Genomic DNA, 57,671 nt, shown 5'->3' on the forward strand with positions numbered 1-57,671 from the left:
AGCTTACTAGTCGAGCATTCCTGGGCCGAAAATTGAAGGGAATAAGCTTAACACCGAAGCTGCGGATTCAGCAATGAATGGTAGGAGAGCGTTCCATAATTAGGATTGAAGGCAGACCGTAAGGACTGCTGGACAATATGGAAGTGATTATGCCGGAACGAGTAACGATAAAATGAGTGAAAATCTCATTCGCCGAAAACCTAAGGTTTCCTGGGGAAGGCAAATCCGCCCAGGGTTAGTCGGTACCTAAGGCGAGGCCGAAAGGCGTAGTCGATGGATAACAGGTTAATATTCCTGTACCACTTATGTAGCAATGGGTTCGCCTGTGAGCAACGGGGGGACGAAGGAGGCTAGGTTAACCTCGTGGATGGTCGAGCGGGGCCAAGCAAGTAGGGAGAGATTCTAGGAAAATCCGGAATCTTGTTAATCCTGAGATGCGATGGGGGACAATAGTCTGTAGTAACCGATGCCATGCTTCCAAGAAAAGCCTCGTAAGCGAGTTATATAAGTGACCGTACTAAAACTGACACAGGTAGGTGAGGAGAGAATCCTAAGGCGCTCGAGATAACCTCTGTTAAGGAACTCGGCAAATTGACCCCGTAACTTTGGGAGAAGGGGTACCCCTGATGGTGAAAGATGTACATCTGGAGCTTTTGGGGGGCGCAGTGAAAAGGCCCGGGCGACTGTTTACTAAAAACACAGGTCTCTGCTAAGACTTAAAGTCGATGTATAGAGACTGACGCCTGCTCAGTGCCGGAAGGTTAAAGGGAGGGGTTAGCTTTTGCGAAGCTCTGAACTAAAGCCCCGGTTAACGGCGGCCGTAACTATGACGGTCCTAAGGTAGCGAAGTTCCTTGTCGGGTAAGTTCCGACCTGCACGAATGGCGTAACGACTTGGGCACTGTCTCAACAGAGGACTCGGTGAAACTGTAGTAGCGGTGAAGATGCCGCTTACCCGCAGCAAGACGGAAAGACCCCGTGAACCTTTACTGCAGCATGGTATTGGGTTTTGGTATAGCTTGTGTAGGATAGGTGGGAGGCTTTGAGATGGAGACGCAAGTCTTTGTGGAGCCGCAAGTGAAATACCACCCTTGTTATACTAGAATTCTAACTGGTGTCCGTAGATCCGGTACCAGAACAGTGCTTTGTGGGCAGTTTGGCTGGGGCGGTCTCCTCCTAAAAGGTAACGGAGGAGTTCAAAGCTACTCTCAATACGGTTGGCAATCGTATGTAGAGCGTAAAGGTAGAAGAGTAGTTGACTGCGAGACATATAAGTCGAGCAGGTGTGAAAGCAGGACTTAGTGATCCGGTGGTCCCGAGTGGAAGGGCCATCGCTCAACAGATAAAAGGTACTCCGGGGATAACAGGCTTATCGCCTCCAAGAGTTCATATCGACGAGGCGGTTTGGCACCTCGATGTCGGCTCATCGCATCCTGGGGCTGAAGAAGGTCCCAAGGGTTTGGCTGTTCGCCAATTAAAGCGGTACGCGAGCTGGGTTTAGACCGTCGTGAGACAGGTCGGTCCCTATCTGCTGTGGGTGTAGGAGATTTGAGAAGGTTTGCCCTTAGTACGAGAGGATTGGGGCGGACGAACCTATGGTGTTCCAGTTGTCACGCCAGTGGCATAGCTGGGTAGCTACGTTCGGAAAGGATAAGCGCTGAAAGCATATAAGCGCGAAGCCTTCTTCAAGACGAGATCTCCCCGAAGGGTCCAGGAAGACTACCTGGTTGATAGGCTGGATGTGTAAGTATAGCGATATACTCAGCTAACCAGTACTAATATCCCGTTCGACTTATCTCTCTATACTCCTCTTTGCTTCTTTGTTCCTCTTTTCTTTCTCCTCTCTTGATTTGTCAAGACATGTTAAAATTTTATATTCGGCGGTCATAGTGAAAAGGTCACACCCGTTCCCTTCCCGAACACGGCCGTTAAGCTTTTCACGCTGATGGTATTGCCTCACGGTGAGAGAGTAAGTCGCCGCCGGATTCGATTTACTAAAACCCTGATAGAGTTTATTCTCTGTTAGGGTTTTTTTTATGCACACTTCTATAATCCAAATCTCCTGTTTTATTCCTCGAATCCTCTAACTTTATCCTAAAAAAGCTAATATTTTGTTACGCTGCCACCAGAATTGAGTCTTCTGTGGAATTAGTATTTCGTATAACAACATATCTAATATAGATAGATGAAAATGGGTAGAAGTTAGTTCTATATCAAAAAAACTAACGCTTCATTAGCTATTGCTGACACGAGAATTGAGTCTGATCGAAAATTGAGTCTGACACCAAAAAAAACCGAAATTAAGGATCTGTTTTTTCAGAATTGAGTCCGACACGACAATTACACGAGAATTGAGTCTGAAAAAATGAAATTGGCAACGAGAATTGAGTCCGACATGAGAATTGGGTCCGGCATGAAGAATTCTGAGCCTGACACGAATTCTGAGCCTGACACGGATTCTGAGTCTGACACGAATTCTGAGTCTGACACGAATTCTGAGTCTGACACGAATTCTGAGCCTGACACGAATTCTGAGTCTTGAGTCTGACACGAATTCTGAACACGAATTCTGAGTCTGACACGAATTCTGAGGCTGACACGAATTCTGAGTCTGACACGAATTCTGAGGCTGACACGAATTCTGAGTCTGACACGAATTCTGAGGCTGACACGAATTCTGAGTCTGACACGAATTCTGAGTCTAACACGAATTCTGAGTCTGACACGAATTCTGAGTCTGACACGAATTCTGAGTCCGGTTTGATTTCCAATGTGCGAACTTTGTTCATCTCCTACAGCTCGAGCTAGTAACACTGAAGAATTCTGAGCCTGACACGAATTCTGAACACGAATTCTGAGTCTGACACTAATGCCATTCAGTTAAGCTAAGGTTTTTCAGTACTAATCCCTTGAATAATAAGGACTTTGTACTCGTTACGATGCTTAGTAAGTAAAGTAAATCTCTTCATTCGTTGTTTAATCCGACGAGGTTCTACACGCATAGTAGTACGGACAGGTAAAAGCTTTTTTGAAATATCCAAAATAAGTGCTTTAAACAAAAAGTTTTGCGCCGCGATAGAACTAGATCTCATCTGCTCAAGGAAAGAAAGAATTGAGTATTGAGAATGCCTAAAACTAACTAAATAAAGAATATGGTTGTGTGCAACAGCAGTATGAAAAACAACAAGACGGATAAGGTTGTAGGCTAAAACATAGGCATAGATTTCTTTATACAATATATCAGGCGTTTTGCCTTTTAGTTTTTCCATGCACATATTAGTTTTCAAAGTACGTAGATAAAGCTCTGCATTCCATCGAAGAAAGTACAACTGCGCAATATCTCCAAAAGTATATGCGTCAAAATCAAGTAGAGAAGTGACTATGATAAACTCTTTGGAACGAAAGCCAGGAGTATTAACTTTGTACTGAACAAGGCGAACTTCCATTGATTCAGGAATTAAATATGGCATTTCAACCCAATCAGGTAGTCTCTTAGGGCGATGCCATTTTTTTATTTCTTGTTTTTCAACAATATAAGTAGTATTTGCTAAGCGAGTATTGGCTTTACCTCTAACACGAAAAACAAAATGAATTGAGTCCGGCATGAAGAATTCTGAGCCTGACACGAATTCTGAGTCTGACACGAATTCTGAGTCTGACACGAATTCTGAGTCTGACACGAATTCTGATAATCCAAATCTCCTGTTTTATTCCTCGAATCCTCTAACTTTATCCCAAAAAAGCTAATATTTTGTTATGCTGCCACCAGAATTGAGTCTTCTGTCGAATTAGTATTTCGTATGACAACATATCTAATCTTAAGTCTATATTTTATATATAGATAGATGAAAATGGGTAGAAGTTAGTTCTATATCAAAAAAACTAATGCTTCATTAGCTATTGCTGACACGAGAATTGAGTCTGACACGAATTCAGAGTCTGACACGAATTCTGAGTCTGACACGAATTCAGAGTCTGACACGAATTCAGAGTCTGACACGAATTCTGAGTCTGACACGAATTCTGAGTCTGACACGAATTCAGAGTCTAACACGAATTCTGAGTCTGACACTAATTCTCTGGTTTAATTTCCAATGTGTGAACTTTGTTCATCTCCTACAGCTCGAGCTAGTAACACTAATTCTCTGGTTTAATTTCCAATGTGTGAACTTTGTTCATCTCCTACAGCTCGAGCTAGTAACACTAATTCTCTGGTTTGATTTCCAATGTGTGAACTTTGTTCATCTCCTACAGCTCGAGCTAGTAATACTTTTGCTGATGATCCAGGAAGAGAAACAACTACCCAGCGTTTATCTTGGACTTTCAAATTAACCAACCAAATTGCCAAATTGAGTCTTACACTAATTCTCTAATTCTGAGTCTCACTGAGACCGAAATGATGAAGCTTTTGTTTTAAGCTTCATCATTTCTTAATAAAGTTTATGCTGAAGCAAATTTTGATGATAAGAATTTCGTTTTCCGTGGTAGTGTCAAAAATACTGTTTTTCAAAAAGAGGCTGATGACCTCCGTTTTTTCCATCGACAAAAATATGTTAATAATTATTATAAAAGTATTATTAATTTCGAGGAAGGTGATGAAGTTTTACAAATTGGCCACATCAGTTTATTTGAGGGAGCTAAATATTTTTTGAAGAGAGCTTTATCTATCAATACTATAGAGCGTCAAATTCAGGATGCAATGGCTTTGGCAAATCTTTCTGATGCAAAGGGAAAATTTTAAAGTACTTATCGTTTTTACAATTTCTTATCTCAGTTGCAATTAAGACGACTTTTGAGCGTATTTTTATGTGAGTGCAAAAATGCATTACCAGTATGCACTGCGTAAAGAAGATTACTTCTCTAATCGTCGCGACCGAATATTTAAGTATTTCTTGAAAAAGAAATCGTAGTTGTTTGGCTATGATCGTTATTATGGCTAAGATCATGGGCATAGTTATGAATTTTTCAGCACTATTTTAATTGGTGGCAAGTTTTACAAAATAAAGAAGTGTTTGTTAAATTTTTGAGATGTTTGACAATTTCTCTTGTAATTCGAGATGTATTTCAGCAAAATATGGCTTTTACAGGAATTCCATATCCTAACTCCTACGGAGAAATCACAATGTTAGCAGAAAAAATTCTTGTTGTTGAAGATGAGGCAGATATTTTAGAGCTGATTACTTATAATTTAACAAAGAACGGTTTTGAAGTAAAGGCAGTTAACTCAGGTGAACAAGCTCTTAAAATTGCTCGTGATGGTTGGCCTGATCTTGTCGTTCTCGATTTAATGTTACCAGGAGTAGAAGGTTTGGATGTATGTCGCTTGATGAAGGGGGATTCTAAAACAAAGTCTATCCCCATTGTGATTGTTACTGCAAAAGCCGAAGAGACCGATATCGTGACTGGCTTAGAGTTAGGAGCTGACGATTACATTACAAAACCATTTAGTCCTCGTGTTCTTGTCGCTAGGGTAAAGACTGTTCTAAGGCGGCACCAGTCAGAAAATGAGAGAAAAAGTGAAGTGTTGATAGTCCAAGAAATTGCAATTCATCCTGGACGTTATGAAGTGTTTATTAATAACAAGTTAGTGGATTTAACTCTCACAGAATTTCGCATATTACACTTTTTGGCAAGTCATCCTGGTTGGGTATATACTCGTAATCAAATTTTAGATGCTGCGAAAGGAGAAGACTATATCGTTACTGATAGATCTGTCGACGTTCAAATTGCGAGTCTAAGAAAAAAGTTAGGTTCTGCAAGTAAATATATAGAGACTGTTCGTGGAATTGGTTATCGTTTAAAAGAGTTGTCATGAGGAGGCTCATTTGGCAAATATACCCCTCTTATTTATTCATCATCCTGTTGTCTATTTTTGGTGTTATGTCTTATATTTCGTATTCTTTTCATTGGTTTTATCAGAATAAATATGCTGAAGATTTAGCTACAAACGCAAAAATTATTCAACCACAAGTACGTACTTATTTGAAAGAACCGAAAACACTCCAAGCCATTTGCCGTGAATTGCGAGATAGTATACCAATTCGCATTACAATTATTGGCATTAATGGTAAAGTACTCGCTGATACAGAAGGAGATGTTGCTAATTTTGAAGATCATATAGATCGCGAAGAGATTAAAATAGCGCTGAAAACAAAAAAGAGTGGAACGGCAATACGGTATAGTCAAACATTGCAAAAAAAAATGATGTACACTGTTATTCCCGTATTTAAAGAAGGTAAAGTGGAGGCATTTATTCGTGCTTCGATTTCAACATCAGATGTAGATAACGTTCTTGGTACTTTATTTTTTAGAATTAGTGTGGCTGTGATGTTGTGCTCTTTTTTTGCGATTATTATTAGTATTATTGTCGCTAAAAGAATTAGTAAGCCACTTGAACAGCTCGAAGAGGGCGCAGAAAAACTTGCTGAAGGAAAGCTTTCTACACGATTACCTGTATCTAAGTTTAAGGAAATTGGTTCTTTAGCAAAAACAATGAACAAAATGGCAATGCAGCTGGAGCATAAAATTCAACAAGTTGTGGAACAAGGAAATGAGCATGAAGCTGTACTTGCAAGTATGGATGAAGGAGTTGTTGCTATTGATAATAATTTGTGCATTATAAATATGAATCGCACAGCACAAAAACTTTTACAATTAAAACAACGCCCAAAAAAGGGACAGAGTTTAGGTAAAATAGTACAATATGAAGAGCTAAAAGAATTGGTGAATCAAGTAACTACTGGTATTACAAATGTTGAGAAAGATATTGTTTTTAGTAGCAAAAATGGGAAAATTATACAGACTCGAGGAATTATTTTACAAAATCCAGTAAACGATATTATTGGCGTCCTTATTGTTATGAATGATGTTACTCGTTTACGAAAATTAGAGCAAATGCGCCGCGAATTTGTCGCTAATGTATCTCATGAGTTAAGGACACCTATTACTTCGATCAAGGGCTTTGTAGAAACACTGCTCGAAAATGAAATTGAAGACGAAGAGCAGGTTCAACATTTTTTAAAAATTATTGCGCGTCAGTCAGATAGGCTTCATTTTATTATAGAGGATATTTTAACTCTTTCGCGTATTGAGCAGGGAGTAGAAATAGAAGAAATAGCCCTGTTTTTATTTTCCATTGAAGAAGTACTAAAAAATGCGATTCAAATGTGCGAAGTAAGAGCAAAAGAAAAAAATATTAATATTGAACTACATAGTGTTGAAAACAAAATCGAAGCGAATATTAATCCTGAGTTATTAGAGCAAGCGATAGTGAATTTAATTGATAACGCTATCAAGTATAGTCCCAAAAACTGTGTTATCAAAATCTTTGCTCAAAAAAAAGAAAAGTATGTACTCATTCGGGTTGTCGACCAAGGACGAGGTATTCCCCCTGAACATATTCCACGGTTATTTGAACGTTTTTATCGCGTAGACAAAGCTCGTAGTAGAGAATTAGGTGGAACTGGACTGGGTTTGGCAATTGTAAAGCATATCGTTATTGCTCATAAAGGAGAAATCCAAGTAGAGAGTGAAATTGATCAAGGGAGCATTTTCTCAATAAAACTTTTTCGCAAATTAAAATAGGTTTATAAAAAGCTTAAACCTATTTGAGCACAGAATAAACCAAGTATAATTCCAACACAAATATCACTTGGATAATGAACACCAAGATACACACGTGAAAAGCCGATAGCACTTGCCCATAAAAAGCCAGGAATTAAAAAAATAGGGAACAAGTGGGAAAGAATACTCCAAACAAGAAAGGCAGAAGCCGTGTGTCCAGAGGGAAAGCTAAAACGATCTGGCGGAGCGACTAAAAATTTTATAGTTGTAATTTTTTCAAAAGGACGTAAACGCTTTACCAAAGATTTGATAGCTTTATAAACGGGCAATTCTATACAAAAAGCTATCAAACTAGCAGTAAAAAAAGCTTGTCCAACAACAGAATCAAATAACCAAAGGCTGATGGTCAAAAGAATATATAAAGGTCCATCACCACTTTTGCTAACTAAGGAAAAAAAGACATCACTAAACTCTTGTCCACGCAAAGTATACACTTGATTTACTACAATTGTGTCTATTTTAACTACATTATCAATTAGTGTTTTCACAATTGATCCTTACATTGAGGTAAAAAATTAGGAATATATTTTTGGTATTTCATTTCCTATTATGAGCTAAAATTATGCGAAACAATTAACATATGTATTACGTTTTTGTTAATTTTGTAATTTTTTCTAAGAGTTTGACATTCCACTCAGAATTGATTTTAACATTAGAATTAGCAATTGTTGTTTAGATTTTTTCATAAAGTTCGATATTCTCGCTTGAAGGTAAAATTATATTTTTTTTGAAATGGAACCCTAATTTATTTAACAATATAATAGATTTGTGGTTATGTTTCTTGGTAATTGCTTGTAGCGTTTTTATTTTGTGAATATTGATGGCGTATTCTATTACTGCAAATGCTGCTTCGTAAGCATATCCTTGTTTTCTAAATGAAGGAATAAAAGCGAAGCCTAAATCAGGTTGTTGTAAATAATTCCTTTTTAAGAGTCCGCAGATGCCTATTGGAATTTGTTGATCTTTGTGTAGTACTAAAAAATAGCCAAATTTGTGTTGCTCATAACTTTGAGTTCCCGCCTTTGTAATAAAATCTTTTGCGCATTGAAGTGTTTTTTTATTTGAACTAATGAATTTTTCCCACTCTGGATCATTCATCAATTGTAAGATAAAATCTGCGTTGCTCAATGTCATTTTTTTGAGTAATAAGCGTTTGCTTTCAATCATATATTCTTCCTTTAGTTCACTTTTTGCTATGTTTTAATGATATTAAAATCTAAATAGTAGGGCGTGTCATCATTCAAAATATTGTGTTTTTTCGAGCCCGAGCCCATTTCCGAAACTTTCACTAACAATTTATCAAAGAAGCAAAGTTTCTTTTTCCATCGCAAAAAACTAGTATTGAACCAATAAATCACTTTCTGTCGCTCTCAAAAAGTTTTCGGGCGCGGGCTCGGGCTCAATACTACTGGCGTATCATTAAATGAATCCGTTATATTTTTATCTGTATTGAATGATGACACGCCCTAATGTTTGATTATTTATACGCAAAAGTGTATTTAATTTTGTATTGAGTGCGTCGGTGTTATAGCTTTTATGTAGTGAGAGTTATTTTAGAGAGTAGCATGGTACTTTGAAAGTACAAAGTTGTACTTTGCAATTGAAAAGTAGCAAAGCTAATTTTTAAAATAACCAAATTCTGAGAAAGGCAAATGTTGAAGCTCTTTAATTTTAGAAAGTCTTGCGAATGGTTTATAAAAAACAAAATTTTGATTGCCTAGAATGTGATAGTGTATACAAAGGATGTGCTTTTTATTTAGAGTATGAAATAAAAGATCTCGAGAATAGTTTTTTTGATAATTGTACTTTTCGCAGTGAACAGGCAATATTTATTGATATATATAATTGTAAGTTTACTAATTGCAATTTTAATTTTGTGCGTTTGGATGGGCGTGTATACGATGTTGAATTTAATGGCGGACATATTGCTAAATTAGATTTGAGCGGAGCTTTTTCGATAGAGAGTCAATTTAAAGATATTGCTAAACTAGCTAAAATCGATACTTTGTTGCTAAGTAATGGTACTTTTGGTAATAGAGGGCTAGAACATATTGGTCCCCTTGATTCATTACAGTGTTTGGACCTTTCTTTTTCATCTGTTGACGACCAGGGGCTACCGCATATTTTACCTTTGGTTTATTTACGAAAACTGAATCTTGCTTATACAACAATAACGAATTTAGGGTTAAAAATTGTTGCACAAATGAAAAACCTTTATAGTCTTGATTTAGGAAAAACGCGTATTAATGATGCTGGAATAAAATATTTATCGTCTTTAGAGAATTTAGTTGAACTTGATTTACAAGAAACAAATATTAGCAATTTTGTTTGGGAACAATTACACTCATTTCGAAATTTAAGGCGTTTGTGTTTAAAAAAGACTCGCATAGATAGTTTGCAGTCTATAACTAACTTTCAGTATTTACAACATCTCGATTTAGAAGAGACAAACGTTGGTGATGATGAAATTCCCTATCTAGCAGAGCTACCTAATTTAAAAAGTATAAATTTAAATGGTACTTATATTTCTCACGACTGTTTACGTTGCCTGATTGCGAGTACTTTACCAGATTGTAAAATCAAAGCCTTTGCTACAGAGTTTTAATTATTTTACTGTAAATTCGACAGTAACAGGTGCCAATGAAATACCTTCCTCACTACTAAAGCCATTAGCGTTATAAGCGTTTAATGAGAATTGATATACTTTACCGCTTTCTAATTTTACTGGCATAGTAAATATTGTTTTTGTTTGGTTATTTAATCACGATATGAAAAGGAGAGGTTTTAGTGTTAAAAAAAGACGAAACCCAATCAATATGACCATGTTTATTAATCATTTGTTCTAAGTGCTTTATTCCTTGCGAATATAGTTGTTGGTGATATACGAGAATCTACTTTGATAATGTACCTATCTATTATTTGTAGCAAATTAGTTTAAGGAATAGCAAAACTATTTCATTGTTATTTATATAAATGCAATTTGATAATTTGAATTGCGAAACATACAAAGTTTTTAGGGCATGTCGATGTTCGTTTTCTTTGTAATTTAACCTTAAGAGTTAGTTTAGTTACTTTTCAATTGCAGAGCATAATTTTGTGTTCCAAAGTACCTTGCTTTCTAAAATAGCCTGATTATATAGAATTTATATGTCGACATGTGTTAGTTGAAAAGAGGTATATAATGTTGGATTTTACTCATTGGGAAAATGTTTTTTGTGAGTATTTACTAAAAAATATGTCAATGGATAGTGCTCACGACCTAGCGCATATTCGCCGTGTTGTAAATAATGCAAAAAGAATTGCTGACGAAGAGAAAGCGAATTTAGAAGTTATAATACCTGCGGCGTGGTTACATGATTGTGTTGTTGTGCCCAAAGATTCTCCAGATCGAAATAAAGCTTCGGTTATGGCTGCAAAAGAAGCTGGCCGTTTTCTAAAAGAAATAGAATATCCACATAGTGATTTATCTGTCATTGAACACGCGATAGCTGCCCATAGTTTTTCTGCAAATATCACAGCTGAAACACTTGAAGCGAAGATTGTACAAGACGCTGATCGAATTGATGCACTGGGGGCTATTGGAACTGTGAGATGTCTTGTTACAGGAGTAGCTTTACAATTAGATCTATATAGTTCTAATGATCCTTTTTGCCAAACAAGAGAAGCAAACGATCGTAAGTATACAATTGATCATTTTTATTGTAAGTTACTCAAACTGCATGAACAAATGAATACTGAGACTGGACGTAAGATGGCCAAAAAACGTAGTGACTTTATGAAGATTTTCTTAGCGCAGCTTGAAAGCGAGATTTGTGATTAGGCTTTAGCTCTAACAAGATTATATACCTTTCCCAGCAGTTAAATAAAAACTTATAGGATCGAAGTGTTAAACATAACATGGGTTTTAGTAGTCCCCTACTACTTTTCCCATGTGTACTCATTGTTAGCATCTTTTGTTAAGTGAGTCGCAAAAAGTTTTTGAGCACGTTTCAAGTCAGCGTAGAATTTGAGTGTCAGAGCAAGGAGAGCCTGAGAGACACATAACTGTATCTATCTAACCGAAGGCTCAACGCCGCTATGATACTCAAAGGCAAGCTGCGTGTTCTTAAAAACTTTTTGCGACTTGCTTAAAAGCGCGATTTTTAGAAATGAATTTTGGAGTTGGGATGAGTAGAAGAATAGTAAAAAGTATGTCATTAAAAGAAGTAGAGGCAAATACTAAATATATAGGATGTACGTTTTATTTAGATTGTGTTGATGGCGAAGATTTTGTAAGAACAGAGTTTGACAACTGTTCATTTCGCGGGTGGTTTAGTGATTGGGGACGAGATGAATATGGATTGTGGATGGCTTTTACTTATAAAAATGTACGACAAGTGATGCGTTGGATAAGGCCAGGAATATTCATGATGGGATCTCCAGAAACAGAAGAAAATCGACCTGAAAATGAAGTACAACACCAAGTGACACTAAGCGAAGGATTTTGGTTAGCAGAAACAGCATGTACTCAAGAATTGTGGGAAGCGGTGATGGGGAATAATCCAAGCGAATTTGAAGGAGATAAGAATCCTGTAGAGAAAGTAAGTTGGAATGATTGTAATACGTTTATTAAGAAACTAAATAAGGAGGTATTAGAATTGAAATTGTGTTTACCAACAGAGGCACAGTGGGAGTATGCATGTCGTGCAGGAACGACAACGCCATTTAGTTTTGGCGAAAGTATTACAACAAGCCAAGTGAATCATGGGCAAGAAGCGACAGTAGAAGTAAAGTCGTTTAGGTGTAATAGATGGGGGTTGTACGAGATGCATGGAAATGTGTTTGAATGGTGTAGTGATTGGTATGATCTTTCGATAACAGACTCCGTTAAAACAGGTACATTTAGAGTTGTACGCGGTGGTAATTTTAGGTTTAAGTCTCGCTTCGTTCGTTCTGCGTTTCGCTACAGATATAAACCTGACTTCTACTACGATGGCCTTGGTTTTCGTTTTTGCTTGAGGTCACAAAATAAAGTAGTGGAGTTGTTGGAATAGAATTAAAAGGAGATCAAGCACTATTTTAGAAATGAATTTTGGAGTTTGAGATGAGTAAAAGAATAGTAAAAAGTATGTCATTAAAAAAAGTAGAGACGAACACTAAATATATGGGATGCACGTTTTATCTAGATTGTGTTGATGGCGAAGATTTTAGAGAAGCAGAGTTTGATAATTGTTCATTTCGTGGGTGGTTTAGTGACTGGGGGCGAGATGAATATGGGTTGTGGATGGCGTTTACTTATAAAAATGTACGACAAGTGATGCGTTGGATAAAGCCAGGAACGTTTATGATGGGATCTCCAGAAACAGAAGAAAATCGATCTGAAGATGAAGTACAACATCAAGTGACAATAAGCAAAGGATTTTGGTTAGCAGAAACAGCATGTACTCAAGAATTGTGGAAAGCAGTGATGGAAAATAATCCAAGTAAGTTTAAAGGTGATAAGAATCCCGTGGAGAAGGTAAGTTGGAATGATTGCAATGTGTTCATTAATAAATTAAACAAGGAGGTACTCAAGTTGAAACTGTGCTTACCAACGGAGGCGCAGTGGGAGTATGCATGTCGTGCAGGAACGACGACGGCATTTAGTTTTGGTGAAAGTGTTACAACAAATCAAGTGAATTATTATCGAGAATCAACAGTAGAAGTAAAATCGTTTCAGTGTAATAATTGGGGATTGTATGATATGCACGGGAATGTATTGGAATGGTGTAGAGACTGGTATGATAAGTATGATGTTTCGATAACAACAGACCCTGTTAGAACAATTAGTCGCAAGGTTCGGGTCGCGCGTGGTGGTAATTTCAGGTACGATTCGTCTAGGCTCGTACGCTCTGCATATCGGGACAGATTCTTACCTGACATTGGTATCGAGAGCATTGGTTTTCGTTTTTGCTTGAAGTTATGAGTTCTTTCAACGATCTTCTGTACGATGTTTAAGAACAACAAGAGAATAATCAACATCTCTACTACGGGTATCAGAGCAAAAAAAAAGTGGTGTCAGAGCAAAAAAAAAGTGGTGTCAGAGCAAAAAAAAAGTGGTGTCAGAGCAAAAAAAAAGTGGTGTCAGAGCAAAAAAAAAGTGGTGTCAGAGCAAAAAAAAAGTGGTGTCAGAGCAAAAAAAAAGTGGTGTCAGAGCAAAAAAAAGTAGTGGTTTTATCTGCATGAAAAAATGAATATTTAAACTAGGCGCAAGGGGATAAAAAACGTAGTGGCTTTATGAATATTTTCTTAGCGCAGTTTGAAAGTGAGATTTGTGATTAGAGCCTCGGTTCTAAGAAGATTACGCACTAGAAGCTAAGTGAAAGCTTATAAGAAGTAAGCTAACATAGCATGGGTTTTGGTAGTTTCTACTACTTTTCCCATGTGCACTTATTGTTAGTATATTTGTTAAAATTTTGAACATACTTTTCGCGCACTTTTTTCTGTTCAGCACTAAAGCAAGCATGTGTAACTTGAAAATCATGCCAAATTATTCCTGTTTACAACTATCGATGATTTTAGAAATGAATTTGGAGTTGAGATGAGTAAAAAAATAGTAAAAAGTAAGTCGTTAAAAGAAGTAGAGGTGAACACGAAATACGTGAGATGCACGTTTTATTTAGATTGTGTTGATGGCGAAGATTTTACAGGGACAGAGTTTGATAATTGTTCGTTTCGCGGATGGTTTAGCGATTGGGGGCGAGATGAATATGGGTTATGGATGGCATTTACTTATGAAAACGTACGACAAGTGATGCGTTGGATAAGGCCAGGAACTTTTATGATGGGATCTCCGGAAACAGAAAAAAATCGATGTGGAAATGAAGTACAACACCAAGTAACAATTAGCAAAGGATTTTGGCTAGCAGAAACAGCATGTACTCAAGAATTGTGGCAAGTGGTAATGGAAAATAATCCGAGTAAGTTGAAAAGTGATAAGAATCCCGTGGAGAAGATAAGTTGGAATGATTGCAATGCGTTTATTAAGAAACTAAATGAGGATATTCTAGAATTGAAATTGAGTTTGCCAACAGAGGCACAGTGGGAATATGCATGTCGTTCAGGAACAACGACTGCGTTTAGTTTTGGTGAAAGCATTACAACAAACCAAGTGAATTATGCTGGAGGAGCGACGGTAGAAGTAAAATCGTTTCGGTGCAATAATTGGGGGTTGTATGAGATGCATGGGAATGTATTTGAATGGTGCAGAGATTGGTATGATAGATATAATATTTCGATAACGACAGATCCTGCCGGAGCTGCTAGTGGTATGAACCGGGTCATACGCGGTGGTGGTTTCAGGTTCAGGTTTATGAACGTGCGCTCTGCGTTTCGTCGTAGGAGTAGTCCTAACAATCGCTTTGACTACATTGGTTTTCGTTTTTGCCAAGAATAAAGCAGAGGATGTGAGGAAATGAAAAATAGGTGTCAGAGCAAAAGAAATAGGTATCGATTTTAAAGACCGATACCTATTTCTTTATCTGTTTTTTGAGTGTGCTATATGTGTTTTGCACAAAGCTCTGATACTAGTTTATTGCAAGCGTCTTCCTTTGGTGTTGTCATATTTTTGTTTTGCAAGATCTTCTTCCATCGTTTCTAGAACTTTATCCATAGTTTCCCAAAATTCTACTTTAATCTCATTTTCTTCCCACTTACTTCTAAGAGCTACTTCACTAATGTGTTCTTGGTACTTATTGATGATGTGTAGCACTTTGCTTTTTGCCAGTCTAAATTCTTTTTTCTTTAGTTTGGCTTGTTTTTTCAGTTCTTTATTCATCTCTTTTTTGAAATTTGACCAGACGCCGTTTATATTTTGTACTACTCTAGAGTTTGTTGACTCAATTAACTGTTTAATTGTTCCGTCGTCGATAACTCTTGGGTATTTTTTCTTTTTCCAAATTTTCCAACCAGCTATTGATGAAGAAGATATATTTATAGCTTTTTTCTTTACATAAACTTTCCAGATTTTTTTGATGTCTTTTAATTCTTTTTTGTAACCACTGTCTTTGTCTAGTTTCTCGAGGTCAACTTTTTTGATCGCATTTATGTAGTTAAGATTTTCAATAGCACGTTGGTCAATACAATATGCGCGAAAGGCTGAATAAATAGGATCTTTTTTACTTTTTGCAATCAATTTTTTCCAGGTCATTTTTTTCGGAACTTTGAAATCCTCATCGTCGTCATCGTCATAATCTTTGAGTTCTTTGGCTTGAACTTTTTTGAGATTATCTAAAGCTGGTCCTAAATTACTATTGAAGACAAAAAGATCATTAAAATCTCCGAATAAATTGAGAGTTGTTTTTTCTACCTCAGTGTATTCACCCTGAGTATTTTTGTACTCTTGTTCTGCTTTTTTTTTCGCATTTTGCCATTTTTTTCTGAACTCACTGTCTTTTGCATATGTAAGTGGTAGTGCAAATATCATTATTAATAGTATGAATTTTTTCATAATCCCAATCCTATCTTTTGTTTTATAATTTACGTTTTTTATAAGCCTATTTTACCGTTTTTCTTTATGCACTCTTTAGGCATTTTACTTTGCCAATTACATGTATAACAATACTTATTTTATTCTTCTTGGTATTTATATCTAGCCAAAAAAGTAATAGTGCTTTATTATTGGTAAAACCTAAGGCACATTTTATGCCAATGAATACATTTTTGGTTTTTTCTTATAGATTAAGCGGTCGTAGGCCTTATATATAAAGGCTAATAATTTTATTTTTTAAAAAAACACCCAAAACTTTAACTATGTGATTACTAGTAAAGTTGTTTCTTTTTTGATAAAGTTTATCAATTGTTGATAATATTTATCAATGGTAATTTCTGAGAGAGCATAATTAAATCAGTAAGGATTCTCTATTGAAAGTAAAAAGTAATAGAAAGAAAAAACTACAAAAATTATTTTTGATTGTAGGTGGATTTGTTATTGGTTTTGTATTTATGGAATTAATCTTACGTGTTTATCATCCGTTTGAGATGCGTTTGAAGGGAGAGAAGATAGTGCTCCCTATTTTGCGTAAATATAAAATTCATAATAAAACAATACCTAAGTTGAGTGAAAATATTACTCATAGCAAAAATATTCTTGGGTTTAGAGGCGATTCACCACCGAAAGATTTTAAAAAATATGAAAGTATTATTACTATTGGTGGTAGTACCACAGAGTGCTTTTATTTATCAGACAATGAAACATGGTCTGCATTGTTAGAGAAAAAATTAAAAAATGACTATAAAAATATTTGGCTGAATAATGCTGGTTTAGACGGCCATTCTACTTTTGGACATATTATTCTATTGCGAGATTATATTGCAAAAATGCGCCCCAAAATAGTTATATTTTTGGTAGGAGCAAATGATATTGGCCGTAGTGATCTTGCCTCTTATGATAAATCTATGCAAAAAAACTTAAACTCTTATTGGTTGATAGAAAGTAGTGAAGTGTTGTCGTTAGCATTGAATTTATATCGAGTTTGGCGTGCAAATAATTTTGGTGTAGCACATCAAAATGACGTTTTCGCAGAACGACCTAGATTAGAGCTTTCCACTTCTGTTGTTAATGCTTCAATAAAGAAACATGAACTATTGCTTGATGGTTACGCTAATAGATTACAAAAGATTGTTGATTTGTGTCGCGAATATGGAATCAAGCCTATTTTTGTTACCCAACCTACAGTGTGGGGAAATGAACAATTGCAAAATGTCCAAGTGTCGAAAAACGTGAATGGGCGCTTATGGCAGCGTATCGTAAGTCTTTATAATGCTCAAGTTCTTGAAGTTGCTAATAAGAATGATGTTAAATTGGTAGATTTAGCGCGGTTAATGAGAAAAGATTTAGACTATTTTTATGATACGTGGCATTTTTCCAAAAAGGGCGCTAGAGCTGTTGCTGATATTATTTATTCTCATATTGTTAGTGATGTAAAATAAGTGACCTAACAGTAGATCACTTATTTTAATAACGTTGAGCGGTTTTAGAAAAGTATAGTACTTAGTTGTCCTGAAAATTATGACCTTCTAGAGTAATTATATGATTTCTAATAACATCAGGTATTTGTGTTTTGCAGTTTTTAGTGTAGTTGTAATAAACAACTAAACCTGTTCCCTTTGCCGCTACTTTTTGAACTTTGTTACTAAATACTATGTACTCCATAGCAAAGCGATCTTTTTTCATTTGAGTAACGCGAGCACCTACAGAGATATTATCTGGATAAGTAAGTGGCATACGAAAGCGGCAATTGGTTTCTGCAAGTATAGGGCCTAGTTTTGTTTGCTGCATATGTTCGGTAATGGATGTTTTCTCGAAATAAGCGATTCTGGCATTTTCAAAATAGCGAAAATACATAATATTATTTACATGTTGAAATGCGTCCATATCTCCCCAGGCAATGGGAAAATCTATTACTACTGAGAAATTCTCCATATGTTGTTGTTTATTTGCCATAGTTTATATTCTTTCTATGATAGCAGCCATACCTTGTCCTACTCCTACGCACATTGTACATAGAGCGTATTTTTTTTGTGTTTGTTGCAACTCAAGCATTGCTGTTTGTACAAGTCTTGCTCCTGACATACCAAGTGGATGTCCTATGGCGATAGCACCACCATTAGGATTAACACGCGGGTCATCATCTTTGAGTCCTAATTCGCGTAAGCAAGCGATGCTTTGCACGGCAAAAGCTTCGTTGAGTTCGATGAGATCTATCTCTTCAAGAGTTAGGCCACTTTTCTTTAATACGGCTTGCACAGCGGTGACAGGACCAATTCCCATAAAACTTGGTTCCACACCAACGACAGCCGAAGCAACGAATTTGGCTTTAGCGCTTAAAGAGTATTTCTCTACTGCTTGCTGCGAGGCAATTAGTATTGAGCAGGCACCGTCATTAATTCCTGAAGCGTTACCAGCAGTTACCGAACCTTTACCATCTTTGCGAAATGCTGGACGTAGTTTCCCCAGTTTTTCAAGTGTGGTTTGCGGTTTGATAAATTCATCGCAATCAAATATAATCGGGTCGGCTTTTCTCTGTGGAATAGACACGGGAATAACTTCTTGTTGTAGTCGCTTTTTTTCTAAAGCAGTAGTTGCTTTCATTTGCGAATGGTGAGCAAAGGCATCTTGGTCTTCGCGCGATATAGAGTATTTTTCCGCTAGGTTCTCAGCGGTTTTTCCCATGCCTTCAACTCCATGCAGTTCTGCTAACTTAGGATTAGAAAAACGCCAACCAATGCTTGTATCGTACATTTCGCTTTGCCTTGCAAACGCTGTTGATGATTTTGCCAAGACAAATGGAGCGCGTGTCATATGCTCGGCACCACCAGCAATTATGAGATGTGCTTCTTGTAAACGAATTGCGCGCGAAGCTTGGACAACAGAGCTAAGGCCTGACGCGCAAAGTCTATTTACCGTTTCACCAGGCACTGTTACAGGTAAGCCAGCTAAAAGAAGAGCCATGCGCGCAATATTGCGGTTATCTTCTCCTGCTTGGTTTGCGCATCCAAAAATAACATCGTTTATTGCATCGAGGGGAACAGTTTTGTTGCGCTTAAGTAGTTCTTTAATTGTCAAAGCAGCTAAATCATCCACGCGAATAGTGGAGAGTGAACCACAATATTTACCAATAGGAGTGCGAATAGCATCTATGATATAGGCTTCATTCATGGTTGTCCCTTTAGTGTTGTTTTTTGGTTTTATATACTGTGCCTCTAAACAAGGCAACGACTTGTTCTTTTTGATTGCTTACTTCTACATTGTAAACGGCAATAGCCTTGTTATCGCTCTTTTGAATTGCTTTTGCAGTGAGTATGTCATCGATGTACACTGCGAAAGGGTATGATATACTATTGTCTATACTAACAGTAATGTTACCGTGGGTATTACTTGCAAATGCCAAGGCACTATCTGCAAAAGAATAAGTAATACCTCCATGGCAAGTACCAAAGCCATTTACCATATCACTACGTATTTGCATTTTGATTATAACACTGTTTGGCTTTACTTCAATAACTTCAATACCAAGCCACTGACTAAAAGCATCTTTTTCCATCATTTTTTGTACGATATCTTGCGGAGCTTTTTGAGTCATTTTTTACCAATCAAATGTGAATTTTGTGAAATTTAGCTATTTTATTGGCAGGTTGTTTATTTTGAGATACAATTATGTAGGAGTGTCTCTAAGTGGTCAATCAATAGTCTTTATTCGTTTTGATGTTGAAATTTTGCAGTAAGTCACTTACATGTACCTAAATCACAACGCTGCGCCAAGGATTTTAGCAAAACATATTAGTAGATACAATTTATAAATTTTGCTCGCGTATTTTAAGCTAGGGATGTCACAAAAATGGATATACATGGTATTTTATTTGTCGAGTTGAAGAAATATTTGAATGCCAAATTTGGTAGTGATACATGGGGAAATTTACTGCAAAACGTAAGCTTAGATTACGATACTTTTAAATCGCCACAGCTTTATCCATACGAGGATTTGTTGAGTATTATTCAGTCCGCTTGCGAAATGATTGGGCTTTCTCAAGAGTTTATTTTTGAAGATTTTGGAGAATATATTGGTCTAAAATTTGTCGATATATTTTGGTATGCGGTAAATCCAAATTGGAAAACTCTAGATACTCTCGAACACTCTTTAGAAATAGTTACGATAATCACTACGTGGAGCAATTATAATTTTGAAATGAATTGCGAACGAATTGCAGATAATGAGGTCTGTATTGCGTGCGAGGTTATTCCTGAGGTTCGCTCGATGTTAAAAGGAAGCATTAAAGGCATTGCTCGTTATTATCACGAACAAGTTGAAGTCGCGGTAAATTGTATTTCTGGAGAAAATTGGGCGTTTTCAGTTACCCTTATTTCGCAAATGTCGCTTGAATTTATAGAAAAACAGTCACTAATTTTAGATCAACTTATTGAAAGCGTAGACAATTCAACGGAAGAAATTTCGCTATCGCAGTTAGATTTTGACAGTGATTTGGTTACCGCCTATGACCCCGCGACAAAAGTGGCTACTGTTGTTGTTCCTAAAAAAAGTGTTTATTTCCCTGGATATGAAATTATCAAGGAAATAGGGGCTGGGGGGATGGGAGTTGTGTATAAAGCAAAACAACACAGTTTAGATCGCTTTGTGGCAATTAAAATGATCGTACCTTCTCTAAGTAGTGACGAAATATTTGTTAAGCGTTTGCAAACAGAAGCAAAGGTAATGGCGCAGCTACAGCATGCAAATATTGTTTCAGCGATTGATTTTGGCTTTCAAAATGATTCATATTACATTGTAATGGAGTATGTTGAGGGCCAGTCATTACAACAAAAAATCAAGCAAAATGGAGCGCTTTCGGAAAAGAAAGTTCTAAAGCTAGGTTTAGCGATTGCTAATGCACTTGAATGTTTAGACGAAAATGAACTTGTGCACCGCGATATTAATCCGAGCAATATTCTCATAGATAAAAATAATATTCCGAAATTAACTGATTTAGGTTTAGTGAAAAGCTCTGAATTTGAAGATGAACTAGGGGCGTCAAGTGATATGTGGGTAGGAACCCCTCAGTATATGTCTGCGGAACAGATTCAATCAGAGCAGGATCTTGATATACGTTCAGATGTATATTCTTTGGGGGCAAGTCTTTATTATGCCGCTACTGGAAAACATCGTTTTCGCGCAGCTTCCTCTATTGCTGTTGTTTATCATCAAATGTTACTTGAACCACCCCTTCTCGAACAAGATATGGCAACATTTTCTCCAAATCTAGGGGAAATTTTGTATAAAATGTTAGAACACAAACCCAAAAATCGTTATCAAAACCCTGAGGAACTTGTTAGTGATCTTAAGGCAGCGCTTAGTGGTACTACGAAGAAGATCAAAAAACGCACGCCAAAGAAATCAAAAAGAAATAGTGTCAAGCGCTTGTCTAAGATCCACTGTGTTCGTGGCAATGAATTTTTTCATCAGCGTAATATTGAAGAGGCCCTTGATTGTTATAGCCAAGCACTAGAAATAGACCCCGAATTAGCCGTTGCTTATCACAATCGTGGAAAAGTTTATCATCATTGTAACAAGATAACTGAAGCCATTGTTGACTACAGTGAAGCAATACACTGCAATCCCCGTTTAGCAAAAGCATATAAAAATAGAGCTGTTGCTTTTTTTCAAACCAAAAATTATCAAACAGCAGTCTCTGATTTCCGCAAATATCTAGAGTTAAAACCCAACGCTCTTGACATACAAAAAATCAAAAAATACTTACGTCAATGTTCTAAAGCTCTTAACCGCAGTTCCAAGAGACAAAAAATGGAATACGAGAGCCAAGATTAGGGACCGATAACTTTTGATTTTGTCGCGAAATTTTCTCTTTTGTAAAAAGCATATACATTTCTACTATCACTTCTTTGTTGTTCTGCGTTTTTTATTCCCTAATATACAACCCATTATTGTAAGGTTAATGAATGATAACCCAAGAAGAGCTTTTTCGAAAAGTAGGTGCGCGCTATACAATGTTTGTTCAGTTGCAAATAAACGAAAGCGATTTAGCGGTAATAGAGAGCTGTAATACTGTTGTTTCTGATGAATTGATATTTGATTTGCTTGTTGATGGTAGTTCATGGAGAGAACATTTGTTAGCACTTTTTTTTATTTGTAAGCGGAATATTAGTGTTTTTTATGAACCTTTATTTGACGGTTTGCGCAATCCTAGAGGAATTAGTATTGTTCCCATTTGTAGTGTAATTACTCTGTGTATAAAAGAAGCGGATTGTGCTTATGACGAAGCTTTAATTTCTGATTTGGATCGAAATGTTTTTGATGGTGCTATAAGGTTTGGATTGGATAAAATGAAATATCATATTGGACTTTCAAAAGAAGAGATAAAGGGTTGTGATCCAAATCATGGGCATAATTTTGAAGAATTTTACGAATTCTATAGAGATTTATATGTAAGGAATAATAATGATAATCGATGTTAAAGCTGTTGGAATAGAGTGTTTTGATTTACTTTTACCTTATATTCGCAAGCTCCTTGATGAACTAGGCGAGGAAGGAGACGAAATAGAAGAGTTCGATATTTCGCGCATTCGTAAAGCCTGGAAAGAATCGCAAGGGGCTGTTGCTTTTATTGCGTATACAGAGAATAACAAAATTGTCGGGATCATGACTGTTGTGCAAGCATTCGCTGTTTATGCTAATGGCAACTACGGAATAATTAACGAAATGTATGTTGAGTCTCAATATCGTTCGCACGGTGTGGGAAGAATGTTGATAGAATCTGTAATTGCTTGGGGTAAAAGTAAGGGATGGTCAAGGATTGATGTTACTGCTCCTGAATCTACTAAATGGAAAAGAACGCAGCAATTTTATGAACGCCAAGGTTTTGCTTTTAGTGGACCTAAGTTGAAGATAATCCTTTAGAGTGTAATTCTATAAGGTTTATAATAATGGACCAGAGCATTACTTCTTCTCAAGTAGTGTTATATCTAGGTGATGTTAATCCGCAAGATGAACTTAGTTTTGCGTATCATCTCAAAGCCAAGTATCCACTCAAGGCAAAACACCAAAGAGTACTGCTTATGAATACTACTCTCCTGATGTTCACGCTGAGTCACAACCTCAGCTAATTGAAGTAACTGATTAGCTAGCATATTGTTATTAATTTTATTTTAAAGAGCCTTAGTAAAATGAGAAGGCTCTTTTGTTGAATCACTTGTAATTCTGGCTACAGCATCGATTAAATCTAAAATTTGAGTTTCTCAACTGAGTTGAAGCGCTATATCAATAGCAAACAAATTTTTGTTAAGCGCGATATCTATTCAATTTCAATTCTCAGAAGGGTTTAATGATGAAACAACTATGTGCTTTTATCTTTGCAATATGTTTTCTGTGTGGATTTACAATACCAAATCATATTTTTTTAGCAAATTTAGTACTAGAGGATGCCAAAGATGGAAAAATATTCATTGGCGAAAATGCACCTCCTATTATTTTAGATAAACGCTTGGCTAAAGCTTTGCGTCAGTATCCTGATTTTTTTAGAGGAGGATCTATTGGCCCCGACGGCTTTCCCGATATTCTCGTTGGCCAACTTTACATCCATTCTGATTTATCAGATCCTACCAACGATACAACAAGTCGCGCATTTAAAAATGCTCAACGTTTTCTTCCACACAACAAAAGAGATCCAAGAGCATGGCGTTCTATTGATTGGGCAATGGAGCTTCTTGACTTAGCGTGGAAAGATGTAGAAAAACGAAACGCCGATAAAGAATCACTACAGGCATTAGCATTCTGCTATGGTTTTTTGTGTCACTATGCAGGAGACACAATGGCTCATCATTTTGTCAATTGGTATTCAAACGGTGAGTGGGACTTTTCCGACAACGACCCGTTTATTGAATTGCGTCACACAGGAATCGAAAAGTTCATAGAGCTTTCCATGCCTGTAAATTCAAAAAACTATAGCACTCGTATCGCTTGTCCTGAAAATTTTATCAGAAAAACATTACTTAATATGGGCAAAAATAGTAAGTTTGCAAAAGCGACAGGTAATATTTCTGTTGCTAAACAGTTGTATAAAATACAACACTACTGCAAAAGCCAAATTAGTAAGTATGTAAAAGAAGCAAACGATAGTACGGTACTCAAACCTTTTTATTCTCTATACGTAGATCAATTTCGTCACTGGCATCAAACAGCTAAAAACTATCGTTTAAACGTTTGGCTACGAACATCATCAACCATAGCGCAAAAACTAGCAAACGGAGAAGGTCTTTCTTCCGCAGTGAAAGAATACTATAAATTTTTGCATTCTTTTCTTCAAGAAATGAAAAAATTGGAGTTCATCGAGAAAATTAAACGCAAATTTCCAAAAGTAAAAATAGTAAAACGACTGCTACGCGAAATCCAACAAGTTTTAGACAATCGCATCATCAAACCAATAAAAAAAATGGTCTTAGAAACTATTGTCAGTGCGCTACTACGCAGTGCTGCCGGTACTGGAACTCTTGCCGAAGTTCCCAAAGTTGTCAACTCTATAAAAAACTGTAATGTAAATTTGTTTCGCAATTTACCTCGTACTTTACCTAAGGATTTAAGAGGTTTAGAGAATTATTTTAATACCATGATATCTGATGTGAAGGGTTTACTGGGAGACAAAGATCGCGTTCTCGATTTTGTATTTAGCATGAAAGTAAACTCCAGAGGAGATTTTATTTGTACGAGTAAGCCCTTTCGCAAACAGGTAAAAAAACAGTTGTATTCGCATATATTAGGAAATAAGCGTCAAATGCAACAAGTGGAAGATTTTGCTCCATTTTATAATGCGATAGTCATGACAAAACTAGGCCTACTGCGCAATAAACAGTTACAGCAATTGGGATTGTCAAGAGCAGGCTACAAAGTAGACAACATTTTTTGGGAATTTGGAAGTCGCTTAGATGGTTCTCTACAACTAGAAGCAATCAAGAGATTTTCTTTTCGTTTGTTGAAAAACGATAGAATAAAAACTTCTCGCGGCGACTTACTAAAGCAAGACAACGACGCATTATTTTGGAAATACTTTCGTCCAGATGGTAATCTCATTTTTCCAACACATGCTATAAACGCATTTCACTTAGTAAATGGTAAACATTTTAAAAGTGGTGTTATTGCCGGAAAACAAGCGCGATTATTTATTCCTATTACTGTTTACGGAGAAGGTCCTGTTACTGGATTACACGCTACGGTATTTCGTAAAGATGGACTCAAATTAAAAAAAATCTACCAAGCTGCGATAAAAGTAGCTTCACCAAAAATGCCACGCAACACTTCACCGTGGAAAAGTGAATTTTTTCAAAAAGATGTATTTGTTTTTCCGCCGACTCTTCCAGCAATAGGCCAAATTAGTGGTTATGAAACGGGAAATTACGTGTTTATGCCTCGGTTTACTGCAAAAAAGAAAAACGAATTGTTGATTATTGTTAGCCATGATAAAACACGTCGTACGCGTAGATTGGGTGCTAAGGTAGTTTCTCAATATCGTCTACCAGTGTTTTGCTCTTTGATTAAGTTTAACGGTAGAACAAGCAATGTGCGTATTTTACCATCAGAGATGGAAATTACTCCAAAGCAAATAATTACTGTTGTTGATAGAAAATTTTACAATAATAACGAAAGGCAATTTCGCGGCTTTATACGCAAAGAAAATGGTAGAGAAACTTGGCTATCACCACAGCAGGTGTATGGTAAATTGCAAGGACGTGCTATAGATGTATTTCATCGCAAAAAACAAGTGGTTGTTATCAGTGATAAAACAGTAGGAGGAAATAAACCGCTTCTACTAAAAAATTACAAAGTTTTCAGTTACTTAGCCTACTCTGTTGGCACCCAAGTTTTTCCAGGAAATCAAACTTATTGGCATTTTTCTTTAACAAATGGTTCGGGGCGAATTAATTTAGCAAAAGAAGTACAAAAATTCCAAGCATGGAAAAGTAGTGCAAAATTCGCAAACAAAAATTTACATAAATTGTATCATCCATGGCATAAAAAACGGAAATTAAAAATGCCGCAGAAGTTTTTCAAAAAATAAGAGTGTCGGCATCTAAAATTTGAAATCGATTCCGATCCCTACGATCCCTAGATCATGTACGTAAGTTAATTTGTGTACATGATCTACTTTAAAGACAAAATTTTTCTGGCCATAGCTCGGTATTTCCAATAGAAGGGATATCGAGCTATTTTTTTGAGTGTTTGTTTGTAGCCTTCTGGCTTTAATTGTTTACATTTTAATAGACAATACTCAATACTTTCGCTGCGATCAACTGATACTTGATCTAAGTAGTCGACAAAAATTCGCGAATTTTTTTGAGTGCAATACAATTGCCAAATAGCAAAAACTCTTAGTGACTCTTCTCGATGCATTATGTATCTTTTTAAAAGGATTATTTTACTATCTACAGGAATTTGTTTAAAAAAAGCGATGAGTTCTTCTGTAGAAATAGCTTGAAAATATTTAAAATCGCCGGATGAAAGAAACAGAGGTAATGACATCGCATCGCAATTTTTGTGATTCTCGTAGCAATTTTTCAAAACCATCATCAAATTCTTATTGTTGTAAGCGATGATGTTGCGAGAAAGATAGAGCATAGAACTTAGTGATAATTTTTGCGGTGCCTTAAGCATCTCATATAAGTACTGCGGATTTCCTAAATTTGCTAATGCTACAGCAATAATTATTTCATTGTTCTCATTTTTTTTTAATAGTTGCTCTAAGGGTGCTATTGCAGCTGTGATATTTAATTTTCCGCACAATTCACTAAAATAAGCTTTATCATGGTGTTTGTGTAAATAAAAAAGAACGACTTTTTTTATATCTATGGTTTGTAGATGAAGAGCTAAAATCGTATTGCCAACGCTTTTATATAAAACAGAATCACCAAGAAGATCGACAAGTACTTTATTTATTTGAGGAGAAGATACTTGCATATCGCAAACAAAACGAAGTAGATGTTTTACATATAAATTTTCGCTTATAGTTTTTTTTCGCAAGTACTCTGTTATCAAAGGTAGGACATGGTTGTCTTGTTTTTCTAAACGAATACTTGTCAACACCTCCGACCACCCAGGATTGTTATCCGATTTTTCAAACAAGTAATTTAAAAATAATTCTATATCTTGTGAACTAATAACAAATTCTGCAACAACATTAGGATAATTTTCTTTAAGTAATTCCAATTGACGAAAAGAAAGTGGATATTGCAAAGACGTTACTTGTAGTATTTCCAAAATAGTTTGCTGGGGGATGGCATTTTTTTTCAACTGTTTTAATAACAAATTGTTCAAGTTTTGTTGCACGCTGCAAATTGCTTGCGCAGAACTTTCTTTAAAGGATTTCTTGAGTAAAAAAGAAAATAATTGAGGTAGCAAAGTATTTTTATTGCCTGGTATGCGCCAAATCAATTCGAGGGTTATTTTTCGCGATTTTTTATGTTGTAAATATTTTTTTAAAATTGCGGTTGGAAAATTATCATTTATAGTCATTTTCTGCAAAACGTGCATTGCCGTTTTCGAAATCATAAAATAGTCGCGTAGTGTATATTCCAACATTTGTTCGAAAGATGGTCGCAATTTTAATAATGTACTCACCACATAGGGCTGAAATCTTTTATGAGATATATTTTCCATAATAGCCTCGATAAATACACTTTGATTTTGCTTACGCTCTCCTACAATTTTAAGTGCAACAAACCACACCCGCCAATCTTTGCTTTTTAAGCATTTCAACAATACATCATCGCCAATTTGTTGCACAAGCTGTTGTTGCTGATCGTTCCAATTCAAATTACGAGTATTAGCAATGGTTAATTCCTTCGCAATATTTTCGATAATAATCTTTTGATTTTTCTTAGAATATGAAAAAATTATTATAGCTAAAGCTACTGTTACGATGAAAGCTATTGCAAATCTTATATATGGCAATTTTCTGCGAGAAATTAATAACTTTTTTATATTATCGTAATCATTAGTTTTACAAGAAACAACAACAGGAGTTTTTCTATTCCAAAGAGACCCTTGATTTAAATGAGAAAGTAGTGTAAAAGGTACATTGTAGTTATCTCGAAGAACCTCAGCATCCTTTTCATGAAGAAATAAAGCCTTTGCACAAGATTTTTGCGCAATCATCCATTTATGATATAACGATTTTTTCTGTGTAAAATCATCATTGATTACTCTTTCGATCTTTAAATTTTTTAAACCATGATTTTGCTCATGCCACAAAAAAGAACACGAAAGAAGCACAAGCTTGGAAGGTTGTTGTTGTTTACAAGACGCCTTTTCTAATGCAATCGCACATGCGAGAGCATCAGAATAGCCACTATCGGCTATTGTATCAGGTCTCGTAGAAGGGTTTGGCATAGGAATGGGCGTAAATTCAAATTTATAGCGATTTTGAATATAAAGCGGAGCGCAATTAAAAACAAACTCGGCGCCCGATTTAGGGCGTAAACGCGAAGATAAGCCATTGGTGCAATAGTGTTTTTGCGATAGTCTAAGTTGCACCTCAACAAAAAACGTTTTTTCTATACAACCACCATCAACGGGAAAACCAATCTTGTAATTCATTTTGAGTTCTCTGCCTCATAACAAAAATCTATTAAACAAATTTCTTGCGCTTTTTCTGTTGTAATTTCCCACATACCACCAATCGCAATTTCTTTTCCTTCTAATAGCTGACAACTACCATCTATAAAAAATAATTTAATGATTATTTTCTCGCGCATTTGCAAAGTTCCACCGATTAAAAAAATATTAAATATATCACCATTACTTTCAAAGCATAAGTGTATTTCTGTTTCTTCAATGGTAATGATAATTTGGTCGGGAAATTTATCAGATGCGCCTGCTGCCGATGGATAAAGAACTTCGCGCATAGATATTTGTTCTACATTAATATCAATAACTGGTTGAAGTACAGGATGTAGTTTCTCCCAGAATAAACAAAAATAATACGCCTTAGGATCGTGTAGTTTGTTTTGCAAATCCAAGAATGTATATAAATGGATTCCTCGCGGTTCTAGCAAGAGTTTTACAAGATCAGGGTGAACTTTATCGCCAATAATATTACTACAATGAGGAAAACAGAAACTACAAGTAAGGAGATGATATAAACACAAGTAATACAAATCGTGATAGTCTTTTTGAATTATCGTGGAAAGTTTTTTGGTGAGGTATTGGTATTTCTTTTTGTTACTCCAACCTTCAAAAATAGTATAGAAAGATAATTTTTGTTGCCATTGAGAACAACCCAAACTAAAGATTCGTTCTAATTCATTTTTATTCATAGTAAATCCTTGATAAATTAGCGAGGATATCATCTATTAATCCTCGATAATCTTCGTCATCTGGTTGTTGATCTGTGTATTTCGATATAAAAGGATCAAGACAATTTTTAAATACATCTCTAATATCTAAATTGGCATCCTGGGCTTTAGCTTGTGAAGGAGAAGCAATAGGTAATATATCAATATCTTTCTTTTTTAAAGCACTATTTTTGGTGGTTGTCGCATATTCGTATAATATACTTTGAATAACAACCGATTGTGCTAAAAAAGATGTATTTTCTAGCTGGTAAATCTCTTCGCAGTGCTTACCTATTTGTATTTTTCCATTATAAAATTTTATTTGTAGGTATGCTGAAAATCCATACGTATTTTTTCCAATCACATCAAAATTTTCTTCTAAATACTTACTCAATAAAACCGGTGATTTTGCTGGAATAACTTGCAACATGTTATGCAAAAAATTATTTTTTTGTTTGGTATCGCTAAAAATAACTTTATCCTCCGCAACACGTCCTTTTAATTCTACGTGGTGCCCTTTAGTTGCTACCCAAAAAAAACCTTCTCCATCGAAAGCGGTAGATGTTTTAGAAAACTTTAATACAAACAACTGTTCTCGCGAAGATTTCAAATTAAATGTTAAACATTTCTTGTTGTCACAATATTCAACAAAAAAAGAAATACGCTCTTTTACACTCGATTCAGAAGGCCAAACGCAGGCAAAAATTCTAGTTGGATTTTGCGCAAAAGCACTTTTCCCTATGTATCCTAGAGAAAGAGAAGCATGGCGCAATTTTCTTATGTAATTACGTTTACGTGTACCCATATCACATCCTCGTTGAAACAGCGACCAGTAAGGTTACTTAATCTCAGTAATTTAGATACTTTAGCAATTATTTATCTATTTTTTTAGTAAATTTTAGAATCAGCTAAAAATATATGGTTTGCCAACTACTTATAAATCGCTCAACTCGGTTGAGGCCAGTTAATAGTAAAGGTAGTTTAGCTCATATTTATTGGGAGACATAGATGAGAATATTTGTATTTATTTTTGTTACGGCTTGTAGTGTTCAAGAAATCGCTGATGTTTTACCTCCTGAGGTTGGAAGCATTATTAAAGAAACAAATACTGATCAGCATATAGGAATCAAAATAGGAGGCAAAGAACTTGACTTACTAAAAGTAGATGAAGAAGCAAATCAACTTATTGAAGGATTTATCGGGTCTTTACTTGAAAAGCAAGACATGTGCATGGAAAAAACAGCTCAATATTTTCATTCTTCATTATTAAAAGGTAAATGCGTAAAACGGGATCTAGCTCAATACTCGCTGATGGTAACAAAGCACAAAATTCGCAATAGTTATTCCTCTGCCAATAGCTATAAAATCGATAGTATTTATAAAGTTGACAATAAGGATATTAATGAACCTGGCGCATTTTATAGTTACTATCTAAACAGTGAAAAAACAAGACGCGTACAAGTTTTTTTTCCAAAAAATAGCGCAAAGAAAATAAGTGACTTCCATTTTGTTCGTTAATTCCAAGGAGTAGAAATATGAAAATTAAGCTAATAATATCGCTTACTATCGTTTGTGTTAGTTGTGGATATAGTATCAGAGGGACAAACACCTACATCCAAAAAAAACCAGGAAAAGAAGAAATAATTGGTCAACAAAAAATTGAGTTAGATCCTAGTGGAAAAGGGTCTAAACAAGAAGTAACTCCTATCGATAAAGAAGTAAATGATAGTATAAGAGGTAAAAAGTCCAGCTCAAACGACGATGACTACAATATAGAAGAAGATAATGATGACTACAATATAGAAGAAGATAATGATGACTATAATATAGAAGAAGACAATGACGACTATCTAGAAGAAGATAATGATGATGACATGGAAGATCGTGAGGACTACAATATAGAAGAAGATAGTGATTTAGCGGAGTATGATTTGGAAAATAGTTAAAGCCTCCTAGGTTCTGTTGGTATTTTATCGTAACCTAATCCTGGAAACGTGCTCTGGGGAAATCTCTAAATGTCGACAAAACCTATGTGAAAATTTTATTTTTATTGCAACCTTCGTTTGTTATTGTAGATATATATTTCGCAATTAACAAACGAAAGTCGCAAAATAATGAGCCTATAACAGCTCTTAGCATTCCATCAGAAGGAGATTAAAGTGAAAAATAAATTCGTTTTTTTGTTGGTCTTTGTCATAAGCGCGCTTTACGCTGAAGATCTATCAAGTATGCAAAAACGTAATCTTAAAAACGCTATTTACTATTTAGAAAAAGCGGAGCAAGGTCCGTCGATGCAAAACACAAAAATGTACCTATCTTATGCTGAAAGGTATGCAAATAAATTATTTGCGGAAGTTCCAGAACATGAAGATGTAAAAAAACTACAAGCACGCGTTAATAAAGTCAAGAATTTGATTCAAGCTGAGGATATAAATTACAAATTAAAAAGACAAACTAGTTTTGCAGAACATGAAGTAACCAATGCTGAAAAAGGGCAGTATTATTCAAAAGAGCGTTTGCTTCAAAGACTCAAAGATATGCAGAAACAAGTAGCTATTTTAAAGAGTGTTGATAAAAACAAATACCAAAAGCAAATTGCGAAAAGCGAAGAAATGATTCAGCGCGCTTCGGTAGTGCTAGGGTTAGATAAAGTATCTCAAGAAGAAAAACTGGTCGCAGAAGCAAAAGCAAAACTTGAGTTACAAGCTGCTGCGAAAGCAAAATTGGAATTAGAAGCAAAGCTTGCTACAGAAGCAAAACAAAAGCTCGAACGAGAGGCAAAACTTGCTGCACAAGCGAAAGAGAAATTGAAGTTAGAAGCAAAACTAGCGGCAGAAGCGAAACAAAAACTCGAACAACAAGCAAAAGCGAAACTTGAATTAGAAGCAAAACAAAAACGCGAACAACAAGCAAAGCTCGTTAAGGAAGCGAAACAAAAAAATGAACAACTGAGCTATCGAGATAAAATGTCACTAAAAAGTGTGCAGTCATTTTTAACACAAGCTTCCAGAGTTACTTACCCAGATGTTATTGCGAAAAAAATTAAGTACGCCGAGGAATACCTACTTCCTTTACAAAAAAAATATTCTCAACATTCAGAAATCAAATCAGCCGCAGAATTATTGCAAAAACAAAAAGCAAGATTGTCGCAAATCACAACCAAGGAACCGACGGCAACCAATCCGCCGAAAGAAAATAACGTTGAGAGCAAGAAACTGTCATACCAGCAACGAAGCAGTTTAAAATATGCTAGCTCTCGTTTAACAACAGTAGAAAAAAACATTGAAACGCTTGAAACTAATTCAAAAAATCCACGCATGACAAAGCAGTATTTAGAAGACTATGCAGCGGTTGCTCGAAAAAATATTAGGTATGCAAATGAGGAATTACAAACATTAGAGAAAACGCACCCGACTCACTCTCAAGTAGTTGAACTACGTCAAAAAATTAAAAATTTTGAAAGCCAAATTGATGCAATTCTTGCGGTAAAAAACGCTGAAGAATCAGCGCATATGCAACAAGAAATTACAGAAGGGATGAAGGCAATAAATTTATTAAAGCAAGCTTGCCAAGCTAAGTTTGATGATAAAAAAATGGCTGAGCTAGCCGCTGAAAAATCAACTCTAGCAAACAATCGCCGGAATATAAGACGTAATCGTTATGGAAGCAGCGGTGGAGGAGATTTTGTACGTACCAAAGCAAAAGAAATTCAAAAAGTCATGTCAAGTGCATCTATCAAAAAAGGTTTTATAGAATTATGCAACAATGTGAATAATTTTTCAAAAGAACAGTTTGAATTAGCGCAAGCAGAGTTGGCAAATGAAGCAAAGCGCAACCAAGGACCGTTGGTGTTTATGCCTCCGTTTAAGAAATTTCTCGAATTACACAAGAAGCCGAAGTTTATTCTATTTACATTTGTAGGTAGAGTAAGGGACCCTTCTATTCAAAGCCACAGCGATGTATACAAGGCGTTTACCGAAAGAGCTGAACGATATGTTCAGTTTTTATACAAGTGTGATGGCATTCGCAATGCTAGAGAAAAAGAACTATCAGCTTTTCGCAAGGAAAGTATTGCCGAAGCCCAAAAAATGGTCCAAGGAGATGAAATTCTTCAAAGTTTCTTAGACTACTATGCTGTGTTTGGAGATAAATTCAATGCAGTAAAAAGCTCTCTACAGAAATTGAAACAAGAATTACTAGTGCGTGTTGAAGTTGCTTCCAAAAAAGCCGCAGATCAAGGATTTGCAAAATTTAAAAGCCAGTACCAACAGGTAAAAGCAGATCGCCAAGCTATGTTGAAATCGCCAGAAGAGTACCAAGGGAAAATCATTGCTAATGCAAAATTTCCTGTTGCTAGCTGGACTAAAAAAGGCTGGTTTTTACCTCACGGAAACGAAATGTTTTCTTATGTTTGGGACCCAATGATGTGGAAAAAATTTCGCGAAGTAGAACTAGGACAATTCAAAATCTTTCGTGATTTTAGACAACAAATTGTCGATAAGCATGGCTTAACTCTAAAAAATCAAATGGATTGGAGATACCCAGGTTTACTAGACCTTGAATTTGTAGCCATTATCGATGGTACAACTTCTTTTACCCCTGTCAAGGAAGTAAAAGATCGCTACGGAAAGGTCCTTTATACTGTGAAATTGCCAGCTATACAAGTTGTAAATGCTCGCGTTGTGGGCTTAAAAAGCCGCTATTTTACGTTGTGGCTTGGAGGAACAGACACAAATAAACATATAGATACATCAGGATTGCCGAAGTAATTGATAAACCAACGTTAGTTAAGGCGTGTCGACATTTAAAAGGTAAAGTTGCAAATAGTAATTTTACCTTTTAAATTTACAAATAAAATTTCGATAACAATTTAGGGCATTTCTTTCTCACAGCTCCGCTGCTTTATTTTGCGACCTTAGGCAAAACCGAAAACCAACGTAGTCAACACGGAGGCCCGGCACGTACCTGAAACGGTACGCCGAGCGTACGTCCCGAGGCAAATCGAACCAGCTACCGCCGCGTAAGACACGGAGAGAACCACTAATAGTTCCCGTAGGATCTGTTGTTATCGAAATATCATATTCATCATACCAATCACTGCACCATTCCCACACATTCCCGTGCATCTCATACAATCCCCAATTATTGCACCCAAACGATTTTACTCCGACCGTTTCTCTTACCGTTCTTTCTCCATAGTAATTCACTTGGCTCGTTGTAATACTTTCACCAAAACTAAACGCTGTCGTTGTTCCTGCGCGACATGCATATTCCCACAGTGCCTCTGTTGGCAAGCACAAGTCCAATTCTAACACCTCCTCGTTTAGTTTCTCCATAAACGCAGTACAATCAGCCCAATCTACACTGTCCACAGGTTTCTTATCACCTTTAAACTCACTTGGGTTATTTTCCATCACCGCTTCCCACAGTTCTTGAGTACACGCTGTTTCTGCCAGCCAAAATCCCTTGCTAATTGTCACTTGATGTTGTACTTCATCTTCTTCTCGATCTTCTTCTGTTTCCGGAGATCCTATCATAAACGTTCCTGGTCTTATCCAGCGCATTACTTGGCGCACGTTTTTATAAGTAAACGCCATCCACAACCCGTACTCATCTTGTCCCCAATCGCTAAACCATCCACGAAATGAGCAGTTGTCAAACTCTGTTCCTGTAAAATCTTCGCCATCAACATAGTCTAAATAAAACGTGCATCCCATATATTTGGTATTTGCCTCTACTTTTTTTAATGACTTCCCTTTTATTATTTTTTTACTCATTGAAATCTCCAAGATTCGTTTGTGAAATCGTACTTTTATATTAACCTTACTTTACCTCTATTTTCTCCCGAAACGTCTCCCTGACAGCTCTACCGTTCCTATACGTTTCTCTCAGCTCAACTGCTATTTTGCGATCTCACGCAAAACCGAAAACCAATGTTGCCGTAGCGAAAGCTGGGCGAGACCTTGACGCGGGACGCCGACCGTTCGTACCCAGGCGAAACGAACCACCAGCTACCGCCACGTAAGACACGGTTAGAACCACTAATAGCTCCAACAGGATCAGTTGTTATCGAAATATCATATTCATCATACCAATCACTACACCATTCGAACACATTTCCATGCATCTCATACAATCCCCAACTACTACACTGAAACGATTTTACTTCTACTGTTGTTTTTCCAGAATAATTCGCTTGGTCTCTTGTAATGCTTTCACCGAACTAAACGCCGTTGTCGTTCCCGCGCGACATGCATATTCCCACTGTGCCTCTGTTGACAAGCATAATTCCAATTCTAATATTTCCTCGCTTAGTTTTTTGATAAACGCATTACAATCATCCCAACTTACCTTCTCCACAGGCTTCTTATCACCTTTAAACGTACTTGGGTTATTTTCCATCACCGCTTCCCACAATTCTTGAGTGCACGTTGTCTCTGTCAACCAAAATCCCTCGCTAATTGCCACTTGGTGTTGCACTTCATTTTCAAATCGACCTTCCTCCGTTTCTGGAGATCCCATCATGAACATTCCTGGTCTTATCCAACGCATCACTTGACGCACGTTTTTATAAGTAAACGCCATCCACAACCCGTATTCATCTCGCCCCCAATCGCAAAACCATCCGCGAAATGAGCAGTTGTCGAACTCTGTTCCTCTAAAATCTTTGCCGTCAACACAGTCTAAATAAAACGTGCATCCCATATATTTCGTGTTTGCCTCTACTTTTTTTAATGACTTACTTTTTACTATTCTTTTACTCATTGAAGGCTCCAATATTCATTTGTAACATCGTACTTTTATATCAATATTACTTCCTTTAGTTCTATGCTTTTAAGAAATGTCTTTCCGCCGGCTCCGCCGTCTCCTATACATTTCTCTCTCACAGCTCCGCTGCTTTATTTTGTGACCTCAGGCAAAACCGAAAACCAATGTTGCCGTAGCGGTAGCCGGGCTCGCTCCTGTTACGGTACGCAGAGCGTACGAACCAAGGCGAATCGCTCCTCCAGCTACCGCCGCGTATGACACGGTAAGAACCACTAATAGCTCCAACAGGATCTGTTGTCATCGAAATATCATATTTATCATGCCAATCATTACACCATTCCCACACATTTCCGTGGATTTCATACAATCCCCAATTATTGCATGGAAACGACTTTACTTCTACTGTTGCTTTTCCACCATAATTCACTTGGTTTGTTGTAATACTTTCACCAAAACTAAACGCTGTTGTCGTTCCTGCACGACATGCATATTCCCACTGAGCCTCTGTTGGAAAGCACAATTCCAATTCTAACACCTCCTCGTTTAGTTTCTTAACAAACGCATTGCAATCATCCCAACTTACTCTGTCCACAGGCTTCTTATCACCTTTAAACTCACTTGGATTATTTTCCATCACCGCTTCCCACAGTTCTTGAGTACACGCTGTTTCTGCTAACCAAAACCCTTTGCTTATTGTCACTTGATGTTGCATTTCATCTTCATTTCGACCTTCCTCTGTTTCCGGAGATCCCATCATGAACGTTCCTGGTCTTATCCAACGCATCAGTTGTCGCACATTTTTATAAGTAAACGCCATCCACAATCCGTATTCATCTCGCCCCCAATCGCGAAACCATCCACGAAATGAACAATTGTCAAACTCTGTTCCTGTAAAATCTTCGCCATCAACACAATCTAAATAAAACGTGCATCCCATATATTTCGTGTTTGCCTCTACTTCTTTTAATGACTTACTTTTTACTATTCTTTTACTCATCTCAAGCTCCAAAATTCATTTGTAACATAGTACTTTTATATCAATATTACTTTCTTTCAAGAAATGTCTTCCCGACGGCTCCGCCGTCTCCTATACATTTCTCTCTCACAGCTCCGCTGCTTTATTTTGTGACCTCAGGCAAAACCGAAAACCAATGTTGTCGCCGTGGTAGTCGGGCACGAAACTGAAACGGTACGCAGAGCGCACGCTCCCAGACGAATCGAGCCCCCAGTAACCGCCGCGAAGGCCACGGTAAGAACCACTAATAGCTCCAACAGGATCTGTTGTCATCGAAATATCATATTTATCATACCAATCATTACACCATTCCCACACATTCCCGTGCATCTCATACAATCCCCAATTATTGCACCCAAACGATTTTACTTCTACCGTTGTTTCCCCATCATAATTCACTTGGTTTGTTGTAATACTTTCACCAAAACTAAACGCTGTTGTCGTTCCTGCACGACATGCATATTCCCACTGAGCCTCTGTTGGAAAGCACAATTCCAATTCTAACACCTCCTCGTTTAGTTTCTTAACAAACGCATTGCAATCATCCCAACTTACACTGTCCACAGGCTTCTTATCACCTTTAAACTCACTTGGATTATTTTCCATCACCGCTTCCCACAGTTCTTGAGTACACGTTGTTTCTGCTAACCAAAACCCTTTGCTTATTGTCACTTGATGTTGCACTTCATCTTCATTTCGACCTTCCTCTGTTTCCGGAGATCCCATCATAAACGTTCCTGGTCTTATCCAACGCATCAGTTGTCGCACATTTTTATAAGTAAACGCCATCCACAATCCGTATTCATCTCGCCCCCAATCGCGAAACCATCCACGAAATGAGCAGTTGTCGAACTCTGTTCCTGTAAAATTTTCGCCGTCAACACAATCTAAATAAAACGTGCATCCCATATATTTCGTGTTTGCCTCTACTTCTTTTAATGACTTACTTTTTACTATTCTTTTACTCATCTCAAGCTCCAAAATTCATTTGTAACATCGTATTTTTATATCAATATTACTTTCTTTCGTTCTATGCTTCCAAGAAATGTCTTCCCGACGACTCCGTCGTCTCCTATACATTTCTCTCTCACAGCTCCGCTGCTTTATTTTGTGACCTCAGGCAAAGCCGAAAACCAAAGAAGTCGCTGCGGTAGTCGGGCTCGACCCTGAAACGGTACGCAGAGCGCACGTACCCAGACGAATTGAGCCCCCAGTCACCGCCGCGAAGGACACGGAGAGAACCACTAATAGCTCCAACAGGATCTGTTGTCATCGAAATATCATATTTATCATGCCAATCATTACACCATTCCCACACATTCCCGTGCATCTCATACAATCCCCAATTATTGCACCCAAGCGATTTTACTTCTACCGTTGTTTCCCCATCATAATTCACTTGGTTTGTTGTAATACTTTCACCAAAACTAAACGCTGTTGTCGTTCCTGAGCGACATGCATATTCCCACTGAGCCTCTGTTGGCAAGCACAATTCCAATTCTAACACCTCCTCGTTTAGTTTCTTAACAAACGCATTGCAATCATCCCAACTTACTCTGTCCACAGGTTTCTTATCACCTTTAAACTCACTTGGATTATTTTCCATCACCGCTTCCCACAGTTCTTGAGTACACGTTGTTTCTGCTAACCAAAACCCTTTGCTTATTGTCACTTGATGTTGCACTTCATCTTCATTTCGACCTTCCTCTGTTTCCGGAGATCCCATCATAAACGTTCCTGGTCTTATCCAACGCATCAGTTGTCGCACATTTTTATAAGTAAACGCCATCCACAATCCGTATTCATCTCGCCCCCAATCGCGAAACCATCCACGAAATGAGCAGTTGTCGAACTCTGTTCCTGTAAAATTTTCGCCGTCAACACAATCTAAATAAAACGTGCATCCCATATATTTCGTGTTTGCCCCTACTTCTTTTAATGACTTACTTTTTACTATTCTTTTACTCATTGAAGACTCCAAAATTCATTTGTAACATCGTACTTTTATATCAATATTACTTTCTTTCAAGAAATGTCTTCCCGACGGCTCCGCCGTCTCCTATACATTTCTCTCTCACAGCTCCGCTGCTTTATTTTGTGACCTCAGGCAAACCCGAAAACCAATGACGTCGTCGCGGTAGGCGGGCCCGACCCTGTCACGGAACGCAGAGCGCACGTCCCCAGACGAAACGAGCCACCAGTTACCGCCGCGAATGACACGGTCAGAACCACTAATAGCTCCAACAGGATCTGTTGTCATCAAAATATCATATTTATCATACCAATCATTACACCATTCCCACACATTCCCGTGCATCTCATACAATCCCCAATTATTGCACCCAAACGATTTTACTTCTACCGTTGTTTCCCCATCATAATTCACTTGGTTTGTTGTAATACTTTCACCAAAACTAAACGCTGTTGTCGTTCCTGCACGACATGCATATTCCCACTGAGCCTCTGTTGGAAAGCACAATTCCAATTCTAACACCTCCTCGTTTAGTTTCTTAACAAACGCATTGCAATCATCCCAACTTACTCTGTCCACAGGCTTCTTATCACCTTTAAACTCACTTGGATTATTTTCCATCACCGCTTCCCACAGTTCTTGAGTACACGTTGTTTCTGCTAACCAAAACCCTTTGCTTATTGTCACTTGATGTTGCACTTCATCTTCATTTCGACCTTCCTCTGTTTCTGGAGATCCCATCATGAACGTTCCTGGTCTTATCCAACGCATCAGTTGTCGCACATTTTTATAAGTAAACGCCATCCACAATCCGTATTCATCTCGCCCCCAATCGCGAAACCATCCACGAAATGAACAGTTGTCGAACTCTGTTCCTGTAAAATCTTCGCCATCAACACAATCTAAATAAAACGTGCATCCCATATATTTCGTGTTTGCCTGTACTTCTTTTAATGACTTCCCTTTTACTATTCTTTTACTCATCTCAAGCTCCAAAATTCATTTATAACATCGTACTTTTATGTCAATATTACTTTCTTTCGTTCTATCCTTTCAAGAAATGTATAGGAGACGGCGGAGCCGTCGGGAAGACATTTCTCTCTCACAGCTCCGCTGCTTTATTTTGTGACATCAGGCAAAACCGAAAACCAATATCGTTGTCGCGGTCGTCGGGCTCGTACCAGTCGCGGCACGCAGAGCGCACAAACCCAGACGAATTGCCCCAGTAACCGCCGCGTACGACATAGCCAGAACAATGCCAATCCCAACACCATTCCATCACATTTCCGTGCATCTCATACAATCCCCAATTATTGCATCGAAACGATTTTACTTCTACTGTTGATTCTTCGCTATAATTCACTTGGTTCGTTGTAATACTTTCACTAAAACTAAACGCTGTCGTTGTTCCTGCACGACATGCATATTCCCACTGCGCCTCTGTTGGCAAATACAATTCCAATTCTAATATTTCCTCGTTTAGTTTCTCAATAAACGCATTACAATCATGCCAATTTACGCTGTCCACAGGATTCTTATCACCTTTAAACTCACTTGGATTATTTTCCATCACCGCTTTCCACAATTCTTGAGTGCATGTTGTCTCCGCCAACCAAAATCCCTTGCTAATTGTCACTTGGTGTTGTAATTCATCTTCATCTCGACCTTCTTCTGTTTCTGGAGATCCCATCATAAACGTTCCTGGTCTTATCCAACGCATCAGTTGTCGCACATTTTTATAAGTAAACGCCATCCACAATCCGTATTCATCTCGCCCCCAATCGCGAAACCATCCACGAAATGAGCAGTTGTCGAACTCTGTTCCTGTAAAATTTTCGCCGTCAACACAATCTAAATAAAACGTGCATCCCATATATTTCGTGTTTGCCTCTACTTCTTTTAATGACTTACTTTTTACTATTCTTTTACTCATCTCAAGTTCCAAAATTCATTTGTAACATCGTACTTTTATATCAATATTACTTTCTTTCGTTCTATGCTTCCAAGAAATGTCTTCCCGACGGCTCCGCCGTCTCCTATACATTTCTCTCTCACAGCTCCGCTGCTTTATTTTGTGACCTCAGGCAAAACCGAAAACCAATGACGTCGTCGCGGTCGTCGGGCCCGCTTCTGCCACGGGACGCAGAGCGCACGAACCCAGACGAATCGTACCACCAGGAACCGCCGCGTAAGACACGGAAAGAACCACTAATAGCTCCAGTAGGATCCGCTGTTATTGAAATATCATATTCATCTTCATGCCAATCACTACACCATTCCCACACATTCCCGTGCATCTCATACAATCCCCAATTATTGCACCCAAACGATTTTACTTCTACCGTTGTTTCCCCATCATAATTCACTTGGTTTGTTGTAATACTTTCACCAAAACTAAACGCTGTTGTCGTTCCTGCACGACATGCATATTCCCACTGTGCCTCTGTTGGTAAGTGCAATTCCAATTCTAACACCTCCTCATTTAGCTTTTCGATAAACGCGCTGCAATCATCCCAACTTACATTCTCCACAGGATTCTTATCACCTTTAAACTCACTTGGATTATTTTCCATCACCGCTTCCCACAGTTCTTGAGTACACGTTGTTTCTGCTAACCAAAACCCTTTGCTTATTGTCACTTGATGTTGCATTTCATCTTCATTTCGACCTTCCTCTGTTTCCGGAGATCCCATCATAAACGTTCCTGGTCTTATCCAACGCATCAGTTGTCGCACATTTTTATAAGTAAACGCCATCCACAATCCGTATTCATCTCGCCCCCAATCGCGAAACCATCCACGAAATGAACAGTTGTCGAACTCTGTTCCTGTAAAATCTTCGCCGTCAACGCAATCTAAATAAAACGTGCATCCCATATATTTCGTGTTTGCCTGTACTTCTTTTAATGACTTACTTTTTACTATTCTTTTGCTCATCTCAAGCTCCAAAATTCATTTGTAAAATTGTACTTTTATATCGATATTACTTTCTTTAGTTCTATCCTTTCAAGAAATGTCTTCCCGACGACTCCTATACATTCCTCTCTCACAGCTCCGCTGCTTTATTTTGTGACCTCAGGCAAGTGTGACCTCAGGCAAAACCGAAAACCAATGAGGGCACCGTGGTAGCCGGGAACGCGCCTGCTGCGGGACGCAGAGCGCACGAACCTAGGCGAATCGAACCAGTAACCGCCACGAATGACACGGAAAGAACCACTAATAGCTCCAACAGGATCTGTTGTTATCGAAATATCATATTCATCATACCAATCACTACACCATTCCGACACATTCCCGTGCATCTCATACAATCCCCAATTATTGCATCCAAACGATTTTACTTCTACTGTTGATTGTCCCATATAGTTCACTTGGTTCGTTGTAATACTTTCACCAAAGCTAAACGCTGTCGTTGTTCCTGCGCGACATGCATATTCCCACTGTGCCTCTGTTGGCAAGCACAAGTCCAATTCTAACACCTCCTCGTTTAGTTTCTTGACAAACGCATTGCAATCATCCCAGCTTACACTGTCCACAGGCTTCTTATCACCTTTAAACTCACTTGGTTTATTTTCCATCACCGCTTCCCACAGTTCTTGAGTACACGCTGTTTCTGCCAGCCAAAATCCCTTGTTAATTGTCACTTGATGTTGTACTTCATCTTCTTCTCGATTTTCTTCTGTTTCTGGAGATCCCATCATGAACGTTCCTGGTCTTATCCAGCGCATTACTTGGCGCACGTTTTTATAAGTAAACGCCATCCACAACCCGTATTCATCTCGCCCCCAATCGCTAAACCATCCCCGAAATGAACAATTGTCAAATTCTGTCCCTACAAAATCTTCGCCGTCAACACACTCTAAATAAAACGTACATCCCATATATTTCGTGTTTGCTCCTACTTCTTTTAATGACTTCCCTTTTACTATTCTTTTACTCATTACAAGCTCCAATATTCATTTATAACATCGTACTTTTATATCAATATTACTTTCTTTAGTTCTATCCTTTCAGGAAATGTCTTCCCGACGGCTCCGCCGTCTCCTATACATTTCTCTCTCACAGTCCGCTGCTTTATTTTGTGACCTCAAGCAAAACCGAAAACCAATGTAGTCGCTGCGGTGATCGAGCTCGTATCTGCTACGAAACGCCGACCGTACGTGCCTGGACGAAAAGTTCCTCCAGCTACCGCCACGTACGATACGGTACGAACCACTAATAGTTCCCATAGGATCCGTTGTTATCGAAATATCATATTCATCATACCAATCACTACACCATTCCCACACATTCCCGTGCATCTCATACAATCCCCAGTTATTGCATCCAAACGATTTTACTTCTACTGTTGCTCTCCCATCGTAATTCACTTGGTTCATTGTAATGCTTTCACCAAAGTTAAACGCTGTCGTTGTTCCTGCGCGACATGCATATTCCCACTGTGCTTCTGTTGGTAAACACAATTCTAATTCCAACACCTCCTTATTTAGTTTTTCGATAAACGCGCTGCAATCATCCCAACTTACCTTCTCCACAGGCTTCTTCTCACCTTCAAACTCACTTGGATTATTTTCCATCACTGCTTCCCACAATTCTTGAGTACACTCTGTCTCTGCCAACCAAAAACCCTTGCTAAGCGTCACTTGGTGTAGTACTTCATTTTCATATCGGTCTTCTGTTGCTGGAGATCCCATCATAAACGTTCCTGGTCTTATCCAACGCATCACTTGACGCACGTTTTTATAAGTAAACGCTATCCACAACCCATATTCATCTCGTCCCCAATCGCGAAACCATCCGCGAAATGAACAGTTGTCAAACTCTGTTCCTGTAAAATCTTCGCCGTCAACACAGTCTAAATAAAACGTGCACCCCATATATTTAGTACTTGCCTCTACTTCTTTTAATGACTTCCCTTTTACTATCTTTTTCATCTCAAACTCCAAAATTCATTTGTAAAATCGTACTTTTATATAGATATTACCTCAATTCTATTCTTCCATCAAATCTCTTCTCGACGACCGCCTCTTTCGTACAGCGACAAAAATATAAACGGTTAATCTTCTTTCTCGTTTTGCGAAGCTTGTTTCTTTGACTAATATTCCTCCTCTTTCTCTATCTAAAAAATTTACTTACTTTTTCTGAATATTCTTCTAATTCTATTTTTAGATTTGTTATGCTATTGGAACTCATTTTGCCCCCATATTTTTATGGTTAATTCCACTAGGAATATGTCAACATCCTTACCATTATCCCGAACTCATTTCTATGCAATACTTTAGCTTTAAATCTATACACACGAGTATGAGCATACCGCTACGAAATACTAAATATATTGAGAGAGATATGGATAACTTAAAAAAAGAAATTCAATTACAAAACATTGTTCCGTTTCTTGGAATTTACGATGCCTTTTCAGCAGCTTGGGAGAAATCGCAAGAAGCTGTGGCTTTTGTTGCATATACAGGGAATAAGTTGTAGGGATTATGACGGTTGTGCAAGCGTTTGCTGTGTATGCCAATGGTTATTACGGAATAATTAACGAAATGTATGTCGAACCCGAATATCGCTGGCATGGCATCGGAGCGAAGTTAATAGAAGCCGCAATTACCTGGGGCAAAGATAAAGGATGGCCAAGGGTTGATGTTACTGCTCCTGAGTCTTCTACATGGAAAAGAACACAGTTGTTTTACGAGCGCCAAGGTTTTGTTTTTAGTGGACCTAAGTTAAAAATTATGCTCTAAGAGAATTGAAAAAAGCAACATAGTCTTCTAAAAGCGCGTCGACACGTCCAAGTTCACGAAAGAAAGTTTTTATGAACAATATTTATGATATTATAAAAAACAATGCTAATTGCAATCCCAATTCTGAATGTATCTTAGACAAAGAAGGAAAAAAAATTCTCTACAAAGAGCTTTTGCAGCATATTGAAAGCAGTGTTGCGACCTTAAGATCGTGGGGAATTAACAGGAATGATCGCGTTGCAATTGTTTTGTCTAATGGGCCAGAGATGGCTGTGTCTTTTTTGACGATTTCTTGTGGAGCAACCAGCGCTCCTTTGAACCCTGGATATAGAGAAAAAGAGTACCATTTTTATCTGTCGGATTTACAAGCCAAAGCTATCATTGTAAAGAGAGGCGTTCCTTCACCGGCAAGAATGGTTGCTAAGGATCTCGAAATTCCCATTTTCGAGCTTGAAAGCGATTTGGAAAAACCAGGATTATTTCGTTTATATCGCGAACAGTCTGCGGAAAAAATAGCTGAAGTGAAGGAGGTAGACTTTTGTGAGCCGCAAGATGTTGCACTTGTTCTTCACACTTCTGGTACGACATCACGACCAAAAATTGTTCCTTTGTCTCAGGATAATATTTGTACTTCTGCGCGAAATATTTGCGAAACTTTACAACTACAAGCACAAGATCGTTGTTTAAATGTCATGCCTCTTTTTCATATTCATGGTTTGATGGGAGTACTACTTTCCTCTATTACTTCAGGAGCTAGTGTTTGTTGCACCACTGGTTTTGATATGAATCAGTTCTTTTCGTGGTTAAAAACGAATCGTCCTACTTGGTATAGCGCAGTTCCCACCATGCATCAGGCGGTACTTATGGCAGCAGACGATGATGAGCACATGGCAAAAAGTAGTTCACTTAGATTTATTCGTTCGTCGTCGTCTTCACTGCCTCCTATTGTCTTAGAGAAACTAGAAAAAACTTTTTCTGTTCCAGTTATAGAAGCCTACGGAATGACAGAAGCTTCTCATCAAATGACGAGTAATCCTTTACCACCAGCTAAGCGAAAAGCTGGCTCTGTTGGAGTGGCAGCTGGACTAGAAGTTGCGATTATGAATATTGAAGGAAACTTGTTGCCTTTGGAGACAGAGGGGGAAATTGTTATACGTGGACAAAATGTTACTTATGGTTATGAAAACAATCCCCAAGCAAATGAAAGTGCTTTTACAAATGGTTGGTTTCGCACCGGTGATATTGGTTTTTTTGACGAAGATAAATACTTGTATATCAAAGGGCGCGTAAAGGAAATTATTAATCGCGGTGGAGAAAAAATTTCTCCTCGTGAAGTCGACGAAGTACTATTGAAAATGCCAGAAATCCAGCAAGCTGTGACTTTCGCTGTTCCCCATTCTCGTTTAGGGGAAGATGTTGTTGCTGCAGTAATTTTACGCGAAGGACAAAGCCTTTCTCAGCAACAAATACGTGATTTTACTTTTGAAAATATAGCTGATTTTAAAGTGCCAAGTCAGATATTATTTGTTGACAAAATTCCTCTTGGACCAACAGGAAAGATGCAGCGCATTGGGCTTGCTAAGAAATTAGAACATCTTTTGAAAAGTACTCATGTGGTTGCTACCACCAAAAATGAAAAATCTATTCAGCAGATCTGGATAGACGTATTAGGAATACAAGATATAGGAATTGATGATAATTTTTTTATTTTAGGCGGCGATTCTTTACTTGGTGTACAAGTTATAAACAGTGTAAATGCTACTTTCAATATTGATCTTACTCCTAGTGTTTTATTTCGCGTGCCAACTGTTCAAGAGTTTTCCATTTTTGTCGAAAATTATAATGGAAAAAATAAAAAACAAATAGTTCCTATTTTAGATAAACAATTACCGCTATCTTTCTCTCAAGAAAGAATGTGGTATTTTAATCATCTTGATCCCAACTCCCCTATTTATAATCGTCCTAGTAATGTACGTTTAATTGGTTTGCTGGATGTGAACGCTCTAGAACAAAGTTTACATGAAGTTGTAAAATACCATGAGGTTTTACGAAGCTCTTTTGATGTAAAAAAAAATATCGCTTTTCAACAAACGCAGTCCGATTTCTCTTTACCAATGCCGATTGTAGATTTGGAAAAATTTTCACAAGAAACGCAGCAACAAAAAGTATTGGAAATTGCGATTGCTGAAGGGCAAAAAGTTTTCGATTTACAACAAGGTTTGAAAGTACGTGTGAAATTATTGCGATTTAGCAAAGAAAATCATTTATTGCTCACTACATTTCATCACGTTGCTTTTGATGCTGGATCAGAGGTGATTTTTTACCAATGTTTAGATGAGTTATACACTGCGTTTTCTACAAAGAAACAATCGCAGTTACCTTTGTTAGAAGCACAATATCGTGATTTTGCTTACTGGCAAAAACAACAAAACTTTTCGCAACAACTTGTTTACTGGGAACAAAAGCTTAAAGGACATCCACCTCTACTTGAAATATCTCCTTTCCAAAGACCAAAAGTACCTTCCTATCGCGGAAAAAAATGTTTTTTCGAATTTACTGAAGATACTTATAGTGAACTTCAGCAGCTAAGTAGTGAGTGTGGAGTTACTATTTTTATGACGATGTTTGCTGTTTATAGTGTTTTGATTTCTAAGTACAGTCGTCAAAAAGATATTGTTGTCGGTGTGCCGTTTTCTGAAAGAACTAGTAGTGAAGTCGAAGGGCTAATAGGGAATTTTATTAACACTTTACCATTTCGCGTCGATTTATTTGAAGACCAGTCTTTTGTGGGTTTTTTAAAACAAGTGAAAGAAACAACAGTAGAAGCCCTAGCCAATAATGCGCCTTTACAGGAGATTATACGCGTCGCAAATGTTCATCGCAGTACCAGTTACACTCCCCTATTCCAAACGTTGTTTATCTTTGAAAATTTCAGCGAAATGCCAGAGAAGATTAATAATATTGACTTACAAACTAGTAATGTTGACATTGGGAAATGTGCCACAGATTTGACATTTGAAATTATTGCTACGAAGAATGGTTTACAAGGACACGTTGAGTATGCTGTTGATCTTTTTCCTGAGAAAATGATTGAACGCTTTGCTAGTCATTATCTCTATTTAATTAGGCAAATCATTCGAGATCCAATGCAAAAACTGATGAGTTTAAATTTGGTATCTTGCAAAGAAAGTCAATTAAATAGCGAGCAACAAAATGCTCTGCCTTGTACAGAATTAACTATTCATGAGCTATTTGAAGAACAGGTGCGAAAAACTCCAGATTTTTCGGCTTTGATTTTTCGCAGTGAACATCAAACTTACCGCGAAGTAAACTCTCGCGCAAATCAATTAGCTAGGTTATTGCAGACAAAAAATGTCAATAGTGAAGAAATCATAGCGGTATTAGTTGAACGCTCTTTCGAAGTCATGATCGCATTTTTAGCAATAGCGAAAGTTGGCGGAGCCTATCTTCCAATAGAAGTTACATATCCACAGCAAAGAGTTGAGTATCTACTAAAAGACAGTGATGCAAGAATATTATTAACAACTTCAGAGTACAAAGACATTTTTAATATAGAGACCATTATCGACTTACGCGACGATAGTTTATTTTCAAAATACTTACCTAGTAATCTTGGCATAGAGGTAAGTGATAAAAATCTCGCTTATGTTATTTATACTTCGGGCTCGACAGGGAAACCTAAAGGTGTTCAGATAGAGCATCGACAACTGGTGAATTATGTAACAGCAATAGTAAAGCGCTTTAACCTCAGAGCTGAAATGACATACGGTATGATCCAATCGATTTCTTTTGATTCGGTTTTTACTCATGTAGCAGCTTTAATAACTGGAGGAGCGATTAATTTAATTCCTGAAGAGTATGCACTAAATGCCGAGAAATTTTCGCATTATGTGCAACAACAACCTTTGGACTTGCTCAAAATTACGCCGCAGTATTTTGCAGCATTGTATGAGCATTCTAAACAGGTAATGCCAAGAAAAGTTTTAATTCTCGGTGGAGAAAGCAGCGATTGGGAGTGGTCTCAGAATTTAGTGAATAAAGGTTGCAAAGTATTTAATCATTATGGTCCGACTGAGACGACAGTGGGAGTAACTACTTATTCTATAACCCCTTGTGATACTGAGTATACCACAGTACCTATTGGGAAATCTCTTGATAATACTCAAACGTATATTATGGATGAAAGCCTGCAACCAGTCCCAATAGGAGTTATTGGGGAGCTTTATATTTCTGGAAGTAATGTTGCGCGCGGCTATTTAGATCGCGCAGCTTTAACGGCAGAAAAGTTTGTTCCTTGTCCATATAAGAAAAATGCAGTGATGTACAAAACTGGTGATTATGCAAGACAGTTAGAAGATGGAAACATTCAATTCTTAGGTCGCATAGATAGCCAAATAAAAATGAGAGGTTTTCGTGTAGAGCTAGGTGAAATAGAAGCGGCGCTTCGAAAACACAAAAATGTTAAAGATGTTGTTGCGACAGTTACTGAAGTTTTAGAGAAAAAAGAAGTAGTCGCTTATATTGTTTTTAATAAACAGCAGTCTATTTCGCAATTAAAATCATGGCTAGCAGAGTATTTACCAGTGTATATGATACCGTCTCATTTTGTTTCTCTTACAGCGTTGCCTCTTAAAAGTAGTGGTAAAATAGATAGAAAAGCATTGCCTGTTCCTCGCGAATCGCAAAGCAAAGAAAACTATATTGCACCACAGAGTGAGATCGAAATAAAGTTAGTAATGATCTGGGAAGACGTTTTGCAAGTACAGCCTATTGGAATTGATGATAACTTTTTCGAATTAGGTGGGCATTCGTTGTTGGCTATCACGATTGTTAGTAGAATAAAACAAGAACTTTCCTTTGATTTACCACTACGTTTTTTATTTGAAATACCAACTGTGCGACAGATTGCTGAGCGTTCACAAAAAACGCAAAAATTCGCTACGGCGATAGCAAAATGCGAAAGAGAAGAATATCCCCTTTCTTCTGCGCAGAAGCGTTTATGGTTTTTATATATGTTAGAGCCTGATAGCGCTTTTTATAACATGTCGTTTAGTAAAGAATTGTGTGGAGATGTAAACAAAGAGTATTTACAAAAAGCGTGGAATAGTCTAGTTGAACGCCAAGGAGCGCTTCGAACATATTTATGTGTAGATCGCGGTGGAGATGTCGTGCAAAAGATATCATCAAGTGGCATCTCTATTGATTTTGTTGATGCTTGCTCGTATGAGCGCGCGGAAGAAATAATAGAGTTAACAGCAAAAAAGCCATTTGTACTTACAGAATTTCCACTCGTTCGCTGTCAGTTAATTTCTATAGGAAATAAACATTGTATCTTTAACATAACAATACATCACATAATAAGTGATTTTTGGTCGATGGGAATTCTGTGGGAAGAACTTAGCGAATTTTATAACAGTTATAAGGAAAATCGAGCAGCAGAACTTCCTGAATTGCAAGTGGAATATGGCGATTTTTGTGTATGGCAACAACAACAAAATATAGAAAAACAAAAACAATATTGGTTGCAACAGTTTGATAACTATCCCACATTGGACATTGTTACCGACAAACTTCGCGCAGTCCAACAATCTTTTTGCGGAGCAAACTACACTTTTGATATTGACGAAAATAGAACGAAGCAATTGCAAAAATTAGCAGAGGAAAATGATTGTAGTCTTTTTATCACTATCTTAAGTGTATTTAATATTTTATTGAGCCGTTATAGTGGAGAGCAAGACATTATTGTTGGATGTCCTATTGCAAATAGGCATTATGGGCAAATTGAAAATAATATTGGTTTTTTTCTCAATACTTTAGCATTGCGAACGCAAATTGATAATGAAAAGACTTTTTGTGAATTATTAGGAGAGGTAAAAGAAACATGCCTGCAAGCATACACTCATCAAGATTATCCTTTTGAACAACTTGTTGAAGATCTCAATCCTACGCGTGATATGAGCCGTAATCCACTATTTCAAATAATGCTCAATATGATTGAAAATGTTAGTGGCGAACATACTTTTGACGATATCGAAGTTATTGATTACAAACGCAAATCAGATGCCACCAAGTTTGATATTACTCTCTATGTACGACAACAAAAGAAATTGCAATTTACCTTTCGCTATAACACCGACTTGTTTTTCCCAGAAACTATAGAGCGTATGGCGGATCATTTTGTGGCTCTTTTACAAGAGATTATTCGTAGCCCTCAGCAAAAAATTACTCAACTTAAAATGAGAGAAAGCACACCTATAACTCATTTAAATAAAGGTCTTGCTCTTGTACCGGTCAATGAAAATTATATTGAATTTACACAAGAAGAAATTGAGCAATCTATATATAGTCGTTATGTAAAGCAAGTAGAGAAATTTCCTGAAAATCTAGCGGTTAATACTGATAATAAAGGTTTATCTTACAAAGAGTTGGCAAATGCAGCAAATGATCTAGCATATGTGTTAAAAAAAGAGCTAGGAGATGCGCCAGATCGCGTAGCTCTTTTGTGTTCCCATAATACCAATATGATTATTGCAATACTTGGGGTTCTGAGGGCTGGTAAAATATATATTCCTTTGGAAACTCACTACTTTAGTGAAAGACAAAAAGATATTGTAGCGGATGCCGATATCAGAGCTATTATTACGGAAGACTTTCATGTCGACAAAGCGCGAGAATTATATTCTACAACTGTTATTAATATTGATGAATTAGGGCAGCAAGTAAATATAGATGAACTAAGTAACAAAGACATTGTTTCCGCTGATACTACTTCGTATATTTTGTATACTTCTGGATCAACCGGAATTCCTAAAGGAGTGGTGCAGAACCATCGCAATGTACTGCATTTTATTCGCAATTATGTGAACAATCTTAAGATAACAAGTGATGATCGCTTGATGATGATAGCAGGTTACAATTTTGATGCTTCTATTATGGATATCTTCGGCGCTTTGTTAAGTGGTGCTTCGTTGTATTTATTTGATTTAAAAAACAAAGGGATTGAAAATCTTGGTTCGTGGATGGTAAAAAATAAAATCACTGTTTATCATTCTACACCAACTGTATACCGCCATTTTGTTGGTACTCTCCGAGATGAAGAATTTGCCGATTTACGTTTGGTTGTTCTTGGTGGAGAAGCTGTATACAAAAAAGATGTTGAACTCTATCAAAGACATTTTGGCAGAGAATGTTTATTTGTGAACGGTTTTGGGCCAACAGAATCAACGGTTACGCTACAAAATATTATTGATCATAATGTACAGATTATGGGAAATAGTGTTTCCGTTGGTTACCCAGTCGAGGATACCGAAATTACTTTGCTCAATGAACAAGGCAAACCTACAGAAATTTATGGTGAAATTGCTATTAAAAGTGAGCACCTTGCGCTTGAATATTGGCGCCAACCACAAATAACAAAGGAAGCATTTACAGATTTACAAAATAAAAAGGAGCGTTTATATCGTACTGGAGATATGGGATATTTACAGGCCGATGGTCGAATATTATTTACTGGACGTAAAGACTTTCAAGTAAAAATTCGCGGAATACGCGTTGAATTAGGAGAGATTGAGGCGGCGATCGAGCAGTATCCTTTGGTATTTGAAAATGCAGTTGTCTACAAAAATAAACAAGAAGAATCATTTTTGGTTGGCTACCTTGTCGTAAATAATAGTTGCGATATGAACGATCTTAATGATTTTTTACATCAAAAGCTACCTGGATATATGGTTCCAGCTCATTTTGTTATTTTGGAAAAACTACCACTGAATTCTAACGGCAAAGTAGACAAGAAAAAGCTAACTGCTCTTGATGTTGAAATTGTGACAAAAGAGTATGTGCCTCCGCAAACGGAGATGGAAAAAACGTTATGTCGTATTTGGCAAGAAGTACTAAAGGTCGAAAAAATAGGAATAACAGATGACTTTTTTGCTTTAGGTGGACATTCGTTACTTGTTATTACAGTGATGAGCAAGATTCGCGAATTTTTGCGACTAGACGAAGATGATTATAAGACTTTACCTCTCTATTTGATGTTAACAAATCCAACAGTTGCAAAACTTGCGCAAGCAATTGACAATATCAATGGAGGTATGGATATAAATAAAGATATTGTTATTTGTATGAATAATAAAACATCAAATAAACCAATTTTTCTCGTTCATTCAGCGCATGTTGATCCTATTAGTTATCATCATCTATGTAAATCTCTTGATGGTAAAGTAACGGCATATACAATTCGCACAGAAGAGTTAGATCCCTATTCTTCTATAGAGAAAACAGCGAGTTATCATATTAAAAATATTCGTAGCGTTCAGCCTGATGGACCATATGTCATAGGAGGAATGTGTATGGGAGGACTTGTAGCGTTTGAGGTCGCAAGACAGTTACAAGATGAAGGAGAAAACGTAAAATTTGTATTTATTATGGATTCTATTAATATTCCTGGAATGAAAAATTATAAATCTAGAGCGAAACATAAACAAAAAAAGCGTCAACGCAAAATTAAAAATTTGCGAAAGGTTGTGGAGTTTGTGAAGCATTTACTTTGCGGTGATTTTGAGTTTATTTCGCAAAAAATAAAGAAAATAAAAAGTAATATTAACAGGCAAACAAAAAAAATCTCCGATCCACGAATGCGGTTACGTAAAAAAATGCGCGATAGATTGCGTATTATTCGCGATGACTACCATCCACAAAATTATAATGGAACAATCATCTATATTCGTTCGGAAAAAGCAGAGGGCGAATTTTCTGAGGAACGTTTACGAGGGCTAGCAAAAGAAGTGATTTGCTACAAAGTGGAAGGAACCATCCACAAAGACGTTGCTCGCCCTATTTTTGCTGAAAAGACAAGTGAGATTGTTGAGGAGCATTTACTGGATTAGCGAATGTTGATTTGTTTTTACCTTTATTTACAGTAATGATGTTACTGACAATTATGACTAGAACACAGGTCCTAGCAAAGAAACAATGTACAAATTATTAGAGTTTTGATAATATCAGAAATCTTAAACTCTCGGCTTATTATAAGTAATCCAGAGTTGTTAACTGTTTATAGTACTTTTCTTGTAACGGATGAATAAAACTAATGACTAAAGAGAAAAGCTTTTTAGAAAAATTAGATGAAATTTCAACTCACGCTGACGATATTAAGCATTTAGGAAACCCAGAGCATAAAAAATACCAACAGTGCTGGCGCAATTTTTATTTCCGATACCACAATGCAATTCTTTCTTATATAAAGAAGCAAACAAGAGGACAACTACAAATTCATGATGTAGAAGATATTGCATCTAAGGTTTATGAAAGAGGGTTTCGTTGGAATTTTCAAAGACAACACGGAATACGTTTTCGCGTTTTGCTAAAACAAGTTGTTAAAGATGCTATTTGGCAGTTTTGGCAAGGTCACAACAAAAAAATAAAGTACGAGCAAAAAAATTTAGAGTTAGTTTCGGCAAATGAAGATATTGATTATTCAGAGAATTTATCCGCTGAAATTTTTTCTACACTTGTTAACAAGGTTTTACAAAAATTTCCTGAAAAACAACGCAAAGTTCTCCGTTGGATTTGGACAAATGGGAAATGGCCACCATCTGAGATTTTAGCAAATCTCATAGATGTGTCTTCTAATAATATTGAAAATGCAAGGGCAGCAGCAAGACAATGGAAAAAAAGAAATGTCAAAATATGGGAGCGATTCCAAAAACAAATTTGCAATGAGATAGAGCTTCTTGCTATTGGTGAAGAAAACCAACAACAAGAATTACAATATTTTACAAGTTTATCTGTTTAAAATAACAAACAGTTACCTAGAACGACGAATAATATTAATATCCCAAAAAAGCAAAAAGGCAACAGAGCTTACGGAAATTCCTATAAAAATACGCGCATAGCCCATTAATAAACAACTATACAATATTCCTAACCCAAAACAAATTACCCCTAGTTTTTTTCCACTGTAGGTAAGTTCCATTTGCGGATCTAAAATGGCTCCTTCTACATGATAAGAAATCATCCATACCGGTAAAGCAATACACAAAATTGTAATAAAAAATGTAGAAATAAAACAACACATTACAAGTAATACTAGCCAAAAATACTTAAAAAATATTTTTGCGTTCGTTATATTTTTATTCTGTTTTTTTGTAGTTGACTGACGATATATATTTTTGAGTTCTTGGTGAAATTGCGACATACAAATTCTTTTTTCTGGTTTTTTATGCATTGCTTTTTCTATAACATCGGACAAAAGCTCTAACCATTTTACTTCTTGAGATATAGCATCAGTTAATATCGGCAATTTTTTACTTTGTATATTAATCATTGTATTGATTTTACTACTTCCCTGAAAAGGAGAGTGGTCAAGCCAAATTATAAATTGGTACAAAGAAAGAGCTAGTGAAAAAACATCACTTTTTGTCGACCAGTCACCATTTATTTGTTCTGGACTTAAGTAGGAAGGGGTTCCAATCAGAGCACCTGCATCAGTAAGTGTCATATCAATGGCTTTTTGTTTTGCTAAACCAAAATCAACTAACTTTATAGATTTGGAGCGTAGATTCAAGATAATATTGCTTGGTTTGATGTCGCGATGACCTATATTAAGTTTGTGGATTTCCACTATAGAAGCGGATAAATCGATAAACATTTTTAATTGCTCTTGGCGTGTTATTCTATGATAGCGAGGATTGCGAATAAACTCCAGAAGTGATATTCCGCGAACATATTCCATAACAAGAAAAAAGCGATTTTCTATACAAAAGCGTTCATAGACTTTTACTATATTTGGGTGGTTGATTTTACAAAGACTTTCATATTCTCGATGAAAGCGCTGTATTGCTTGAGGTCCATTCAATTCTAATAGTTTTAGAGCTACGGGACGGTTTTCTTTTAAATCGTAAGCTTCGAAAACCTTGCCCATTCCTCCTCGTGCAATTACTCTTTTTAATTGGTAACGATCTTTAATTATTTTATTTTTTTCTCGCATTTTGCGTCACTTAGAAAAATAAAGTTTAATTTTAGCAAAAGCAGATAGATGAATTTCGCGTTGTTTTTGATCAACGTTGGAATCGAGAATTTCGATTGCTCTCTGTGCGCCGTCGCTAACATGAGTGTTGGCAAATGAAGTTAAATACCTCAATAATGGTAAAATAAAATCAGCATAGTACTTTTTGTTATCTGTAGGAAAGTATTTTATAACATATTCCAAAAAGTAAATACACTCCCAAGTCTCGCATTGGTCTAACCAAGAATAAAGGCTATCTTTTTCTTTCTCTTTTATCTCTAACAGCAAAATAGTTTCAATAATCGCTTTTTGAATTTTGCTATTATTTTTATTTTGTAGTTTTTGAATCAAAGCAGGCATCGCTTTTTGAAATCTTAGTTTACCTAAAGTTCGAATAACATATGCTTGTTTTGCAGCAGAGGGATGGTTGATTAATTCAAATACCAGGTGAGGATATTCTGCGCTCTGTAGGTTCCAATCAACAGTAGAAAACTGCCTAATAATTTCAATTCGCGAAGTCATTAGATTTAAACATTGGTTGAAAAATTCTGTAGTCCCTTTTAAATTTTTTAACTCATCGCGACGTTCGTAATCATTTGGAGTTGCCACAAGAAATAAATAAAATATTCCCAAATAAGCTAGGCTCATTAAAGCCAAATAACTGATAAACTTTAAGCTATTTTTTTGAAGGAGAGTTGCTTTCTTGGTAAATTTAGCAAAGTAGTAGCGAATGCTTCTTGCAAAGGCGAGTGATAACAAAAAAAATGTCGAAAAAAATGGATTTGCAATAATGCATAAAAATTTCCCTATTATGACTAGTTTGCTAATGCTTCTAGTTTTATCAAAAAAACGCACACCTATAAAAATAGTTATCCACGATAAAATAAACTTTACTCCTAAAAGATGGGTTTTAGAAGGGTTATAAAAATAGTTCAGTCCATGGATAAAAGATAGAATACTGAAAAAAAAGCAGAAAAAAGGCATCGTTGAACTGTGGTATTTTAACTCATTTAAGCGACTTCGTGATTTTCTTATTGTTTTTTTAGTTGTTTTTGTATCGAAAACCATTTCTTCTAGTTGTTGCGTTTCGTCATTTTCATAATCTAAAGTCTCAGACAATATCATATTTTCTTTTACTAGTGAATATACTTGGGCACAATTGTCGCAACGTATTTTTTTTCGTAAAATATTTGTATTTTTGTCAATAGAGCAATCTTGAGAACACGATGGGCAACGAAAGTTCCACACTTTGGATATTTCACTTTCTGGTACAAGTTGCAAAGGATTTTTTTTCAATTACTTAACTCCAAATTCTATTGCGATTTTAGATCATAAAACTTGTTTTACTTTAGGCTTTTTATTTGTTTGCGCATAAAGCGTTTCCAACTAGCCTCAAATTTCTCGATGTCTTGGTTTACTAATTTTTCAAAAGCTTTTACTGGTGGTACACCTTGCCATAAGTCATAGACATAATGATTTAATATATTTGATTTTTTGAGGTTGTACCTTGTTGCAATGTAATATGTAACCGCCCAAGATTGAATATAGCTTAAATTAGAACGTTCTAAATTATTTTTTGTTCGGACTAAGAACTCTGAAGCTCCTGCGGTAACGAGTGATTTGATAGAAATAGTTTCATTGTGCTCAATAAACTTTTTTAAGTATCGTATTCTAT

Annotated in this window: 45 protein-coding genes and 2 rRNA genes (2 of these 47 only partly in view); 22 read left to right on the top strand and 25 right to left on the bottom strand. The window is 36.8% G+C overall.

Annotation, left to right across the window (positions count from 1 at the left end; all coding sequences use genetic code 11):
* Nucleotides 1-1,799, top strand: a 23S ribosomal RNA gene (locus UABHE_RS00150); it begins 1,247 nt to the left of the window's first position.
* Between the two features lie 76 nt (nucleotides 1,800-1,875).
* Nucleotides 1,876-1,985, top strand: a 5S ribosomal RNA gene (rrf, locus tag UABHE_RS00155).
* A gap of 899 nt (nucleotides 1,986-2,884) precedes the next feature.
* On the opposite strand, the gene UABHE_RS00160 is transcribed toward rrf, so the two are convergent.
* Complete coding sequence (locus tag UABHE_RS00160; protein ID WP_372368081.1) at nucleotides 2,885-3,604, bottom strand: transposase; 720 nt, start codon at nucleotides 3,602-3,604, stop codon at nucleotides 2,885-2,887.
* Nucleotides 3,605-4,149: 545 nt separating this feature from the next.
* The gene (locus tag UABHE_RS00165; RefSeq protein WP_372368082.1) at nucleotides 4,150-4,335 is read right to left on the bottom strand and encodes a hypothetical protein; all 186 of its coding nucleotides are present in this window, start codon (nucleotides 4,333-4,335) and stop codon (nucleotides 4,150-4,152) included.
* 696 nt (nucleotides 4,336-5,031) lie between these two features.
* On the opposite strand from UABHE_RS00165, the gene UABHE_RS00170 reads away from it, so the two are divergent.
* Nucleotides 5,032-5,814, top strand: coding sequence for a response regulator (locus UABHE_RS00170; RefSeq protein WP_372368084.1), 783 nt, complete (start codon nucleotides 5,032-5,034; stop codon nucleotides 5,812-5,814).
* Complete coding sequence (locus tag UABHE_RS00175) at nucleotides 5,811-7,583, top strand: ATP-binding protein (RefSeq protein ID WP_372368085.1); 1,773 nt, start codon at nucleotides 5,811-5,813, stop codon at nucleotides 7,581-7,583. The genes UABHE_RS00170 and UABHE_RS00175 overlap by 4 nt, the downstream gene beginning before the upstream one ends.
* A gap of 2 nt (nucleotides 7,584-7,585) precedes the next feature.
* On the opposite strand, the gene UABHE_RS00180 is transcribed toward UABHE_RS00175, so the two are convergent.
* Together UABHE_RS00180 and UABHE_RS00185 are read right to left on the bottom strand one after the other, a co-directional pair.
* Nucleotides 7,586-8,110 carry a phosphatase PAP2 family protein gene (locus tag UABHE_RS00180; RefSeq protein ID WP_372368087.1) on the bottom strand — a complete coding sequence of 175 codons (525 nt, stop codon included), beginning with the start codon at nucleotides 8,108-8,110 and terminating at the stop codon, nucleotides 7,586-7,588.
* A gap of 184 nt (nucleotides 8,111-8,294) precedes the next feature.
* Entirely contained in the window at nucleotides 8,295-8,789 is a 495-nt protein-coding gene (locus UABHE_RS00185; RefSeq protein ID WP_372368089.1) for a GNAT family N-acetyltransferase, read from the bottom strand.
* A 520-nt stretch (nucleotides 8,790-9,309) separates the two neighbouring features.
* On the opposite strand from UABHE_RS00185, the gene UABHE_RS00190 reads away from it, so the two are divergent.
* The 6 genes from UABHE_RS00190 to UABHE_RS00215 all read left to right on the top strand — a co-directional run bounded on the left by UABHE_RS00190 (nucleotide 9,310) and on the right by UABHE_RS00215 (nucleotide 15,036).
* On the top strand, nucleotides 9,310-10,227 hold the full coding sequence (locus UABHE_RS00190; protein ID WP_372368090.1) for a leucine-rich repeat domain-containing protein: 918 nt from the start codon (nucleotides 9,310-9,312) through the stop codon (nucleotides 10,225-10,227).
* A 576-nt stretch (nucleotides 10,228-10,803) separates the two neighbouring features.
* Nucleotides 10,804-11,442 carry an HD domain-containing protein gene (locus tag UABHE_RS00195; protein WP_372368091.1) on the top strand — a complete coding sequence of 213 codons (639 nt, stop codon included), beginning with the start codon at nucleotides 10,804-10,806 and terminating at the stop codon, nucleotides 11,440-11,442.
* A gap of 346 nt (nucleotides 11,443-11,788) precedes the next feature.
* A complete protein-coding gene (locus UABHE_RS00200; RefSeq protein ID WP_372368092.1) occupies nucleotides 11,789-12,655 on the top strand; it encodes a formylglycine-generating enzyme family protein in 867 nt (288 codons plus the stop codon).
* Nucleotides 12,656-12,705: 50 nt separating this feature from the next.
* Nucleotides 12,706-13,566 carry a formylglycine-generating enzyme family protein gene (locus tag UABHE_RS00205; protein WP_372368093.1) on the top strand — a complete coding sequence of 287 codons (861 nt, stop codon included), beginning with the start codon at nucleotides 12,706-12,708 and terminating at the stop codon, nucleotides 13,564-13,566.
* A gap of 89 nt (nucleotides 13,567-13,655) precedes the next feature.
* Nucleotides 13,656-13,826: a hypothetical protein gene (locus UABHE_RS00210; protein WP_372368095.1), complete on the top strand. Its 171-nt coding sequence runs from the start codon at nucleotides 13,656-13,658 to the stop codon at nucleotides 13,824-13,826.
* Between the two features lie 355 nt (nucleotides 13,827-14,181).
* The gene (locus UABHE_RS00215; RefSeq protein ID WP_372368096.1) at nucleotides 14,182-15,036 is read left to right on the top strand and encodes a formylglycine-generating enzyme family protein; all 855 of its coding nucleotides are present in this window, start codon (nucleotides 14,182-14,184) and stop codon (nucleotides 15,034-15,036) included.
* 135 nt (nucleotides 15,037-15,171) lie between these two features.
* Here UABHE_RS00215 and UABHE_RS00220 read toward each other — a convergent pair whose 3' ends face one another.
* Nucleotides 15,172-16,089 (bottom strand): hypothetical protein, encoded by a 918-nt coding sequence (locus UABHE_RS00220; protein ID WP_372368098.1) that lies wholly within the window; start codon nucleotides 16,087-16,089, stop codon nucleotides 15,172-15,174.
* A 413-nt stretch (nucleotides 16,090-16,502) separates the two neighbouring features.
* Here UABHE_RS00220 and UABHE_RS00225 point away from each other — a divergent pair, with 413 nt between their 5' ends.
* On the top strand, nucleotides 16,503-17,570 hold the full coding sequence (locus tag UABHE_RS00225) for an SGNH/GDSL hydrolase family protein (protein ID WP_372368099.1): 1,068 nt from the start codon (nucleotides 16,503-16,505) through the stop codon (nucleotides 17,568-17,570).
* A 61-nt stretch (nucleotides 17,571-17,631) separates the two neighbouring features.
* Here the strand turns inward: UABHE_RS00225 and UABHE_RS00230 are convergent, their stop codons facing one another.
* The 3 genes from UABHE_RS00230 to UABHE_RS00240 are packed head-to-tail and all read right to left on the bottom strand — an operon-like array spanning nucleotide 17,632 to nucleotide 19,723.
* Complete coding sequence (locus UABHE_RS00230) at nucleotides 17,632-18,084, bottom strand: acyl-CoA thioesterase (RefSeq protein ID WP_372368101.1); 453 nt, start codon at nucleotides 18,082-18,084, stop codon at nucleotides 17,632-17,634.
* A gap of 3 nt (nucleotides 18,085-18,087) precedes the next feature.
* Entirely contained in the window at nucleotides 18,088-19,299 is a 1,212-nt protein-coding gene (pcaF, locus tag UABHE_RS00235) for a 3-oxoadipyl-CoA thiolase (protein WP_372368103.1), read from the bottom strand.
* Between the two features lie 10 nt (nucleotides 19,300-19,309).
* The gene (locus UABHE_RS00240; protein WP_372368104.1) at nucleotides 19,310-19,723 is read right to left on the bottom strand and encodes a hotdog fold thioesterase; all 414 of its coding nucleotides are present in this window, start codon (nucleotides 19,721-19,723) and stop codon (nucleotides 19,310-19,312) included.
* A gap of 255 nt (nucleotides 19,724-19,978) precedes the next feature.
* Between UABHE_RS00240 and UABHE_RS00245 the strand changes: the two genes are divergently transcribed.
* From UABHE_RS00245 to UABHE_RS00260, 4 genes are all read left to right on the top strand, one after another.
* Nucleotides 19,979-21,961, top strand: a complete 1,983-nt coding sequence (locus UABHE_RS00245; protein WP_372368105.1) for a protein kinase — start codon at nucleotides 19,979-19,981, stop codon at nucleotides 21,959-21,961.
* Nucleotides 21,962-22,092: 131 nt separating this feature from the next.
* Nucleotides 22,093-22,608 carry a hypothetical protein gene (locus tag UABHE_RS00250; protein WP_372368106.1) on the top strand — a complete coding sequence of 172 codons (516 nt, stop codon included), beginning with the start codon at nucleotides 22,093-22,095 and terminating at the stop codon, nucleotides 22,606-22,608.
* Nucleotides 22,592-23,050: a GNAT family N-acetyltransferase gene (locus UABHE_RS00255; RefSeq protein ID WP_372368108.1), complete on the top strand. Its 459-nt coding sequence runs from the start codon at nucleotides 22,592-22,594 to the stop codon at nucleotides 23,048-23,050. The genes UABHE_RS00250 and UABHE_RS00255 overlap by 17 nt, the downstream gene beginning before the upstream one ends.
* A gap of 424 nt (nucleotides 23,051-23,474) precedes the next feature.
* A complete protein-coding gene (locus tag UABHE_RS00260) occupies nucleotides 23,475-26,201 on the top strand; it encodes a zinc dependent phospholipase C family protein (protein ID WP_372368109.1) in 2,727 nt (908 codons plus the stop codon).
* Between the two features lie 83 nt (nucleotides 26,202-26,284).
* Here UABHE_RS00260 and UABHE_RS00265 read toward each other — a convergent pair whose 3' ends face one another.
* The 3 genes from UABHE_RS00265 to UABHE_RS00275 are packed head-to-tail and all read right to left on the bottom strand — an operon-like array spanning nucleotide 26,285 to nucleotide 30,277.
* A complete protein-coding gene (locus UABHE_RS00265; RefSeq protein WP_372368110.1) occupies nucleotides 26,285-28,735 on the bottom strand; it encodes a hypothetical protein in 2,451 nt (816 codons plus the stop codon).
* Complete coding sequence (locus tag UABHE_RS00270; protein WP_372368111.1) at nucleotides 28,732-29,454, bottom strand: hypothetical protein; 723 nt, start codon at nucleotides 29,452-29,454, stop codon at nucleotides 28,732-28,734. The genes UABHE_RS00265 and UABHE_RS00270 overlap by 4 nt, the downstream gene beginning before the upstream one ends.
* Nucleotides 29,447-30,277 carry a hypothetical protein gene (locus UABHE_RS00275; protein WP_372368112.1) on the bottom strand — a complete coding sequence of 277 codons (831 nt, stop codon included), beginning with the start codon at nucleotides 30,275-30,277 and terminating at the stop codon, nucleotides 29,447-29,449. Before UABHE_RS00275 ends, UABHE_RS00270 begins: the two co-directional genes overlap by 8 nt.
* Before the next feature lie 203 nt (nucleotides 30,278-30,480).
* On the opposite strand from UABHE_RS00275, the gene UABHE_RS00280 reads away from it, so the two are divergent.
* From UABHE_RS00280 to UABHE_RS00290, 3 genes are all read left to right on the top strand, one after another.
* On the top strand, nucleotides 30,481-30,990 hold the full coding sequence (locus UABHE_RS00280; RefSeq protein WP_372368114.1) for a hypothetical protein: 510 nt from the start codon (nucleotides 30,481-30,483) through the stop codon (nucleotides 30,988-30,990).
* 17 nt (nucleotides 30,991-31,007) lie between these two features.
* Entirely contained in the window at nucleotides 31,008-31,418 is a 411-nt protein-coding gene (locus UABHE_RS00285; protein WP_372368115.1) for a hypothetical protein, read from the top strand.
* A gap of 213 nt (nucleotides 31,419-31,631) precedes the next feature.
* Nucleotides 31,632-34,241: a hypothetical protein gene (locus tag UABHE_RS00290; RefSeq protein WP_372368116.1), complete on the top strand. Its 2,610-nt coding sequence runs from the start codon at nucleotides 31,632-31,634 to the stop codon at nucleotides 34,239-34,241.
* A 117-nt stretch (nucleotides 34,242-34,358) separates the two neighbouring features.
* Here UABHE_RS00290 and UABHE_RS00295 read toward each other — a convergent pair whose 3' ends face one another.
* The 11 genes from UABHE_RS00295 to UABHE_RS00345 form a co-directional block, all read right to left on the bottom strand.
* Nucleotides 34,359-35,249 (bottom strand): formylglycine-generating enzyme family protein, encoded by an 891-nt coding sequence (locus UABHE_RS00295; protein WP_372368117.1) that lies wholly within the window; start codon nucleotides 35,247-35,249, stop codon nucleotides 34,359-34,361.
* Nucleotides 35,250-35,365: 116 nt separating this feature from the next.
* Nucleotides 35,366-35,608 (bottom strand): formylglycine-generating enzyme family protein, encoded by a 243-nt coding sequence (locus UABHE_RS00300; RefSeq protein WP_372368119.1) that lies wholly within the window; start codon nucleotides 35,606-35,608, stop codon nucleotides 35,366-35,368.
* A gap of 32 nt (nucleotides 35,609-35,640) precedes the next feature.
* Nucleotides 35,641-36,237: a formylglycine-generating enzyme family protein gene (locus UABHE_RS00305; protein WP_372368121.1), complete on the bottom strand. Its 597-nt coding sequence runs from the start codon at nucleotides 36,235-36,237 to the stop codon at nucleotides 35,641-35,643.
* A 118-nt stretch (nucleotides 36,238-36,355) separates the two neighbouring features.
* The gene (locus UABHE_RS00310; RefSeq protein ID WP_372368122.1) at nucleotides 36,356-37,237 is read right to left on the bottom strand and encodes a formylglycine-generating enzyme family protein; all 882 of its coding nucleotides are present in this window, start codon (nucleotides 37,235-37,237) and stop codon (nucleotides 36,356-36,358) included.
* A gap of 105 nt (nucleotides 37,238-37,342) precedes the next feature.
* On the bottom strand, nucleotides 37,343-38,224 hold the full coding sequence (locus tag UABHE_RS00315; RefSeq protein ID WP_372368123.1) for a formylglycine-generating enzyme family protein: 882 nt from the start codon (nucleotides 38,222-38,224) through the stop codon (nucleotides 37,343-37,345).
* A 118-nt stretch (nucleotides 38,225-38,342) separates the two neighbouring features.
* Nucleotides 38,343-39,224 carry a formylglycine-generating enzyme family protein gene (locus tag UABHE_RS00320; RefSeq protein WP_372368124.1) on the bottom strand — a complete coding sequence of 294 codons (882 nt, stop codon included), beginning with the start codon at nucleotides 39,222-39,224 and terminating at the stop codon, nucleotides 38,343-38,345.
* Nucleotides 39,225-39,329: 105 nt separating this feature from the next.
* The gene (locus UABHE_RS00325) at nucleotides 39,330-40,211 is read right to left on the bottom strand and encodes a formylglycine-generating enzyme family protein (RefSeq protein ID WP_372368126.1); all 882 of its coding nucleotides are present in this window, start codon (nucleotides 40,209-40,211) and stop codon (nucleotides 39,330-39,332) included.
* A gap of 118 nt (nucleotides 40,212-40,329) precedes the next feature.
* Complete coding sequence (locus UABHE_RS00330; protein ID WP_372368128.1) at nucleotides 40,330-41,160, bottom strand: formylglycine-generating enzyme family protein; 831 nt, start codon at nucleotides 41,158-41,160, stop codon at nucleotides 40,330-40,332.
* A 118-nt stretch (nucleotides 41,161-41,278) separates the two neighbouring features.
* Nucleotides 41,279-42,163, bottom strand: coding sequence for a formylglycine-generating enzyme family protein (locus UABHE_RS00335; RefSeq protein ID WP_372368129.1), 885 nt, complete (start codon nucleotides 42,161-42,163; stop codon nucleotides 41,279-41,281).
* 125 nt (nucleotides 42,164-42,288) lie between these two features.
* Complete coding sequence (locus UABHE_RS00340) at nucleotides 42,289-43,167, bottom strand: formylglycine-generating enzyme family protein (RefSeq protein ID WP_372368130.1); 879 nt, start codon at nucleotides 43,165-43,167, stop codon at nucleotides 42,289-42,291.
* A 69-nt stretch (nucleotides 43,168-43,236) separates the two neighbouring features.
* Complete coding sequence (locus tag UABHE_RS00345) at nucleotides 43,237-44,160, bottom strand: formylglycine-generating enzyme family protein (RefSeq protein WP_372368131.1); 924 nt, start codon at nucleotides 44,158-44,160, stop codon at nucleotides 43,237-43,239.
* A gap of 412 nt (nucleotides 44,161-44,572) precedes the next feature.
* On the opposite strand from UABHE_RS00345, the gene UABHE_RS00350 reads away from it, so the two are divergent.
* The 4 genes from UABHE_RS00350 (at nucleotide 44,573) to UABHE_RS00365 (ending at nucleotide 54,784) form a co-directional block, all read left to right on the top strand.
* Entirely contained in the window at nucleotides 44,573-44,707 is a 135-nt protein-coding gene (locus tag UABHE_RS00350) for a hypothetical protein (RefSeq protein WP_372368132.1), read from the top strand.
* A 5-nt stretch (nucleotides 44,708-44,712) separates the two neighbouring features.
* A complete protein-coding gene (locus tag UABHE_RS00355; protein WP_372368133.1) occupies nucleotides 44,713-44,970 on the top strand; it encodes a GNAT family N-acetyltransferase in 258 nt (85 codons plus the stop codon).
* Between the two features lie 71 nt (nucleotides 44,971-45,041).
* Nucleotides 45,042-53,876 (top strand): amino acid adenylation domain-containing protein, encoded by an 8,835-nt coding sequence (locus UABHE_RS00360; RefSeq protein WP_372368134.1) that lies wholly within the window; start codon nucleotides 45,042-45,044, stop codon nucleotides 53,874-53,876.
* A gap of 203 nt (nucleotides 53,877-54,079) precedes the next feature.
* Nucleotides 54,080-54,784 (top strand): RNA polymerase sigma factor, encoded by a 705-nt coding sequence (locus UABHE_RS00365; RefSeq protein WP_372368136.1) that lies wholly within the window; start codon nucleotides 54,080-54,082, stop codon nucleotides 54,782-54,784.
* Between the two features lie 12 nt (nucleotides 54,785-54,796).
* On the opposite strand, the gene UABHE_RS00370 is transcribed toward UABHE_RS00365, so the two are convergent.
* The 3 genes in view from UABHE_RS00370 to UABHE_RS00380 are tightly spaced (at most 47 nt apart) and all read right to left on the bottom strand, a layout consistent with a single transcriptional unit that may run on beyond the window.
* Nucleotides 54,797-55,978 carry a serine/threonine-protein kinase gene (locus UABHE_RS00370; RefSeq protein WP_372368137.1) on the bottom strand — a complete coding sequence of 394 codons (1,182 nt, stop codon included), beginning with the start codon at nucleotides 55,976-55,978 and terminating at the stop codon, nucleotides 54,797-54,799.
* Nucleotides 55,979-55,984: 6 nt separating this feature from the next.
* Entirely contained in the window at nucleotides 55,985-57,292 is a 1,308-nt protein-coding gene (locus UABHE_RS00375) for a HEAT repeat domain-containing protein (RefSeq protein ID WP_372368138.1), read from the bottom strand.
* Between the two features lie 47 nt (nucleotides 57,293-57,339).
* Nucleotides 57,340-57,671: the end of a DUF1570 domain-containing protein gene (locus UABHE_RS00380; protein ID WP_372368139.1), read on the bottom strand. 2,785 nt of this gene lie beyond the right edge of the window; 332 of the gene's 3,117 nt are visible here — the last part of the coding sequence; its start codon lies beyond the right edge, outside the window — the gene reads right to left on this strand; it ends in the stop codon at nucleotides 57,340-57,342.

It is taken from the genome of Candidatus Uabimicrobium helgolandensis (genome assembly GCF_041508025.1).
In the GTDB taxonomy this organism is placed as follows: domain Bacteria; phylum Planctomycetota; class Uabimicrobiia; order Uabimicrobiales; family Uabimicrobiaceae; genus Uabimicrobium; species Uabimicrobium helgolandensis.

What these genes read in the sequence shown, in the direction of transcription:
- UABHE_RS00350 (WP_372368132.1), top strand. Translation starts at nt 44,573, where the DNA reads ATGGATAACTTAAAAAAAGAAATTCAATTACAAAACATTGTTCCGTTT.
- UABHE_RS00265 (WP_372368110.1), bottom strand. Translation starts at nt 28,735, where the DNA reads ATGAATTACAAGATTGGTTTTCCCGTTGATGGTGGTTGTATAGAAAAA.
- UABHE_RS00360 (WP_372368134.1), top strand. Translation starts at nt 45,042, where the DNA reads ATGAACAATATTTATGATATTATAAAAAACAATGCTAATTGCAATCCC.
- UABHE_RS00280 (WP_372368114.1), top strand. Translation starts at nt 30,481, where the DNA reads ATGAGAATATTTGTATTTATTTTTGTTACGGCTTGTAGTGTTCAAGAA.
- UABHE_RS00185 (WP_372368089.1), bottom strand. Translation starts at nt 8,789, where the DNA reads ATGATTGAAAGCAAACGCTTATTACTCAAAAAAATGACATTGAGCAAC.
- UABHE_RS00175 (WP_372368085.1), top strand. Translation starts at nt 5,811, where the DNA reads ATGAGGAGGCTCATTTGGCAAATATACCCCTCTTATTTATTCATCATC.
- UABHE_RS00335 (WP_372368129.1), bottom strand. Translation starts at nt 42,163, where the DNA reads ATGAGCAAAAGAATAGTAAAAAGTAAGTCATTAAAAGAAGTACAGGCA.
- UABHE_RS00345 (WP_372368131.1), bottom strand. Translation starts at nt 44,160, where the DNA reads ATGAAAAAGATAGTAAAAGGGAAGTCATTAAAAGAAGTAGAGGCAAGT.
- UABHE_RS00215 (WP_372368096.1), top strand. Translation starts at nt 14,182, where the DNA reads ATGAGTAAAAAAATAGTAAAAAGTAAGTCGTTAAAAGAAGTAGAGGTG.
- UABHE_RS00330 (WP_372368128.1), bottom strand. Translation starts at nt 41,160, where the DNA reads ATGAGTAAAAGAATAGTAAAAAGTAAGTCATTAAAAGAAGTAGAGGCA.
- UABHE_RS00240 (WP_372368104.1), bottom strand. Translation starts at nt 19,723, where the DNA reads ATGACTCAAAAAGCTCCGCAAGATATCGTACAAAAAATGATGGAAAAA.
- UABHE_RS00275 (WP_372368112.1), bottom strand. Translation starts at nt 30,277, where the DNA reads ATGGGTACACGTAAACGTAATTACATAAGAAAATTGCGCCATGCTTCT.
- UABHE_RS00295 (WP_372368117.1), bottom strand. Translation starts at nt 35,249, where the DNA reads ATGAGTAAAAAAATAATAAAAGGGAAGTCATTAAAAAAAGTAGAGGCA.
- UABHE_RS00285 (WP_372368115.1), top strand. Translation starts at nt 31,008, where the DNA reads ATGAAAATTAAGCTAATAATATCGCTTACTATCGTTTGTGTTAGTTGT.
- UABHE_RS00255 (WP_372368108.1), top strand. Translation starts at nt 22,592, where the DNA reads ATGATAATCGATGTTAAAGCTGTTGGAATAGAGTGTTTTGATTTACTT.
- pcaF (WP_372368103.1), bottom strand. Translation starts at nt 19,299, where the DNA reads ATGAATGAAGCCTATATCATAGATGCTATTCGCACTCCTATTGGTAAA.
- UABHE_RS00325 (WP_372368126.1), bottom strand. Translation starts at nt 40,211, where the DNA reads ATGAGTAAAAGAATAGTAAAAGGGAAGTCATTAAAAGAAGTACAGGCA.
- UABHE_RS00320 (WP_372368124.1), bottom strand. Translation starts at nt 39,224, where the DNA reads ATGAGTAAAAGAATAGTAAAAAGTAAGTCATTAAAAGAAGTAGGGGCA.
- UABHE_RS00370 (WP_372368137.1), bottom strand. Translation starts at nt 55,978, where the DNA reads ATGCGAGAAAAAAATAAAATAATTAAAGATCGTTACCAATTAAAAAGA.
- UABHE_RS00305 (WP_372368121.1), bottom strand. Translation starts at nt 36,237, where the DNA reads ATGAGTAAAAGAATAGTAAAAAGTAAGTCATTAAAAAAAGTAGAGGCA.
- UABHE_RS00160 (WP_372368081.1), bottom strand. Translation starts at nt 3,604, where the DNA reads ATGCCGGACTCAATTCATTTTGTTTTTCGTGTTAGAGGTAAAGCCAAT.
- UABHE_RS00250 (WP_372368106.1), top strand. Translation starts at nt 22,093, where the DNA reads ATGATAACCCAAGAAGAGCTTTTTCGAAAAGTAGGTGCGCGCTATACA.
- UABHE_RS00230 (WP_372368101.1), bottom strand. Translation starts at nt 18,084, where the DNA reads ATGGCAAATAAACAACAACATATGGAGAATTTCTCAGTAGTAATAGAT.
- UABHE_RS00245 (WP_372368105.1), top strand. Translation starts at nt 19,979, where the DNA reads ATGGATATACATGGTATTTTATTTGTCGAGTTGAAGAAATATTTGAAT.
- UABHE_RS00315 (WP_372368123.1), bottom strand. Translation starts at nt 38,224, where the DNA reads ATGAGTAAAAGAATAGTAAAAAGTAAGTCATTAAAAGAAGTAGAGGCA.
- UABHE_RS00200 (WP_372368092.1), top strand. Translation starts at nt 11,789, where the DNA reads ATGAGTAGAAGAATAGTAAAAAGTATGTCATTAAAAGAAGTAGAGGCA.
- UABHE_RS00365 (WP_372368136.1), top strand. Translation starts at nt 54,080, where the DNA reads ATGACTAAAGAGAAAAGCTTTTTAGAAAAATTAGATGAAATTTCAACT.
- UABHE_RS00195 (WP_372368091.1), top strand. Translation starts at nt 10,804, where the DNA reads ATGTTGGATTTTACTCATTGGGAAAATGTTTTTTGTGAGTATTTACTA.
- UABHE_RS00270 (WP_372368111.1), bottom strand. Translation starts at nt 29,454, where the DNA reads ATGAATAAAAATGAATTAGAACGAATCTTTAGTTTGGGTTGTTCTCAA.
- UABHE_RS00260 (WP_372368109.1), top strand. Translation starts at nt 23,475, where the DNA reads ATGATGAAACAACTATGTGCTTTTATCTTTGCAATATGTTTTCTGTGT.
- UABHE_RS00190 (WP_372368090.1), top strand. Translation starts at nt 9,310, where the DNA reads ATGGTTTATAAAAAACAAAATTTTGATTGCCTAGAATGTGATAGTGTA.
- UABHE_RS00355 (WP_372368133.1), top strand. Translation starts at nt 44,713, where the DNA reads ATGACGGTTGTGCAAGCGTTTGCTGTGTATGCCAATGGTTATTACGGA.
- UABHE_RS00220 (WP_372368098.1), bottom strand. Translation starts at nt 16,089, where the DNA reads ATGAAAAAATTCATACTATTAATAATGATATTTGCACTACCACTTACA.
- UABHE_RS00205 (WP_372368093.1), top strand. Translation starts at nt 12,706, where the DNA reads ATGAGTAAAAGAATAGTAAAAAGTATGTCATTAAAAAAAGTAGAGACG.
- UABHE_RS00340 (WP_372368130.1), bottom strand. Translation starts at nt 43,167, where the DNA reads ATGAGTAAAAGAATAGTAAAAGGGAAGTCATTAAAAGAAGTAGGAGCA.
- UABHE_RS00310 (WP_372368122.1), bottom strand. Translation starts at nt 37,237, where the DNA reads ATGAGTAAAAGAATAGTAAAAAGTAAGTCATTAAAAGAAGTAGAGGCA.